The sequence below is a fragment of the Ruegeria sp. CG4 genome (assembly GCF_056537185.1).
The window spans coordinates 114,688-172,358 of the sequence record NZ_JBQFRB010000004.1 but is presented as its reverse complement, the minus strand read 5'-3'; the positions used below and the strand labels follow the sequence as shown (position 1 = coordinate 172,358).

The following is a 57,671-nucleotide window of genomic DNA, read 5'->3' as shown; positions in this document are numbered from 1 at the left end:
GCTGATCCACCCCTTCGGGCAGTGTCCGCATCTGGCTGACCCGCGGGCTGACCTTCATGCCAAGCAGCAGGCCGCCGGTTCCCGGCTTGGCCCCCTGCCCCACGACGATTTCCAGCGCATCCGCGCGGCGCAGGTGATCCAGATCCACACCATAGCGGGCGGGCGACATCTGGTAGAGAAGGCGTTGGGAGGCTTCGCGCTCCTCCTCCAGCATGCCGCCTTCGCCCGTGCAGGTCATGGTGCCCACTTTCGAGGCCCCATAGCCCAGCGATGCCTTGGCTGACGCCGACAACGCGCCGAACGACATGGATGCGATGTAGATGGGAATCTTGAGTTCCAGCGGGCGTTCGACAAGGCCGCGGCCACCACCCAGAACAGTCGTGGTGTCGCAGCTCTCACGATACCCTTCCAACGGCAGGCGCGTCATGGTCGCCGGAACAAATGTCAAATCGTCAAAGGTTGGCATCTGCTTGTTGAACGTGTTGTAGCCGCGAACCTGATAGCGGCCCAACTGCGCCAGCGCGTGCACCTCGGAAATCGCCTCGGGCGTCCATCGCGTCGATCCGCCTTCGTCATACGAGGACGGCACCCCAGCCGGGCGGCCTTCAATTGCGCCCGCATCGCGAAACCGGATTTCCTCTTCCGGGGCGACATCGAACGGATAGTCATAGGGTTTACTCAGATCATGAGCCATGCGCTTGCATCCCTGCTTTCAAAATACCAAAGACGTTGACCGGACACCATTTTTCTCCAGTTCCGTGAACTGTCGACAAGCCCGAGCGGGTCAAGAATGGCGTCGACCTCGGCGACTTCCTCGGCCGTTGGTTCAAGTACATCGACATCGACGCCAAGGCTGTCGACCTCGCCCGCCACCCAAACCTCTCCTTGCCACAGGGCATCGGCACAGGACTCGCCCGCTCCGCCCAAGGCAATGATCCGCCCGGAATGCGCCATGAAGCCGGATTGATACCCGATCTTGCCTTCGACCACGATGTTTCCGCCCTTCATGGCAACGCCGACGCGGGGCCCGGCGTCCCCTTTGACATGGATCGTGCCGCCAATCATTGCGGCCCCACAGGACATGCCCGCATAGCCGCCAACGGTTATGTGGCCCTTGGCCATTCCCTCGCCCACGGCCCAGCCGCAGTTGCGTTCGATCGTGATGTTTGCTCCGGTGTTCAACCCGCCGCAGTAGTAGCCAACGGACCCTTCGAACGTGATGTCCACATTGTCCGGCAACCCCACACCCAGATTATGCCGCGACAACGTATCGACCACCCGGATGGGACGCCCTGTGGCACACGCTGCCATGATGTCCTGATTCACTTCGCGAATATGCCGTTTCCCGACTTCGATGACGATCTCATCCATCTGCCTTGCTACCTCGCTCATGCCGCCAGGCTCCGGTTTCCCACACCCCAGATACCTGTCAGCGACGGTCCGTCGTAATTGATCACGTCGCATTCCTCGGTCATCACCCGACGCACGGCCTGCTCCTCGGTCGCGGCGGCAAGATCGCCGTTGCGGTTGACGACGACCAGCGGCTTCATGGCGAAGCGATCCTTGGCAAAGCCAATCCCGTTCGGCGTTGCGATCATGTATGTGAAAACCCCGTCGATCGAGGTGATCGACTTCTTCAGCGCCTGCTCCATCGTCAGGCCTGCCTTCATCTGGTCACTGACCCAGACCGCAATCAGTTCGCTGTCATTTTCGGTCAGAAAGCGATAGCCCATCCGGGTCAGTCTGTCGCGCCACGTGAAATAGTCCGTGATCTGCCCGTTGTGGACAATCGCCACATCCGAGAAAGGCCGTGCCCAGAACGGGTGCGAAGCGTTCGGCAGAACCGAGCTTTCGGTGGCCAGCCGCGCATGCCCCAGACCATGGGTCCCGACCATGTCGCGCACACCGTGTTTATCGGACACGGCCTCTGCTCCGCCGATATCCTTGATGATCTCGAGGCTGCGTCCGCAGGACTGAATTTCGATCCGGTCGGTCAATTCATCCGCATCACGGACCCAAGCCTGCAAATCCGCAGGGTCCGAGATTTCCATCCGAAAGCAATAGTGGTGATTTTCATCCGTCAGAATTTTTGGGTCGGATAGGAACTCTGAGCCGTGATCCTTCAACACTGCCTCAAAAGTATCCAGATCGGAACTTTGCCGGGATTTATTGAACCCCATGCCCCGCAGAACGTATCCTGCTTCCCGTGGCGGCCCATAGATTGCAAACCCGGTGCTGTCCGCGCCGCGATGTTCCTGCGCGTCCATCAGGTCTACCAGGTCCGCCCCGACCTTACCGGGCGCGGCCAGAATCCTTCCAGCGATTCCACACATGAAGAGCTCCCTGTTCATTCGCGTCTGTATACTGTATACAGTACACGAACAATAGCAAGCCCAATCGCCTTGGCACCGGTTGCTTTTTTGAATACAGAATTCACAAAATGCGGAAAGTGAGGCTCCGAGTGGCTCTGAAAGAAATTAAAACTCAACGCAGAAGACTGGCTGACGAGGTTTACGATCAGCTGGTCGAGGCCATCATGAGCCGCGAGATTTCAGCAGAAGACCGGCTTGTGCAGGAGAAGCTGGCGGCGGAACTGAATATCAGCCGCACACCGGTCCGAGAGGCATTGATGCGGCTGGAAACTGAAGGGGTATTGGAAGTTGCCGCCAGCGGCGGCTTCCGTCTGGCCCGCATGGATCAGGCCGAGGTCAGGCAGTTATATCAGGCCCGTGCAGCCATCGAAGGGCAAGCAGCGCGCATTCTGGCGGTTCACGCGGAACCCGAAGTACTGGACCGGCTACGAGAATTGATTCGCCGCGAAGAGGATTTGATCAACGGCTCGACCCGGGACTACTTCATTGCAAACCGGCGCATTCACCGTGCCTTCATGATTGAAGCGGGCAACAAATTCCTGCTGGATATGTTCGACATGATCTGGGGCAAGGCGATGGCCTTTCACCTGTTTTCCGCGATTGAAAACGTGGATATTTCAAAATCGCTGGGGGACCATCTGACGCTTGTCGATGCCATCGCAACGGGCGATGCAACCGAAGCGCTCGAGACATTCACAGCGCATATTCAGGCCGGCTTCGATCTGCAGATCGAGGGCCTGAAGGAAGCCAAATAGGGCTGCGTCACGGGCATAAGTTTAATCGGGAACGACAAGATCAATTTCGTTCAGCGCGAGCATTGAACGAATCTCCTGTGACGGCTGGGTGTCCGTGAAGAACAGATCGATTTTGCCCGATGCTTCCAAAGTAACCGGTGCGCGTTTACCCAGTTTCTCTCCATCTGCCACCACCACGCGAACTTGTGCCCGGTCGATCGCTATACGGGCCAGGTTGGCCTCTTGCAGATCGTGCAGCATGAAGCCCAGATCCGCGTTGACCGCGCCTGCCGACAGAACCGCAAACCTGACGTTCAGCCGCTTGATCAGGTCCTGAGCCTCCACACCAAACGCGCCGCCATCGTGGGGGCGCAACTCGCCACCGGCCATGAAAACCCTGTTGTTGTTTCTTGAGGCCAGTTCGTTTGCCACGAAAACAGAATTGGTGACGATAAACAGGCCCTTATGATCCCTAAGAGCCCTTGCGACATAGGCCGTGGTCGATCCGATATCAAGAAACACGGAATCCCCATCGCTGATGATCTTCGCAACGGCCTTGGCCAGTTTTTCCTTGGCGTCGACCTTTTTGTCCAGACGGCTTTCCAGCGTTGGTTCCAGGATGTCTTCGACCAGGTGAACACCGCCATGGACCTTTCGCACGATACTGCGCTCTTCCAGATTGCGAACATTGCGTCGGATGGTTTCCAACGTGACGCCCAGTTGATTGGCCAGAAAGCTTACCCGGCACGATCCGCCGGCTTGAAACAGCTCTCGCAGGATCTCTTCTTCACGTTGGTTGGTCGTCTTTAGATTCATCTTTTCGGGCATTAGATATCGATCTTGAAGTGGCATTCAGGCATATCACAACACCCACAGAAAGCAACGCCACACAAAAAATCAACGGTTTGAGCGGCGTGATTTGAGTATTTATGTGGCTTTACGTGGTTTTTATTGACACAAAACCCCACGATATGGTCGTCTAGAGAGAGTACCACCGATTCACCAGAAAAAACCACGACAGGGAGATGGTATGATGAAACGCAATCTGGGACTCTGTGCACTTGCCTTGACAGCTGCCGGCGTGACCTCGGCGGCATGGGCCGCAGAGTCGACCGACCCGATAAAATTGACACTGCACGACTGGTCCGGTCAGCTGATCAACACCAAGATCATGGGCTCGATCCTGCAAGAGGCGGGATACAACGTCGAATACGTTCAGGCGGACTACATCGCACAATTCGCAGGCCTGAAGACGGGCGACCTGCATCTGGCGATGGAAATCTGGGAAACCACCGGACGCGAGGCTCTGGACGAGGCGACCGCCACCGGCAATGTCGTCAATGTCGGCGAAACCGGCCTGATGGCGATCGAGGAATGGTGGTATCCGTCCTACATGAAAGACCGCTGCCCGGGTCTGCCCAACTGGGAAGCGCTGAAAGATTGTGCCGAAGAATTCGCAACGGCTGAGACTTCACCAAACGGGCGCTACGTTGGCGGCCCTGTAACCTGGGGCGGATTTGACGAAGAGCGTGTCGAGGCGCTGGAACTGGAGTTCGAAGTTGTCCACGCGGGAACCGATGCAGCCCTGTTTGCAGAATTGGAATCCGCCTATCAGCGGGAAGACCCGATCATGCTGTGGGTTTACGTACCCCATTGGGCGCCCGCGAAATACGACGGCGAGTTCGTTGAGTTCCCGCCTTTCTCGGCCGAATGCTACAGCGATCCGTCGGTCGGTGTGAACCCGAACCTGGCCTACGACTGCGGCAAGCCGCGTGGTCCGATCTGGAAAGCGGCCTGGTCCGGTTTGCAGGAAAAATGGCCTGGGGCTTATGACATCATCGAGGCCTACAACATCAACAACGATGAAATGAGCGCGATGGTCGGAAAGGCCGATCTGGAAGGCGTGGAAATCGATACGGTTGTTGCGGATTGGATGGACGCCAACAAGGACCGCTGGTCCGGCTGGATCTCCAAGTAATCCGCCTTTTGCCGGAACGGGCAAGCTCCCTCTCCCCACCCGTTCCGGCCTTTTCCATTCTCTGACTGGACACACCAGATGACCCCCAAGACAAAACTGTCCTGCCGTAATGTATGGAAACTGTACGGTCCAAATGCGGAATCGCTGCTGCGGCAACACCCGAACCCATCGGCGGATGAGATTCGCAACGCAGGCGTCATCGGGGCGGTGCGCAACGCCAATATCGAAATCACCGAGGGAGAGATTTTCGTCATCATGGGCCTGTCCGGATCGGGCAAGTCGACTTTGGTGCGTTGCCTGTCACGGCTGATCGAACCAACTGGCGGAGAAGTTCTGTTCGATGACACCGATCTGCTGCGCGCCAACGAGAAAGAGCTGATAGAAATCCGCCGCCACAAGATGGGCATGGTATTCCAGCACTTTGCCCTGTTGCCGCATCTGACCGTTCTGCAAAACGTCATGTTCCCATTGACCATTCAGGCTAAACCAAAAACCGAGGCAGAGACCAAGGCGCGCGACGTGGTGGAACTGGTGGGTCTGAAAGGACGCGAGGACTACTACCCGCGCGAACTTTCTGGCGGACAGCAACAGCGCGTCGGAATCGCCCGCTCGCTGGTGACGGAACCCGACCTGTGGTTTCTGGACGAGCCCTTCTCGGCCCTGGATCCGTTGATCCGGCGCGAGATGCAGGATGAATTCCTGCGTCTGCAGGAACGTCTGCACAAAACCATCGTCTTTATCACGCACGACTTCGAAGAAGCCGTCCGCCTGGCCGACCGCATCGCCATCATGAAAGATGGCCAAGTGATCCAGATCGCCACCCCGGAAGAGCTGGTGATGCATCCCGCCACCGACTACGTGGCCGAATTCACCCGCCATATTCCCCGCTCAAAAGTGCTGACCGTCGGCGGCGTCATGATCGCGGGGGCCAGTGGCGATGGCGATCCCATACCGCAATCAACCCGTGTGTCAGACGTGGCAGAACGGATCATTGCATCGGACACCCCAATCCCGATTTCGGATGAAAACGGCCAGATTGTTGGCGCGATAGATCGCAAGGCCGTGGCGCGTGTGCTGTTCGGCGGCGGAGATGCGGCATGATCCGCCTGAACCGCAGCCAGATTGTCATCCTGACGCTTGTTCTGGTAACGATCCTGCTGGGTTGGTTCGGACGCGATCTGGGCAAGGTGATGGATGCCCGCTGGTTGACGAAATTTCCGTCGGCATGGGTGATCCCGTTCAAAACCTACATTTCCTCTGCCATGACCTGGCTGATTGAGGACGCGGCCATCGGGCCGGTTTCGTTCACCGATATCACACGTGCCATCGCCTGGCTGATTGAACAGCCCTACAACTTTGTTCTGGCGCTGCTTGCCAATGGGTTCGTCAGCGGTTTGGGCAATGACGCTCAGGTCATTCTGCCCGCCATCAGCTGGATCGTGGTGATCACCGCAGTGATCGCGTTGGGCCAGTATTGCCGCGACTGGGCACTGGCCGCGTTGGTTGGTAGCTGTTTCATCTACCTTGCGGTCTTTGGCCAATGGGACAGCGCAATGGTCACATTGGCTTCGGTTCTGATTGCAGTTCCGATAGGCGCGGGCGGAGGGTTGCTGACCGGCATCTTCGCCTATCGCCACCCGACCTTTGAACGCATCATCTCGCCCATTCTGGATCTGATGCAGACGATCCCGATCTTCGCCTATCTGGTGCCGATCCTGTTCATGTTCGGCTTTGGCCCGATCTCGGCTCTGGTCGCGACGATCATCTACGCCACGCCTCCGATGGTTCGGATCACGACGCTGGCACTGAAAGCCGTTGACCCCGAGATTCAGGACTTTGGCCGCATGGCAGGCACGACACAGCGGCAACTGATGTGGCGCGTTCTGGTGCCCTCGGCCAGTCACAGCCTGATGGTGGGCGTCAATCAGGTGATCATGCTGACGCTGAACATGGTCATCATCGCCTCGATGATCGGGGCCGGAGGGCTGGGGTTCGACGTCCTCGCCGCGCTGCGCCGTCTGGACATAGGCGCAGGGTTCGAAGCTGGCATCGCCATCGTTGTTTTGGCCATCGCGGTGGACCGGCTGAGCCAGGCTTTTGCCGAACGGATGGGGCAGGTGCATCATGAGGCGCCGGGCTCGTGGGCCGCCCGCCATCGGCGGACAGTTCTCGTGCTGATCCTGCTGGTCGTTACATGGGTTCTGGGCCAGTTTTCACCCCTGCTACTGGAATATCCCGAAAGCCAGACGATCACCACGGGTGCCTTCTGGGACAACACTGTCGAATACCTGAACGTCAACTATTTCGACACGTTCGAGGCGATCAAGGTCTTTTTCCTGACCTGGTTCATGATCCCGATCAAGACGGTTCTGCTGGGCATCCCATGGCCCTGGGCCATTGCCATGCTGACGTTGCTGGGCTGGCACGCAGGCGGCTGGCGATTGGCGCTGCTGTGCGGCGGTATGGCCTCGCTGATCCTTGTCTCGGGCCTGTGGTCGAAGGCAATGGTGACGGTATACCTCTGCGGGGCATCGGTCATTCTGGCAACCCTGATCGGAGTGCCTCTGGGCGTGCTGGCGGCCCTGAACAAACGCGCCGGAACGGTGATCAATCTGCTGATCGACACGCTGCAAACTCTGCCCAGCTTTGTCTATCTGATCCCGGTGGTCATGCTGTTTCGGGTCGGCGACTTCACCGCACTGATCGCCATCGTGCTTTACGCATTGGCCCCAGCAGTGCGCTATGCCGCGCACGGTGTGCGTTCGGTCAGCGAAGACCTGATCGAGGCCGGGCTGGTTTCTGGCTGTACCCGCACGCAACTGCTGCGCCATATCCGCCTGCCGATGGCCCTGCCCGAAATTCTGCTGGGCATCAACCAGACGATCATGCTGGCCCTGTCGATGCTGGTCATCACCGCGCTCGTCGGTACCCGCGATCTGGGGCAAGAGGTCTATATCGCACTGACCAAGGCCGACACCGGTCGGGGTCTGGTGGCTGGTCTGTCGATTGCCTTCATCGCCATCATTGCGGACAGGCTGATCAATGCAGGTGCCCGGCAGGCCCGTATCCGCTTTGGACTGGAGAGCTAACATGAGCCATTCCGATCTGATGACCCGCATCCGCGATCTGCCGATCTGGCAAGGAAATATTGAGGCAACGCCTCTGACCGGCGGCATCACCAACATAAACTACAAGATCACCGACGACAGCGGTTCCTACGTGGTGCGTGTCGGAGACGATATCCCCCTGCATCAGGTGATGCGCTTCAATGAACTGGCGGCCAACAGGGCGGCCCATGCGGCTGGGCTTTCGCCTGCCGTGGTTCACGCCTCGGGCGATCTGACGGTATTGGAGTTCGTCGAAAGCCGCACCTTGTCCGAAGAGGACATTCGCCACCCCGACACGCTGCCGCGTGTTCTGGACCTGGTGAAAGCCTGCCATATCGAGGTTCCCAAGCATCTGCGCGGCCCGTCGCTGGTGTTCTGGGTCTTCCACGTCATCCGCGACTACGCCGCTACACTCAAGGAACGCGGAAGTAGCCATTCGGCTTTGCTCCCGGATCTGGTGAAAATCAGTGATGGCCTCGAAGCCGAGGCGGGACCATATGACATGGTTTTTGGCCACAACGATCTGCTCTGCGGCAACTTTCTGGACGACGGGACTCGCCTCTGGTTGATCGATTTCGACTATGCCGGGTTTAACTCGCCGCTCTTTGACTTGGGCGGGCTGGCTTCGAACAACGGCCTTTCGCCCGAACAGGAAGACTGGGTGCTGGAGACCTATTTTGAAACCCCAGTCACCGACGATCTGCACCATCGCTACACGGCCATGAAATGCGCCTCGCTGCTGCGCGAAACGATGTGGAGCATGGTGTCCGAAATCACCTCGGATATCGACTTCGACTACGCAGCCTACACAGCCGAAAACCTCGCGCGGTTCCGCGCGGCCCTGACAGACTTCAAAAACACCTGAGGACAGACATGACCGACCTTCCGAAAACAGCCAAAGCCGTCATCATCGGCGGCGGGATCATCGGCTGCTCGACCGCGTATCACCTGGCCAAGCTGGGCTGGACAGATACGGTACTGCTGGAGCGCAAGAAACTGACCTCGGGTACGACATTTCACGCGGCCGGTTTGGTGGGCCAGCTTCGATCGAACGCCAATATCACGCAGTTGCTGGGCTACTCGGTCGATCTGTACAACAAGATCGAAGAGGAAACCGGGCTCGGCACCGGTTGGAAGATGAACGGCGGCCTGCGGCTGGCCTGTAACGAAGAACGTTGGACCGAGGTAAAACGCCAGGCCACAACGGCGCATTCCTTCGGTCTGGACATGCAGCTTCTGACCCCTTCCGAAGCGCAGGACCTGTGGCCGCTTATGGACGTCTCTGATGTGATCGGCGCGGCGTATCTGCCGACGGATGGTCAGGCGAACCCCTCGGACATCACTCAGGCGCTGGCCAAGGGCGCACGCAGGGCCGGGGCGAAGATATTCGAGGACACCAAGGTCACCGATATCGAAATCGAAGATGGCAAGATCCGTGCGGTGATTACCGAACATGGCCGGATCGAATGCGAAAAGGTGATCTGCTGTGCCGGTCAGTGGACCCGCACATTTGCCGGACGTTTTGGCGTCAACGTGCCACTGGTGCCGATGGAGCATCAATATATGGTAACGGAACCCTTTGACGTGCCTTCCAACCTGCCGACCCTGCGCGACCCGGACCGGCTGACATACTACAAGGAAGAGGTCGGCGGGCTGGTCATGGGAGGGTACGAGCCAAACCCGATCCCCTGGGCAACCAAAGGCATCCCGCAGGGCTTCCACTACACGCTGCTCGACAGCAACTTCGATCATTTCGAACAACTGATGGAGCTGGCCCTTGGCCGTGTTCCCGCTTTGGAGAATGCGGGTGTCAAAACGCTGACCAACGGGCCGGAAAGCTTCACGCCCGACGGCAATTTCATCATCGGTGAAGCGCCAGAGTTGCGCAACTTCTTCGTCGGCGCGGGTTTCAACGCCTTCGGCATCGCCGCTGGCGGTGGAGCGGGCATGGCGCTGGCGGAATGGGTCCACAAGGGCGAGCCGCCTTTCGATTTGTGGTCCGCCGACATCCGCCGCTTTGGCCGCCCGCATTTCGACACCGACTGGGTGCGCACCCGCACGATCGAGGCATACGGCAAGCACTACACGATGGGCTGGCCGCATGAAGAACACGACTCGGGGCGGCCCTGCCGCAAATCTCCGCTCTATGAAACACTGAAAGATCAGGGCGCGTGCTTTGGTGAGAAACTGGGCTGGGAACGCCCGAACTGGTACGCCGATGCCTCGCTGGGTGAAACACCGAAGGATGAATACAGCTTCGGCCGTCAGAACTGGTTCAGTGCCGTGGGCCGCGAACACAAAGCCGCGCGCGAGGCGGCAGTGCTGTTCGACCAGACCTCTTTCGCCAAATTCGCCCTTAAGGGTCCGGATGCGCTGGCCGCTATGAACTGGATCTGCGCCAATGACGTGGACAAGCCCGTGGGCGCGCTGACCTATACGCAGATGTTGAACGACAAGGGCGGGATCGAGTGCGACCTGACCGTGGGCCGCGTCGCGCATGATGAGTTTTACATCGTCACCGGCACCGGCTTTGCCACCCATGATTTCGACTGGATCAGCCGCAATATCCCCGAAGGTCTCAACTGTCAGCTTTTTGATATCACCTCATCCAATGCCGTGCTGTCGCTGATGGGCCCGAAAGCGCGCGATATTCTGGCGAAGGTCACGCGCGATGACGTTTCGAACGACCGCTTCAAGTTCGGCACGATCCGCACAATCGGCATCGCCGGGTGCCCGGTTAAGGCACTGCGCGTGACCTATGTGGGAGAGCTTGGCTGGGAACTGCACCTGCCGGTGGAATATGCCCAGACGGTTTATTCCGCCCTGATGGCTGCGGGCCAGCCGAACGGTTTGGTGAACGCGGGCTATCGGGCGATAGAATCGCTGCGGCTCGAAAAAGGGTATCGCGCCTGGGGTGCGGAAATCGGCGCTGACCACACGCCATTCGAAAGCGGGCTGGGCTGGGCGGTGAAGCTGCGCAAGAACGTCGACTTCAAAGGCCGGTCTGCGTCGGAAAAACAAAGGGCCGAAGGCGTCAAAAAGATGCTGGCCTGTTTCACCGTCGACCCGGATGTTATTCTGCTGGGCCGCGAGACGATCTATCGCGACGGCAAGCGCGTCGGCTGGCTGACCTCGGGTGGCCATGGCTTCACCGTGGGCAAATCCATCGGTTACGGCTATGTCCGCAACCCCGAGGGGGTCGACCCGGGATTTGTAACATCCGGCAGGTACGAGCTGGAGGTCGCTACCCAACGCGTTCCCTGCGAAGTCACTTTGCAGCCGCTGTACGATCCGAAAATGGAACGTGTCAAAGCATAAAAGCGACGATACCGGAAGGTTAAGACCTTGTGGTACCGGTAACGTAACAACAGAAGGGAACGGCCAAGCGCCGATACTGGCTTCAGACGGCGGAGTAACTTCCGCCGCGACGCCGGAACTTCATACTGAACTTTCGAGGTTGCTGAGCGACCAAAACCGAAAAACCGATACCCGTCCGAACCGGAAAGACAGGCGACAAGTTTTGCATCAGAGTCGGTTCTCCTTCCTGGCGGACTGACCAATTGGAAGCGCTGGCAGCAAGCCGCCAATTGCGATCAGCCCTGCCCCGACCCATCCCCAGAAATCCGGCAGGTTGTTCCAGATCGCATAGCCAAAGATGATGGCCCAGATCATCCCGGAGTACTCTACCGGTGCCATCAAGCTGAGCGGCGAAACCGAGCACGCTTTCGTTCGACAATACACGCATAAGGCGCCGAACAGCCCGAGTAGAACAACAAGCCACAAATCCGGCGTCTCGGGCAGGTGGTCCCCAGCCGGAACCAGAAGGACAGCGACCAGAAAAATCGTCAGATATTCATAGCCCGTGATTGCTTCTGGCGTGTCGCGGCGGGACAGGGCGCGCGCCGCCGCAAGACCGAAAGCACTGCAAAAAGCCGCGGCCAGCGGCAGCAAAGCGGCCATGTTCATGCCGACGCCCGGCGGGCGAATAATGAGACATGCACCCAAAGCTCCGGCAACCACCGCTAAGACCTGCAGGACGCTCGCGTGTTCCCGAAAGAACAGGGAAGACAGACACATTGAAATGATCGGGGAAACCATGAAGATGATCGTCACCTCAGCCAGAGGCAGTACCTTCAGACCTGCGATGAAAAAATACATCGTTCCCAAGGTCAGCAAGCCTCGGCCAATCATCAGCGGCCACCGTGGCGACACCATCGAACGCCAGGTCGACGGGGCGATGATCCCGAAGAAAAACAGCAGCCCGAACACGCTTTCGAAGAATATGACCTGAAGCTCAGAATATGTCTGGGCCAGCATTTTTGCGACCGCATCCAGCGCGGACATGAAAAACACGCCCAGCGCAAACAAGATAACTCCGCGCGCGTTCCCTTGAAACTGACGAAGCATGGCGTTCATTGGCCGACCTGGTCGAAAACCGAAGTGCGTTCCAGATAGAACTGCGACGAAAACCTGCCCGGGTTCTGCTTCAGGAAGTCCTTCATGAAGATTAGCATTTCGACCGCATCAGATTTCTTTACATCGACTTTGCCATGGTCCAGCCAGTCTTCAAAACGGGCGAGTTCCTTTAGATCAAACCCTTTTTGACGACCGTATACGATCATGTTGCAATAGGAACGGTGTGAGAAATATGTCCGGCTCATATACGCTTCAAAAGCTACTGCGGTTTCTTGTGAAATGACCCCGTTTTCCAACGCAGCCGCCAGCGTGGCCTTGATGTTCACCAATGGTTCAGACAATGCGGGATAACCCAGTTCGGCGGGTCCGTGGTTCAGGGCGACTTCGTCGTCCCGTGTAATCCGGCCAGTGCGGTAATCCTCGAAAACGCGCCCGATCCCCTTCATGCCGAAATCGCAAAGCTCGGCGGCTCTTAGCGCTCCCATGCTGGCGCTGCCGAAAACGTGAACGCCTTGGTCAAGCGCCCAAAGTATTTCCTTGTGTAAGACCGAAGGTGTCAGCTGAAAGTACCCGTCAATGATACCGATGGCATGGGGGTTGCGCGCTATCACGGCCATCACATCCCCCTGTGCAGCAGGTGGCAGGTATTCAGCGTCAAGAATACTCAATGCTTCACTTTTCCGGATCGTGGGGCCGCAAAATACGAATATGGTCATTGGGCCGGTTCCAGCTGTCTTTGCGCCCGCACCCCCATTGCGTAGCGCGGGTCGTCGCTTGGACCTTCCAGTCCCGGAACAAGCACACGGACCACCGAAATATGTTTGGCCACATAGTCCGCGGTTATGTCGATGATGTATGCGTCGTGAAGTCCAGCATTCTGCAAGCCCGCTAATATCTGATCCAGATCATCATCCGGGGTTGCTGTGTCCTGCGATTTTCTTGACCCGAACTCAAGCTTTCCGGGCCTTGCGATTGTCTCGTGAAATTCCATTTCGCGATAGAACTCCCTGGACAAGTCATCGCGGGAACCGGTGATCAGCGTCAGCCGTTCCTGTGCGGCTTCTGTCAGCGCGCGGGACAATGCGATTTCGCGGCAAGGGTGACACCCCGCACCGACCGAGGGCCGCGGCAGCAAAACCGGCAGGTTTCCTTTCTCGCATGTCCAGACCAGATATGCAGGCACACCAATGTCCGAAGTGACGTCCCAGATCGCCACATCAATATCCGCGTCTTGGAATTTTTTCAGAATCGCAAGAAGTGAGCCGTCGCAAATCGTATCTTGGTCGATGCGCCGCGCGTCACGATCTGTCCAAGGCAATTGCGACCATAGCGCTATGGCGTCGCGTTCAATGACTTCGCACAAGGCGTGGCAGGCGGCTTCGGCAAAGGTGTTTCCTGACGCCAAGCCGTTGGAGCTTGAAAGGAAGAACCCACTGCCGGGCGGCAAAGGCCGTGTGTAATTTGTGTGTATCAGTTCATATGGCGCCCAGCCCCCGGAATTGCCCCCAAGCGCTTTCATCTCCAGCCACAATATCGGCTGAAAGGGATCGAACTGTCTTCCCCTGCATTGCGGCAGAAGATCCGGCTCAACGACATTGTGCGTATACCGAATGTCCTCATAACAGGCGTGAATTACCGGAAAGACGATACGCTCTGCATGAAATATCTCTATGGACTCCATCACCGCCGAGGCGACGGCGGCATCATAAGTGGCCCCTTTTCCCTGCGATACAGCCATCGAGCGGGAATTTGGCCGACACACGACGATTGTCGGCAACCCAACCCGGTCGAGCCCGGTGACATCCGCGATGCGCGTGATCCCGAAAACGGGGAACAGATCGCGCATCAGGTCAACGGTCTGGCCCGGCGGGCGGACCCTGTGTGTGCCTTCGAAATACTGCTTCAAAACCAATCTCTGCCGGAAAGGACAAGGCCCGGGATCTGATCCAGGTTTTTGTTCCCGGGCCCGTTACCAGAACGCCGGGGTTGGCGTTCTGATCCAGCTGTTAGCCCTAGGCTGCCGGATCAATCTTGGCGCCGTGTTGTGACGGGTCGATCTTGGCTCCGCACTGGGTCGGGTCGATTTTCGCACCATGCTGGGTTGGGTCGATTCTTGCACCAAATTGGGTGGGGTCAATCTTTGCGCCGTGCTGCGCCGGATCAATTCTCGCACCAAGTTGCATTGGATCGATCTTGGCGCCAACCTGAGCAGGACTGGAACGGGGCTTACTAGCGTTGATTTCCGGTGATCTTGAAATTCCGGTCGATGCCTTGACCGGTGTTTCCACTTTTACACCTGTCCGACCGATTGAGATCAGCCTGCCATCTGGCGCGCGAACAATAGTCTGATTATCCAACATGAAGTAGCTCCTTGGGTTAATTGGGTCTCCTGATCCTTTGAATGTCACCCGGAATTGGCGACGCGCCCTATTACCACAAAATACTGCTAAAATCACGAATGGATCAGCAGCCAAGATCGACCCGGATCCGGTCCGATTGACGGCTTGTATTCGTGCTGTCCACACCGAGTTGCCCCGCCTGCCCGCACTGGATGACCTGGCTGTTGGGATCAATCATCTCGGGCCTGTCGGTGTACGAAACAAGCCCGCTGCCGAGAACCGTGTAAAGACCACTTGGTTTCGGAACGGATAAATACCCCTGAACCTGCACAATCCCGACAGGACCATCAAACAAGCCAGTTTCGATCCTTTTGGCCTCGATCCCGTCCGACGTCGGCATACCGAAAACTCGGATCACATCGCCGGGTTCCAGGTGCATTGGTCTGATCCCGGTGATCTTGCTGCCTCCTATGACGATATCGCCATTTGGGTCCGGACCCAGATAGGTTCCGCTCAACCGGGCCTGATGATCCATGCCGTTTAACCGTTCGACCCGAGAGGCAAGCAGGCGCTCCCCTTGCCACAAACCGCTGATCGCGACCCAGTCTCCCACTTGCACGTCCGGTTTCTGATCTGGGACTTCAATCCGGGTGCCAAGCACGGTCAGGGTTCCGCCTTTGACATCCGACACTGGCCCGGCGACCGGCAGAACCTGCCGGATTTGCCTTGCGTTCCAACCATCGCCCCTACGCTCGGCTGTGATCGCGACCGTGTGCCCCGGTTGAAGTGACCCGGCGGCTATTGCCGGAACCGAACCTGCCACGGATGCCTGATCGTCAATCTGAATGCGTAACCCGTTCACATGGATACTGCCGAGATGCGTAATCGTTCCGGCGATACCGGTACCAATTATCCCGCCTTCCCGCTCTTCGCTACCCTCTGCGCCGGCGGGGGAGGCCAGTATCAGGATTGTCAGGATTGCGGACAAGGCACGGTGAAACAGGAACATGGTCACTCACTCTTATCCCTGCCTTTGTCCGGCAAGGGCATCACATAAGCGCCCGTCGCAAATCGGCCCGAGTGGCCCTTGCCCTGATCCTTGTCCTGCAGGGATCGGGCCAGCGCGTTAATTTCCTGCAACAACGCCTGTGCCTTTTCATCGGATACCTTGCGCAACTCTTCGATCGAGGCCTCTGAGAGATGTGAATACCGGACAGCGCGGTCGAAATTCCGCCGGGCGCCCGGCTCTGCCAGCAGGTTCTGCGTGGCGGCCAACAGATGTGCGGACAATGTTGCCTGGTACGCTGCGACCTGTTCCGCCCCGCCGCCCGATGGCAGAAAGGCGTGGGTCAAAAGACGCAAATCCCCATCCTGTCCTTGTTCGACGATATTCTGGTCAAGCAGGGTTTTCAGAACGGTACCCGGGGCCATGTCGATACGTGCAAGCCGAACCAGATCGTCAAATCCTGGCCCACCCTCGCTGCCCTTTCGCCGCAGTTTGCGCGGCTCACCGGAGTTGTCCTGAAACTCGGGCGATGTCGCCCAATGGCTGATCACCAACGCGGCCGCACTGCAACTGCGCTTTTCCGGCGCTTCATCATCAAGATTGCGCAGGCGTTTTACATCCTTGCGATGCAGCCCCGTCAAAAGGCTGGCGCGGCTGTCGCTCAGAGGTGTGTCTGAACTGTCTTCAACCGCTTTCAGCAACGCCTTTTTCAGCGCCTCGGTCGCGCTGCCAACAGTGACGCCATGTGCGACCATCGCCTGTGCCAAAGGCTCCAGCAAGGCTGGCAACGCGGATTCAAGAGGTGTCTTGGGGGTCGTCGACATTGCGCTACTCATTAAAGTCCTTTGGCGGATAACATCTGTCACGCATTAACACATTCAACGCTTTCGTGACTATTTCGTGATCAATCGTGAGTCATAATGGGAAATTTTCCCATTATCAATATTGCGTGACCCCTGAACCGATAGGAAATTGTCATGCAAGAAATCAACATCTCAGCTTCAAGCAATTTTACCCCTCTTAGCTCCTCAGAATTGCCCCTTCGACAACACCCAGATGTCCTCTGCCATCTCAGCCCTATGGATCAGGTCCGCTTCCGAAATTTCGGCTGGGGCCCCAAGGCGGAACCACGCCACGCCACAATTGCCGAAGCCTTGCAGCATCAAATGCAGCGGAACCCAAACGCGGTCGCCATCGACTGCGGTGGGCACGAGATAAACTACCGTACGTTGGACCAGGCATCCAACCGTCTGGCCGCCGTATTGCGCGCCCATGGTGTGAAACGCGGCGATGCAGTCTGCCTGTTTTTGCACCGCTCGATCGAAATGGTGGTTGGCATTGTGGCCGCCATCAAACTGGGTGCTGCGTATGTACCGCAGCATGTCGGCGTTGCGCCTCCCGAAACGCTCCGGCATGTGGCCGAAGTAACGCACGCGCGCGTTCTGCTCAGTCTCAGTGAACTGGCGGATCAGGTGCCCGTATCGGCAAACCAAACATTGATCACCATCGACACGGTCATGTTCGACCCGCTCCTGGATGCCCCAGCCCCGGATACCCGATACCGGGCGCGACCCAAAGATCTTGCGATGATCCTGTTTACATCAGGTACGACAGGTGTGCCCAATGGCGTTCAGGTCAGCCATGCCAATCTGGCGAATATCCTGCTGACCGCGCCCGGTGATCTGGGAATGCGCCCGGGCATGAAGGTTGGACAGGTTCTATCCATCGCTTTCGACATGGCCGCCTGGGAAACCCTGGGGGCGCTGTCAAACGGGGCAACGCTGGTTATTCGTGGCAAGTCCATTCAGGATACGGCGGAACAGGTGGACGTTCTGATCGCCACGCCGTCGATCCTGAACGCGCTGGATCATACACGATGCCAACAGGTCAAAGTCGCCGCCGTTGCCGGAGAACCCTGCCCACGCCCTCTTGCCGACAGGTGGTCGGCCTTTTGCACATTCTACAATTCCTGTGGTCCGACAGAGACGACAATCATCAACACGGCCGAGCCGCATCACCCCGGCAAACAGATCCTGTCCATAGGTCGTCCGACACCCAACAACACGGTCTACATTCTGGACGAAAACCTGCGCGCCCTGCCAATTGGCCAGAAGGGTGAGATGTGGGCCGGTGGGGATTGCGTGACAACCGGATACCTCGCCAACCCTGAGCTGACGGATGAGCGTTACCGCCCCGATCCGTTTCGCCCTGGCCATATGATGTTTCGCACCCGCGATCTGGGCCGCTGGACCGACGATGGAGAGCTTGAACATTTCGGCCGCGTTGATGATCTGGTCAAGATACGCGGCTTTCGGGTGGAACTGGACAGCGTCTCAGGCGCGCTCGAACAGTCGCCCTGCTGCCAACAGGCCGTGACGCTGCAATACGACAGCCGAAATCTGGTAAGTTTCATCTCGCCTGCTTCCGCTTGCCCCAAGCGTGCGGCGCGATCGGTTGCGGACCGTCTGCCCTATTATTGCTGTCCGGCTGTGGTGATGCCGATGGACGCCCTGCCACGGACAACACGCGGCAAACTGGACAAGCGCCTGCTGAAGCAACTCGCCCGTGACCACATCGCGCAAACCGGGACGGAGCTGAAGTGATGACAACTCAAACCACAAATCTGCAATCCCGGGGCCTGAACTGGCGGCGGGTCACACGGCACCCGGCGCTGATGGAATATCGGCGACTGGCGGCGCTGGTTGCCGTCGTCAATCTGGGTGTTTTCGTGATGGGGCTGCACCAGGGCAGGTGGTTTCATGATGGTGAGTACGCGCTGAACCTCATCGCGGACATGGCGTTGATCAACCTGAGCATCGGTATCCTGATCCGGCAGCAAAGGGCGGTCAACGCATTGTTCTGGCTGGCGACCCGGGTTCCGACATCCTGGCCTTTGTGGATTCGCTGGGGTGCCGGCAAGGTCTTTCATTTTGGCGGACTGCATTCAGGATGTACCGTTGCGGGCACGATCTGGTTCGGGTTCTTGCTGTTTGGAATGATCGCGAACAGGGGTGCAGGGGCGGATTCGCCCTCGGGCCTGACACTGACGCTAAGCGCCGCCATGGTCGTGTTGATGACCGTCATGGTGGTTTCAGCGTTGGGACCGATCCGAGCCCGATTCCATAATATGTTCGAGAAAATACATCGCTTCATCGGATGGACCGTCCTGGCGCTGTTCTGGGCACAGACGGTGTCAATAAGTTCTGACACGGGCGATGCATTGTTGCACAGCACAGCGTTCTGGATGCTTTGCCTGATCACACTGTCGATCCTGTCTCCGTGGCTGACGCTGAAACAGGTGAAGGTTGATATTGTCAAACCGTCAAACCATGCGGTGATTGCCCGGTTCGAATACGGCGACACGCCGTTCCCCGGCAGTTCCAACGCCATCAGTCACACACCGTTTGGAGAGTATCACTCATTCGCCAATATCCCGGCCCCGAACCAGAAAGGCTACCGGCTGGCAATCAGCCGGGCCGGAGACTGGACAGGACGATTCATCGACAACCCGCCTGACAGGGTCTGGGTCAAAGGCATCACGACATCTGGCGTGGCCCGCATTGAGGTTTTGTTCAAAAAGGTCGTTTATGTCGGCACCGGGTCCGGAATTGGTCCGATCCTGCCTCATCTTCTGGCCGGTGATGTGCCGAACAGGCTGATTTGGTCTACCCGAAGCCCCCGAAAGACCTATGGGAACGCGTTGGTTGACGAGATCGAAGCGCATACTGACACCCCTCTGATCTGGGACACAGATGAAAGGGGCAAACCGAACCTTTCCGCATTGGCTTTGCAGGCGGTGCGTGACAGCGACGCCGAGGCTGTCATCGTGATTTCGAACCAGAAGCTTACGCGCAAAGTCGTGCACGACATGGAAAGCCTGGGCATCCCCGCCTATGGCGCAATCTGGGACAGTTGATCATGTATGGGACAATTCAGACGGAAACTCACGGGCGTGTCGCCACAATCCGCTTCAACCGGCCGGATCGGCTGAACGCCCTGAATTCGCAGGTCATGCATGAGGTGCTGGACGCGGCAACCAACTTTGAGGCCGATCCGGCAATCGGCTGCCTGATCCTGACCGGAAACGAGCGCGCCTTTGCGGCCGGGGCTGACATCAGCGAGTTGGCGGTTCAGACCTATGCCAGTATGCGGGCCAGTGACTTCTTTGGCGGCTGGGACCGGTTCGCCGCACTGAAACTGCCAAAGATTGCAGCTGTTGGCGGCTACGCGTTGGGCGGCGGGTGCGAGATTGCCCTGATGTGCGACGTCATCCTGGCGTCGGACACCGCAAAGTTTGGCCAGCCTGAAATCAAGATCGGCTGTATTCCCGGTATCGGCGGCACGCAGCGCCTTACCCGGCTGGTTGGACGTGCCCGGGCGATGGACATGATCCTGACCGGTCGCCTGGTGGATGCGCAGGAGGCGCTTCAGATGGGTCTGATCAGCCGCGTAGTACCGTCCGAAGAACTTGAACAAACCGCACAGGATGTAGGACGAACCATTTCGGGCTATGCACCTGACATCGCAGAAATGGCTCGTGCCTGTGTAAACATGGCTGAACATAGCACGCTGGACTCCGGTCTTCGCTATGAGCGGCAGATGTACCACGCCCTTTATGGATTGCCGGCGCAACAGGAAGGCATGAATGCGTTTCTGGAAAAGAGAGAACCCCGGTTCCATTCCGCCTGAATTCCATCGAACGGGAAAGATCGGGATTGACTTTCCCAAAATTGTATACAGCTATGCGTACAATTGCATCCAGTGGGGCCACGCCATGCAGACCTGTTACGGTGGAAAAACGGTATACGGAGCCAACCTTGGCATTCTTATGCTTGAAACGCAGTTTCCGCGCATTCCCGGCGACATCGGAAATGCGCTGACCTGGCCTTTCCCGGTACAGTACCGCGTCGTGCGCAGCGCCACGCCCGAGTTGGTGGTGCGCAATGATGCACGGGAACTGGTTGACCTTTTCATCGAAGCCGCAAAAGACCTGGTTGCCTCAGGATGCGACGGTATCACGACAAATTGCGGTTTTCTGTCGATTGTTCAGGACAAGCTGGCCGAGGCGGTACGGGTTCCTGTTGCCACATCCTCTCTGATGCAGGCCCCCATGATTCAGGCTATGCTTCCCCCCGAAAAAAGCGTGGGCATTCTGACGATCTCGAGAGAAACGCTGACGCCGGCCCATCTGGCTGCCGCGAATGTGCCGGCTGATACTCCGGTCGTGGGCACCGAGGGTGGTCGGGCGTTTACCCGTGATATCCTGGGAGATGCCCCCAAAATCGATTTTGCGGCCTGCCGACTGGATATGCTTGATGCGGCGCGGCAATTGGTGACAGAACATCCGGATGTCGGTGCAATCTTGCTGGAATGCACCAATATGACGCCTTACGCGGCGGATGTTCGCAAACTGACCGGGCTGCCAGTGTTCTCGATCTACACCTTCCTGAAATGGTTTCATGAATCGCTTGTACCGGATCGGTTTTCCCAGGAACTGGATGATCCACTGCTGGGGTTGGCGAGGTAGACATCGCACATCCTGACCCAGCTGCGTGACACAGTTGGGCAGGACTGTGGGTCTACAAGTTCCCCGGAACGTAGAGTTGGGAAAACGCCACGCGCACCAATTCGACCGTCTGTTCACTGCGGCGTTCAATGTGACGCCGTAAAGCTGCGATCGCGGCGTCTTTGTCCCGTGCCTTCACCGCATTCAGGATGATACGATGCTGTGACAAGGAAGAGTGATCGTAGTCAGGCGTATCCCGGCGATCACGCAGCAGCCGCAAGTTTATCATCCTTACATACCGGATGCGTTCGTTCACGTTGCACAGCAGCCGGACCAGTTCACTATTGCCCGACAGTGTCGCGAGCTTGACATGAAACTCTTCGTCCATGCGCAAAAGAACATTCAGATCGCTGCAAACAGAATAGGATTTCTCGGCCTCGTCCAGATAGGCGACAACCTCGGCTATTGCGTTGTCATCCGCTCCTTCAATGGTACGGATCAGCGCCTCGGTCTCAAGCGCGCATCGTAGCTGGTAAAGTTCCAGAATCTTGTCGGGGCTGAGTGGGCGGCAAAAAAACCCTTTGCCAAGCTCGAAAGTCAGGAACCCTTCGGCGGCAAGCCGGTTCAATGCCTCGCGCAGCGGGGTGCGGCTGACATCAAGAGTTTTTGTCAACGCGGTCTCGTTCAGGCGCTCACCGGGCATGAACTCGAAACTGATCGCCTTCTTGCGTAACGCCTCGTAGGCGCGTTCTACGCTTCCTTCGGATTTGGACATCTCATACCCAACAGTTCGGATTTTGCCCGTTCTATCAAAGCGCACGGGAAAAGAAACATTTGTCTTCACAGATTGCGACAGTACTGTATACAGGCTGGAATACGATGCAAGGGGCGATGATTCTCGCCACAATGGGATGATATGACGTCTGAGGCTCAACAAGTCGTCGTAATTGGCGCCGGAATCGTCGGTGTCTCGACCGCTATCTGGTTGCGTCGCAAGGGCGTCGACGTCACCATTGTGGACCGCAACGCGCCAGGGGATGACAGGGCGACGTCATATGGCAATGCCGGGGTGCTGGCGGCATGCTCAGTCGCCCCTGTCACGGCGCCGGGACTGGTTCTCAAAGGTCCCCGAATGGCCTTGGACCCGAACTTCCCGCTGTTTCTGCGCTGGTCCTATTTGCCACGGCTTGTGCCATGGCTGACAAAATACCTGTCACATGCCAACGACAAGGACACCCGGAGAATTGCTGCCGGGTTGGCTCCGCTGACCTCGGACTCGGTCGAGCAGCACTTTGCCCTGACTAAGGGAACAGATGCCGCGCAATGGGTCCAAACCTCGGACTACAGTTTCGCCTATCCCGACCGCTCCGCCTTCGAAGCGGACAGCTATACGTGGATGTTGCGTCAAACCGCAGGCTTTGGACCCGAGGTTTTGGAAGGGGACGCCGTTCGAGAGTTCGAACCGAACCTGACGGAAAATCTGAAACTTCTGGCCGTGATGCACGATCACGGATTTACATGCAGTCCCGGATCATACGTGGCCGCGCTGGCAACCGAAGCCGAAAAACTGGGGGCTTCGATCCGTCGGGCCGAGGTAACAGATTTCGAGTTCACTGACGGTAAGGCAACGGCCGTTATCACCGACAGCGGCACACTGCCCTGCTCCAATATTGTTCTGGCGACAGGTGTCTGGTCCGGACCGTTGGCGAAAAAGCTTGGACTGTCCGTGCCACTCGAAACCGAGCGTGGTTACCACATTGAATTCGCGGGGGCGGAAAACGGGCCATCAACCCCGTTGATGATCACCACCGGCAAATTTGTCGCCACCCCGATGGCAAATGGGCTACGCTGTGCCGGTGTCGTCGAATTTGGCGGGCTGAAAGCCGGGCCTTCAAAGGCGCCGCTTGATTTGCTCAGGCGCAAGGTCGAGGAAAGCTTTCCGCACCTCAGGTTCGAAAATATGAACAGCTGGCTGGGCCATCGCCCTGCCCCGACCGACAGCCTGCCGTTGATCGGAGAGATTGGCCATAGCGGCGTACTGGCCGGGTTCGGGCATCATCATGTTGGCCTGACCGCCGGGCCCAAAACCGGACGCATTCTGGCGGGGCTGTTGACCGGAGAGCGCAGCAATATTGATCTGACCGTCTACGATCCGCAGCGGTTCTGAAGAAACGACCATAAACGCCCCGGAAAATCAGGGGCCGAAAATAGGCAACAAGGGAGTTTGAAATGCCAAATACAATCACCAAAATTGCCGCTGGTGTCGCGGTAGCCACCGTATCAGCGGTATCGGCCAATGCTGAAACCTGGGATATGCCGATGGCCTATTCGGCCACCAACTTCCACTCGGCCACCGGCGCAATGTTTGCTGAATGCGTGACCACGGGAACGGCGGGTGAATTGACCATTCAAACCCACCCGGGCGGCTCGCTCTATGCGGGCGCGGAAATAAAACGCGCAATCCAGACAGGGCAGGTCAACATCGGTGAGCGTCTGTTGTCCGGTCACCAGAACGAAAACGCGCTGTTCGGCTTTGACTCTGTTCCATTCCTTGCGACCTCGTTCGAGGATTCCGAAAAGCTGTGGGATGTGGCCAAGGGCCCGCTGTCCGAACTGCTGGCGGAACAGAACCTTCATCTGCTCTATTCGGTACCGTGGCCGGGTCAGGGTCTGTATTTCGACCGCGAGGTCAACAAACTGGCCGATGCCGAAGGTCTGAAGTTCCGCGCCTATAACTCTGCCTCGGCCCGCATGGCCGAGCTTGCCGGGATGCTGCCGGTGCAGATCGAAGCCGCAGAAATCAGCCAGGCATTTGCGACGGGTGTGGCACAGGGCATGGTCTCGTCCGGGTCCACCGGTTACGACCGCAAAGTCTGGGAAAGCCTGTCGCATTACTACGGCGTGGATGCCTGGATGCCGCGCAACTATGTTCTGGTGAACATGGATGCCTGGAACGGCCTGGATGACGCGACCAAGAACGTTGTGAACGGCTGCGCCCTTGCCGCGGAATATGCAGGCGACTGGCGTTCGATCCAGTACACCGAGTTCACCGTGAACGAGCTGGGCAAGAACGGCATGACCACCGGCCCCGCAAGCGATGAACTGGCCGCTGAACTGCGCGCGATCGGCGAGACCATGACCGCCGAATGGCTGGAAGCTGCCGGCGAACAAGGTCAGCAAATCGTCGATGCCTTCAAGGCTGCCCAATAATCCTTGACTGAAACAAGCCCCGATGCCGGTCCGGCGTCGGGGCGCAGAAGAGGAGAATTGCCGTGGCGCTGTTCAATCTGTTGCGCGTTGTTCTGGATGCTCTGTACCGCTGGGCCGGATATATCGCCGCTGTCTTTCTGATCCTGATCCTGTGTTTCGTCTCGATGCAGATGATCTCTCGATGGGTCGGCGAGGTTGTCGTGGGCGGACCAGATTTCACCGGCTATTGCATGGCCGCCGCGTCGTTTCTGGCGCTGCCTTATGCGCTGAACAGCGGCAGCCATATTCGGGTAAACCTGCTTTTGAACGCGCTTGGACGGTTCCGGCGATTTGGGGAAATCTGGTGCTGGGCGATTGCCAGTTACCTGACATATCTGTTCGCGCGCTACGCCATCAAACTGACCTATGAAAGCTATCGCTTCAACGACATCAGCCAGGGGCAGGACGCGTGGCCCATCTGGATCCCGCAGATGTCCATGGTCATCGGCACGGTCCTGCTGGCGATCTGCGCCTTCGACAACCTGATCAGTACCCTGTTCACGGGTAAGGACAACATTCGATCCGCCGGGGTCGATGTGCACGCGGAGTAAGCCCAGTGGAACAATTCTACCTCGTCTCCATCTTTCTGTTCGCACTGTTTGTGCTTTTGGGCACAGGCGTCTGGGTCGCCCTCGCGCTGTTTGGCGTGGCTTACCTTGGACTTGAGATGTTCACATCGCGCCCGGCTGGCGACGCGATGCTGACCCGTATCTGGACCGGATCCTCAAGCTGGACACTGACGGCGCTGCCGCTGTTCATCTGGATGGGGGAAATCCTGTTCCGAAGTCGATTATCGCAGGACATGTTTCGGGGTCTGAGCCCGTGGATGCAGCGTTTGCCCGGTGGCCTGGTTCACGTGAATATCGTCGGCTGCACCATATTTGCTGCCGTGTCCGGTTCTTCAGCGGCCACGCTCACCACCGTCGGCAAAATGTCGATCCCGGAACTGCGCAAACGGGAATACCCTGAATATATGATCATCGGGACCCTGACCGGCGCGGCGACGCTGGGCCTGATGATTCCGCCATCTCTGACCCTGATTGTGTACGGGGTCGCTGTCGAGCAATCGATTTCGAAACTGTTCATGGCAGGCATCCTGCCCGGTATCGTGCTGGCCAGCATGTTCATGGCCTATGTCGCTGGCTGGTCCTTTCTGCGCCGTGATGAAGTACCGGAAATCTCCGACCGTATGACCTTTGGGCAGAAACTGAACGAAAGCCGGTTTCTCATCCCGATCATCCTGTTGATCCTGGTTGTCATCGGCTCGATGTATGGCGGCTTTGCCACGGCAACCGAGGCTGCCGCCATTGGGGTTATCGGATCGTTCATTCTGGCGGCCATGCAGGGATCGCTGACCAAGGAGGCCTTCATAGAAAGCCTATTGGGTGCCACCCGAACCTCGGCCATGATCGCCTTTATCCTCATGGGTGCCATTGCCCTGACACTGGCGATGGGCTTTACCGGACTGCCGCGCGCTTTGGCGGAATATATCGAAGGGTTGCAACTGTCGCGCTTCTCTCTGCTGCTGGCGCTGATGCTGTTCTATATCATTCTCGGCATGTTTCTTGACGGCATCTCGTCGGTCGTTCTGACCATGGCGATTGTGCAGCCGATGGTCGAGGGCGCGGGCATCGATCTGATCTGGTTCGGAATCTTCATCGTGGTGGTTGTGGAAATGGCGCAGATTACACCCCCGATCGGTTTCAACCTGTTTGTCATGCAGGGGATCACCCGGCACGAGATGGGATATATCGCCAAGACCGCCCTGCCGCTGTTCCTGATCATGGTGGTGATGGTCTTCGTGATGATCGCTTTCCCGGAACTGGCCACCTGGCTGCCTGACAATATGCGGAACTCGGCAGGCCGGTAATCGGCCAGCCCCTTCCACACTTTATATTCGCCTGTCACAGCAGGGGGGGACCCACGTCATGACCCGATCCAAAATACTCGCAGCCGTTGACCTTGTGCACAAAGACAGCGACGCCCATGTCGTTCACGAAGCAATTTCGCTGGCCCGATCCCATGACAGCACGGTCGAGGTGATCTTTGTCATACCGGATCAGGAGCTCAGCTATGTTCAGGGTTACATCCCGGCAGAAATGCACCAGCAGGTACTGATCGAGGCAGAGAATGATCTGGCCGCGTATTGTGCCGACTTCAATTGGCACGGCGTCGCACACAAAACCAGGGTGCTGCGCGGTGTCGTTTACGAGCAATTGATCAACCACGCCGACGATCAGTCTGCAAGTTTCGTCGTGATCGGTGCCAGCAAACCATCGGTCCGGGATTTTCTGATCGGACCAAACGCTGCCCGGGTGTCGCGATACGCCCGTTGCAGCGTGCTGGTCGTGCGGCCGAACTGACCACCATCAACTCTCACTTTCGGAGACATACGTGAGCGACCATAAAATCGAAACTCTGCGCGTTCATCGCATTTCGATCCCCGCCAAAGCTGTCCATTCGCATGGCAGCGGCGACGTTGCAGATATTAACGTTGCGATATTGGAGTTGGTAACGGATACCGGCCTTACAGGCTGGGGCGAAGCTTCACCCTGGCCTGTCTTTACCGGAACCGCCGAGGCGAACGCCGCCGCCCTGCACGTGCACCTGCGCCCGCATCTGATCGATCAGGACCCGGTCCAGGTCGAAAAGCACATGAACATGGCGGAGAAGGTGCTGATCGGCCACCCCGAGGCCAAGGCCGCGCTGGAAATGGCGCTGCTGGACATCACCGGCCAGATCACCGGCCTTTCGGTCTGCGAACTGGTCGGCGGTAAAATGCGTGACAGCATGGGGATGAGCTTTTCGGTCGCTAACCCAGATTTCGACGCGGACCTCGATGACATCGCCGCGATGTGGGAAGACGGCGTGCGCATCTTCAAGTTCAAGACCGGTTTTGCCGGCCATCGGTTCGACCTTATGCGCTGTGAAAAACTGCGCGAAATCTATGGCGACGAGGCGGACATCCGCATTGACTACAATCAGGGTCTTCCGGCCTATGACGCCGTGCGCTGCATCCGGGATCTCGAGGCGTTTCGCCCGACATTTGTCGAACAGCCCGTCAAGATGCACGAACGTGAAGCCCTGGCCCACATTGCGCATGTAATCGATACCCCGATCATGGCGGACGAAAGCGTGTTTGACCCCAAAGGCGCGCTTTACGGGGCGCAGATCCGGATCGCGGACATTTTCTCGCTCAAGATCATGAAATCCGGTGGTATTCGGCGGGCGCTGGAGGTGGCCGCAATCGCCCGTGCTGCCGGAATCGAGATCTATGGCGGCTGCATGTTCGAAACGGGACTGGCCCATGCCGCCGGTGCCCATCTGATGGCCGCCGTACCGGACCTGATCCTGCAATGCGAATTCTACATGGCGACCTACTACGCCGCCGAAGACATTCTGACCGAACCCTTCCCCGTCAAAAACGGGCGAGTGCACGTTCCGACCGGGCCGGGCCTGGGCGTTCAGGTCAACCCTGACATGCTGACAAAATACGCAGTCGCAGAACCTTTGACGTAATCTCAAAAACTTCAGGTCAGCTGCATACAGCACTGTGTGCGGTAGTTGATCGGGAAAGGGAACCTACCCATGGAACACCAAGACACAAAGCGCATGAACGGCGCGCAGATCATCCTGAAAATGCTTGAATTGCACGGCGTCCGCCATGTGTTCGGCCTGCCGGGGGAAACCACCATCGGCTGGTACAAGGAATGGCGTGAACACAGCAATATCGAGTTCGTGCTGACCCGCGATGAACGCACCGCATCCTACGCCGCCGAGGCCTATGCGAAGATCACCGGGCGCCCATGCGTTCTCGAAGCTCCCAGCCCCGGCGTCACTCATTGTTCGCCCGGCATCACCGAAGCATTCCTCAGCTCGGTTCCGGTGATCTTTTTCAGTTCGGACATTCCGATCAATCAGGACAAAAAACACGGTCTGACCGGGGTCGATCAGACCAAACTCTACGACAGTATCTGCAAGGAAAGCTTTGTGCTGACGAACGCGAGGGAAATCCCGTTCCTGCTGCGCCGGGCCTTTCGTGTCGCAACCTCCGGTCGCCCTGCACCGGTGCATATCCGAGTGCCGATCAACATCTTCGGAGAAGAGGCGGAGGTTGACGATCTCTATGCCGAGGCGGAATACAGCCAATACCCGGCGCACCGCCCAGTTGCCGACCACAGCAAAATCCGCGCTGCAATCGAGATTCTTCTGGCTGCCAAAAAACCGGCCATTGTCTGCGGTCAGGGCGGGCTGATCTCAAAGGCCTCCGACGCAATCTTGGAACTGGCGGAACTTCTGCAAATTCCCGTCGGCACAACAACGCCCGGCAAAGGCACTATCCCAGAGGATCACCCACTGGCACTGCGCGTCATCGGGGGGCGCGGCGGAATGGAGTATTCCAACCAGTACGTGTTTGAAGCTGACACGATCTTCTTTGTCGGATCAAACACCGACAGCGCTGCGACCGACCACTGGAAGCTGTACGGGGACCCAAAATCCAAGACCTTTCTGCATCTGGATATTGCCGAGGCGCATGTCGGCAACAACTTTCCCGTCAAAGTGGGCATGGTCGGCGACGCACGGGCCAGCATTGAATACATGGTCGAGATCATCAGGGCCGAGCATCCGAACCTGAAGCGCGACAGGATCGATCTGAACCCGATGAAGAAAACCGCGCTCGACAATGTCTTCAACTCGAACATCCCGATGCCCGAAGGGACGATCTCGCCGGTCAAGCTCAGCCAAGCGCTGGACACAATAATGCCGGACGACGCCGTGATCACGTCGGAGCCGGGCGTCAGCGCGATCTACCCGTCTGCCCTTCTGACGTTCAAAAAGCCGGGCCGGCATTACATCACAAATTACTCCATGGGGGCGCTGGGATATTCGGTGCCTGCCTGTCTGGGAGCGTCCTATGCCAATGACGGCCCGGTGATTTCCTTTACCGGTGACGGGTCGTTCGGATTTGTCATTGGCGACATGGAGTCGATCAAGCGTTCCGGCAAAAACGTTACGATCATCCTGACCCGCAACGACACATTCGGCTGGATCCGGGGCGAAGCTATCCTACTGGACGAAATAGATGAACCGTGGTCCACCGACTTCGGCCGTGTGGACTACTGCAAGGTTGCCGAGGGGTTTGGTTTCCGCACTGCGAAAATCACAAGTGAGTCAGAAATAGAGGCTGTTCTGTCTGAGGCGATCGCCAACCCCGGAGCGAACTTCATCGAAATTATGGTTCCGTCGCAGGACAAGATCGTCCCGTTTGTACCGAACTGGGTGCGCGCCGCGCGGGCCAAAAACCTGCCGCACTTCTACTGACTGAAGCTGCGGCCCCATTGGCCGGGGGCCGCGCTAAAACCTGTCTTATTTCACCAAGGACACTAAGAAAGGTATTAGGTTGGCGCGTGCTGACATGCGCCAACACGGACAACGAAATCGCCTCAGCCCCGGCACACGGCCTCAGCTATTTCAGTAATGGCATGGTGAAGTGACTTGGCCGAGGACCGAGGGCCAAGGGCGGAGAAGGACGTTCCGGTCTCGTGGCACCACAGGTAGCACCCGATGTGGTGGATCGAGCATCGGGTTGCGGCACCGGATTGCATGGTTCGGGTGTCAACATTGCAAAGCCGTTCGAACAGATCGCAGGCGGCCGGGCCAGTAATGTCAAACCGGCACCAGCCGTCGGTTTGTTCGGCAACGGAAGCAGTGTTTCCGACAGCGGCCTTGACCTCAACTGCCAGCATCTCGTGGCTTGCGTGATCGGCATCGATCATCCAACTGTCCGGACCAATCCAGAATGCCGAAAAGGCCGATGTCGAAACCGATTGGCCCGGCGCAGGCAGAGCCGCACCGATCAACTCATTTGCCTTGGTGACACACGCTGCCTCATGCCCTTGACTTGCGGTTAGTGACGCCAGCGCCCGCGAGGTGTTTTCCGTGATCGTCAAGCCGGGAAAGCCGTCTGATCGGGGCTCGGCGCCTCCAAGCGGTGTGAGCGGTTTCAGTTTATGCACGCTGACGTCCTCCATCGGGATCGACAAAATGGGCGCTGACCACCTCGACCTTCACTTCGCTGCCCTCCAGCGGGTTGACCAGACGCAGAACCTCGCCCATCCGATCTGCACCGTTTTTCAGGAATCCGATGCCGATCGAACTGTGCAGGACCGGTGAATAGGCGGCCGAAGTGACATAGCCCTGGTCGTGGGCCGCATCGACCGGACCATCACTGGTCATCAAATGGCCCCCTGCGACCACGGGGTCGCCGGCATCCACCGGTTTGAAGCCCACCAGACGCAGAGCGTCTTCCTCGTTCAGCCCAGCGCGCTCGCTCAGGGTGTTGCCGATGCAGTCCTTCTTTTTACTGACCATCCGGCCCATGCCAAGGTTCAGCGCCGTGGTGGTGCCGTTCAGCTCATTGCCGGTGGAATGCCCCTTTTCGATCCGCATGACGCCCAAGGCTTCTGTGCCATAGGGAACCACACCGAATTCCTCTCCGGCCTCCATCAGCGCGCGGATCATCGCATCGCCATAGCGTGTGGGCACGGCGATTTCATAGGCCAGCTCGCCGCTGAAAGAGATACGGAACAAACGCGCCCGGCAACCGCCGCAAACGGTGATCACGGCACAGGCCATGAACGGGAACGCTTCGTTCGACAGATCGAACCCTGGATCGACAATCTTTTCCAGCAACTTGCGGGAATTCGGCCCTGCCACGGCATACTGGGCCCAGGCCTCGGTGGTCGAGATCAGCTGCACGTCCAGATCGGGCCACAGACATTGCCGCGCAAACTCCATCTGGCGGTAAACCAGAACGGCGTTGGCGGTGGTTGTCGTGACCACAAAGTGGTCGTCGGCCAGTCGCGCAGCGGTGCCGTCGTCATAGGCGATGCCGTCTTCACGCAGCATCAGGCCATAGCGCACCTTGCCAACCGGCAGTTTCGCGAACCCGTTGGCATAGATCCTGTTCAGGAACTCCGCCGCGTCCGTTCCCTGCACGTCGATCTTGCCCAGCGTGGTAACATCGCAGACACCAACCGATTTGCGGGTCTGCAGAACCTCACGGTCCACCGATTGCCGCCAGTGCGTCTCACCCTTTTGCGGGAACCATTGTGCCCGCAGCCAATCGCCGACTTCGGTGAACACCGCGCCCTGTTCCGTTGCCCATTTGTGGCTGGGCGTCTCTCGGGTCGGATGGAAATGCTTGCCGACCGACCGGCCAGCCAGAGCACCCATCGCAACCGGCGTATAGGGCGGGCGGAAAATGGTGGTGCCGGTCTCCGGGATCGACTTGCCCGTCATCTCGGCCATTACCGCCAGGCCACCCATATTCGACGTCTTGCCCTGATCGGTGGCCATACCCAACGTGGTATAGCGTTTCAGATGTTCGACCGAGACATAGTTCTCCTGATGCGCCAGTTTGACGTCCTTGACGGTCACATCGTTCTGCTGGTCGATCCAGGCGCGGCCCTTGCCCTCTTTCACATACCAGAAGGGTTGCAGGTTCACCGGTGCGTCCTCGGCCCGCGGTATTTCCCCGACCTGCGCCGCAATCCCGAGGCCCGACAGTGCTGCCGCCGCCCCTTCTGCGCCGGATTTCAGCGCGCCGTGGGTCGACATCAAGCCAGCCGCGGCCCCGGCAACCGTCATTCCGACCGGCAACACGTCACCCGGAACAAACGCTGCAAGACCCTCGTTCCATTGCGGACGCCCGCGCTGATGGCAGGTCAGATGCACATTGGGGTTCCAACCGCCTGAGACAGCCAGACCGCCGCATATGATATCGCGGGTGAACCCCTTCGCCGTACGGACCGTCACCGACCCCAGGCCCAGTCTGCCCTTGCTGTTGATCACCTGCGCACCGGCGAACAGTTCCGTCCCTTCGATGGCGGGTGCGTCGGCCCGCGTGTCGATCACGGCGGTGACATGTACACCTTTGGATATCAGGTCGGCAGCCGTGCGATGACCGTCATCGTTGTTGGTAAACACCGCCATGTGTTCGTGCGGTGTCACTGCCCAGCGATTGGCATAGGCCCGGGTTGCCCCGGCCAGCATCACGCCGGGGCGATCATTGTTGGCAAATGCGATGGGCCGCTCGGTTGCGCCGGCACATAGAAGCGCCCGTTTCGAATAAATCCGCCACATGATCTGCCGGGGCTGCCCGGTACCGGGCCTCAGTACGTGATCGGCCACCCTTTCGACAGCACCATAGGTGCCATGATCGAAAGCCCCGATCACGGTGGTGCGCGACAGCAGGCGTACATTGTCCATCGCCGACAGCTCTGCCACGGCCTGCGCTGCCCAGTCCGATCCGGCCATTCCGCCGACCTCGTAACTTTCGGCGTTAAGGCGCCCGCCCAGAACAAAATCCTCGTCCGCCAGAATGACCCGAGCACCTGCTCGGCCAGCTGTCAGCGCGGCCATCAGGCCCGCCGGACCGGCCCCGATCACCAGCAGATCGCAATGCAGAAAGCCTTTGTCATATACATCAGGGTCGTCCTGTCCGGACACGCTGCCCAAACCGGCCGCGCGCCGGATCGCCGGTTCATAGAGCTTTTCCCAGAACGCCTTCGGCCACATGAATGTCTTGTAATAAAAGCCTGCGGTCAGGAAGTTGCTGAACATGTCATTGACCGACAACACATCCCGCTTCAGCGACGGCCAGCGGTTTTGCGATTTTGCCTCGAGCCCGTCAAAAAGCTCGGCCACGGTGGCGCGGGTGTTGGGCTCCTGCCGCGCGCCCGAGCGGAGTTCGACCAGCGCGTTGGGCTCTTCGGATCCGGACGTCAGCGGCCCGCGTGGACGGTGATACTTGAACGACCGACCCATCAGCCGCACGCCATTGGCCAGCAGGGCCGAGGCCAGTGTGTCGCCAGGGTGACCCTGATATCTTTTACCGTCAAAGCTGAAGCTCAGGGGTTGGGTCTGATCGACAAGCCCACCATTCAACCGGTTGGTCTGTACACTCATTTGCTGCGCCCCCTTGCCCGGGCCACATCACGGGCCAGTTCGACGGATGTGATCTCATGCGTCAAGGTGTTGCGCGTCACCACTAACCAGGACCGGTCGCCTTGCTCGTGATACCACAACTCAAGATGCTCTCCGGCCGGGTTGTCGCGCAGATAGAGATAGTCGTGAAAGGCGTCGGCAGCATTTTCGGCCTGCCAGTCGGGGCGGTCGATCAGGGCAGCGTCGCCGAGATAGACAAACTCCTGCGCATCGCGGGGCCCAAGAAGCGGATGGTTGATAATCAAGGCATTGGCTCCTGTCGCATTTTCGAACCGCGGAACCGGTTACCGGTTTTGCAGAAAATGCTCATGTCTTCTTCAGTGCAGGTTGGGCTGCGCGCCCACCCCCTTCTCATCGATCATGTGGCCGGTGCGGAACCGGTCCAGGCGATAGGCGGTCGCGACATCATGCGGCCGGTCTGTGGACAGCAGATGCGCAAAGCACCAGCCCGAGGCCGGGGTCGCCTTGAACCCGCCGTAACACCAGCCGCCGTTGAAATAGAGCCCATCAATATGTGTCCGGTCGATGAACGGAGACCCATCCATCGACATGTCCATAACGCCGCCCCAGGCGCGCAGCAGACGCACCCGGCCTAGCGCCGGTATCAGCGCCACGCCGCTTTCCACAACATCCTCGATCACCGGCAGGTTCCCCCGCTGGGCATAAGTGTTGTACATGTCGATGTCGCCACCAAAGACCAGTCCACCTTTGTCGGACTGGCTGCAATAGAAGTGGCCCGCGCCAAAGGTGATCACACCGTCAATCACCGGCTTCAGCCCTTCGGACACAAACGCCTGCAACACATGGCTTTCGATTGGCAGGCGCATCCCCGCCTTTTCCATCACGCGGCCTGAAGACCCGGCCACAGCCACGCCAACTTTCTTGGCCCCGATGAACCCACGCGAGGTCTCGACCCCCAGAACCTTGCCGTTCTCGATGCGAAAGCCAGTGACCTCGCAGTTCTGGATGATGTCCACGCCACGCTGATCCGCGCCACGCGCATAGCCCCAGGCCACCGCGTCGTGGCGCACCGTGCCGCCGCGCCGGTGCAGAAGGCCGCCCTTGATCGGAAAGCGGCCGTTGTCGAAGTTCAGAAATGGATACATCGCCCTGACACCCGCTGTATCCAGCAGTTCAGCGTCCGAGCCGTTCAGGATCATCGCATTGCCCCGGCGCCGTGCCGCATCGCGCTGCGCATCCGTATGCACAAGATTAAGAATGCCGCGCTGGCTGACCATGGCGTTGAAATTGAAATCCTGCTCCAGCCCTTCCCAAAGCTTCAGGGAAAACTCGTAGAACGGCTCGTTCCCGTCCAGCAGGTAGTTCGAACGAATGATCGTCGTGTTCCGCCCGACATTTCCACCGCCGATCCAGCCCTTTTCCAGAACCGCAATCCGCGCCTCGCCGAACTCTTTAGCCAGATAGTATGCTGTGGCCAGACCGTGGCCGCCGCCGCCTACGACAACAATATCGTATTGGCCCTGAGGTTCAGGGTCGCGCCACGCCGGTTCCCAGCCCTTGTGCCCGGTCAGAGCCTCTTTGATGACCCGAAAGCCGGAATATCGCATGCTTTGCCTCGTTCTCGTTTGGAACGCCGTCTGGCGTTCCGCTTGGCCATACTCATCGAATCTAAGACCAACACATGTCATTCCGCGACATTGTTTTTCGTTTTCGGGTCAAAATTCAGAGAAGTCGGTTAGGAGACTTGACCTCCCGAGTATTCTAAATCGAGTGCTCGAACACAAGAAGCGGGCAATCGCACATGCGTCGTCAAGATGCTTGGTTCCATTCCGATCTGCAGATCTTAGCGCCAGAAACTGCGTTCGCTGATGTTCGACCTGTGTTTCGGCGCGGTTCGCAGCAGCCGGGGAACATGAGCGTTTTTGAGAAGGGCGGGAGCTGTGGTATGATTTCACAATAAGACAAAGGATTTAGACATGTTTGAAGGTTTAAACCCCATAATTGCCTTCCGAATGTCCGAACGATTGCTGCTGACCGCAATAGTCATTGTCGTCGCTCTGGTTGTTCTTGTCGGATTCTGGAAAACCGTTCAAAAAATTACGGTGACTGACAGTGGCCCGCTGGGTGTTGCCGGGTCAATGGCCCTGTCCACACCGGTTTTCGCGCTGTTGGCGGTGATACTGTACGCGTGGGTCAGTCTTTCGCATCCCATTTCCTATTCCGACGCGGCACCGCAGAGCGCTGCGGAAGAACAAGTTGCCGAAGCATCAGGCAGCGCCCCCAGCAGTTTCACAGGATCTCTGAGCGAGCAGTCCCATCAAGTTGCGGCGTCCGAGATCAACGCCTATGCGCGCCAGCAGGCTCGCCATCAGATCTGGACCCTGAACTGCCTTGCGGATTCGACAACCGTTCGCCCTTCGGCACAGAGCGACCTGACCGGCATCAAGCTGGCGTTGATGAAACAGGTCTGGCAGGACGATTGGGGCAATCCGGTGCAATTCGAACGCTGGGCGCAAAATCCATCAGAAGGCGTTCGCCCTTCCGATGCGGCGCTTGAGGTATTTGAAGGCAGGCACACGGGATGTTGAGGCTGGTTATTCTCATCTACGTCCTTATGACCGGCAGTCTTGCGGCCGAAGTCGTCTACAGTCCTGCCGATCTTCAGCGCGTTCGCGACCGCGCAATTCCCACGATTCAATCCGTCATGTGGCAGGACATCGTGCCACGCCTGCCTGATCAGTTTCGAGACCGCGCCAGTGACGTGCAGCTGTTTTTCCCGGAACGCGGACCGGGGCCCATGTCATTCTATGCGTCACCCGCAAATGGCGAAATCTACATTCCATTGACCTCGTTACGGTTTTTCGATGATATCGCGACGCTTCACGCCTGGTTTGAATCCCAGGACTGCCCGACGGAATACATTCAGACCTACCTCGCAGGACTTCTACGGGCGGGCGAGGTTCTGCCGGCCCCGCTTGTCGCTTTTGGTCTGGATCGTGACCGGCTCTTTGCCGACAACTACACCTATGACCTGAGCGGCAAAATTTATTCTTCGGCAATTCAGTTCATTCTGGTTCATGAACTGGGGCATGTTCTGCTGGATCATCAGGCCGGTGTTGAAGGCGCAGAAAGCCGTCAACAGGAAGCCGAAGCCGACAGTTTCGCACTGGATCATTTCGCACGGTTGGGTGGAAACCCCATGGGAATATTCTGGTACTATCAGGCCGCATGGTGGCACGACCCGGCCAGTGACCGTGGAAGGCGCGAAAACACCCATCCGGTTTCAGCGGAACGCATCCGGTCGATGGCGAACCGGTTGATCGAGAACCCGGGCGATTTCGCCCATGGCGAGGCCAACCCCGATCGTGAAGCGGGCTTTGTCCGGCAGCTTGGCGTCATGACGTCCGCATTTGCCGATCTGATTGACGATGACACTTTTCTGACCTGGATGGCTCCGGCGATGTTCAACGACTATCCGCTGTCCAATCTGCGTCAGGCCTGCCCCCACCAATAGGTTCGGATCAAAACCTTGCCAGACCGCACAAATCCCGTTTGCGTTACTCGTGTTTCGCGGGCGATGTTCGATCCCGGAACCTGCATCATCGCCACGTCGATATTATCGTTTTGAATATCCTTGCGAAAACAGATCTGATGGTGGCACACGTAGGATATGAAAATAACGTTCAAACAAATCGATGCGTTCCGGACAGTGATTTCAACCGGAACTGTGACCGAAGCCGCCGAGGTGTTGGGGATTTCGCAGCCTGCGGTCAGCCGGCTTGTCTCGGATCTGGAATCCGAAGTTGGATTTAGCCTTTTTCAGCGCTCTGGCAGGGCGCTTGTTCCGACGGAAGAGGCGCGGCTACTGGTAAACGAAGTCCGCCAGGCCGTCAGCGGCATGGAACATATCAAGCAATCTGCGACGGCGATCCGTCATTTCGGCCACGCACGCCTCAGCCTGGTTACCACCCCGTCATTTGCGTCACAATTGGCACCGGATCTTATCAAGGAATTTTCGGAAACCTGCCCCGAAGCGATGGCGCGCATGGAATTCGAAGCCAATGACGACACTGTCGAGTGGCTGGTGTCGCAGAACTATGATTTCGGCATCAAGACAAGCCCGCCGTCAAACCCGTCCTTTGAAAGCCTGAAGCTGTATGACGACGATGTTTATTGCGTGCTGCCCAAAGGTCATCCGCTTGCGGCCAAGGAAGCCATCAAAGTCCGCGATCTGCAGGACGAAAGCTTTATCTCATACATGGGCCTGTCCCGCTTTCGCTTTGAAGTGGATCGGTTTTTTGAGGCCAATTCTGTTACGCGACGAATGAAATACGAAGCCCGGACAACGGACGGAATCTGCCGTCTGGTCGCGCGCGGCCTGGGCGTATCCATTGTCGGATCGTCCAGAGATTACCTGAAATCGATGCCCGGGTGCATTGCCCTGCCCTTTGCGGCGCCGCTTAGCTTTCAGGCCATCCTGTTCTGGTCCAAAAACGAGCCTTTGTCGGCGGTTGCAAAGATCTTCCTGGACCTCGCCCGTCAGAAGGCAAACTCAGCCTAGATCATGCTGCAATTGGCGGCGACATGGTCAGGTTGCGGAAATGATGACCTTTCGGAAGGTGGTCACTGCTCGGACCGCCTGAGTAAGGAAAGCAAAGAACGTATTCCTCGTCCGACATCAGGGTTCCAACCAACCTGGTCTCCAAGGCAAACTCCCGGTCAAAGCTTGTTCGATAAGGCGCTCATCGACAGTGCCGCTAACAGACGACCTTCATTCAAACGTCTCCGATCCGTCCGGTTCGATGTGGGCGGCCTTGTTCATTTGCTGACGAAAGACTGCCAGTTCCTGATACATTCGCCGCCGCGCCCGGCTTTGGTTGCCTAGCGGGCGGTGGTCGGCCAGCGAATGCCAGGGATTGATCCGCAAGTTCCGCGCAAAAGACATCTGGGCCGGAGTATCAAACTCCTGCTGCGGGATATGAATACGCGCGACGGGTATCCAGGGCGATTTGTCCTCGGGCCACAGCACCGAGGCATCCTCGACCGGCATCAGGTGCGGGTCGGTCTGGATCTGCACCAGCATCTCAAATTCGGCTGGACCTGCGCGCAGGGCGCGGGACATGTTGTCCCGTAAGTAGTTCGGCGGCACGCGCCCGAACGGAACGCCGGGGATGGTCATCGGCACATCGGTCAATGGTTTGTAAGAGTACAGCATTGCCTGCCCTTCGCCCAAAAGGTACGGCACGCAACTGAAGTAGCGCTGGCCCAGCGGATTGTACTGGGTCTCGTTCCACAGACCCTGCATCAGGAAGTCGATCAGGTGTGAATCCTTAGGGTTCAGGAAATACCAGATCGGCTCGTCAATAGTGCTCCAATATTGCAGTTTGGCATTCTCGCGCACGTCCGGCGTCACGAATGTCGGCGTGACGACTGCGGGCCAGTCCTGAGTGAATTTCTCCTCCTCCATCAGCTTCGGCCCCGGCACGTCCATCAGCTTGACTGACATTGACCCGAACCCGACATCCCGAATGTCTTCAGGCACATCCGGGCCGGGCCCGGCAAAGCGAATATAGGCCGGATAGTTTCGTTCGGTTGCAAATACGCCTTTACGCAGGTTTTCGGGCAAATCGGGATTCACCGTAAAGGTCGCGCGTACCAGCCCGTGTGTTTTGGTATTGCCACCGCGTTCGTAGGCACCGGGTTGAAAATGCAGGTTCATCTGCTCGCGCATCTCGTCGATGATTGTCTGCAGCGCCTCCTCTTCCCAGTCGAATATCTTCTCCTCGGCCAGGCCAAGCCCAAGGTTCGGACGCTTGCGGTTCTTGAGACGCTGAAGAAAGCGCGCCGCAGGTGCGCGCACCAGGCGGTTTAGCTGCGGGCGGAAAAATGGCTCTAGCCTGCGTTCGAAGTGCAACCCGACCTGAAGCAGTGAATGCAGAAAACGGCGGATGAAAAGAAGGATAGCGCGCATGAGGATCTCCTATTCCTTCTGTTCTGCGAGCAAGCGTAACGCGCGCAAGCCGGGCAGGAAGAAATAGCCGCCGCCCCTGACGGTTACGAATTGCGGCAGGTGGTCCAACCGCTCGGCGATACCGGTTGCACGCTGGATACTGAAACTGTCTGATGCCACGCCGCCGACGGGCTCGCGGCTTCCGACAATCGGGTCCGCCTCACCGTGCAAGCCATCGAAGGAAGGTGAAGACATCCAGGCGTTCTGCACAAACTCGAACTGGCGCGTGATATCGGCGCAAAGGCAGACAAAATGCAGCCCCCTTGCCTCTTGATCGGCCCCTTCGTCTGACAGCGCCTGTTCAGGCGACAGTGGCGGCCCGTAGGCGCGCCCGCGACGGACAAGCCGGTGAAAGCGGGTCGACGCAACCAGATCATGCCGTCCCGGCAGCTTGTCCCGCCTGCGGCGGAACCCAAGCGTGCTGGTGATCCAGGCCCATCGGCTGGTGACACCGGGTGGCTGATCACCGGTTCTCGGATTGGCCCGCCTGATATGGGCACCGACCGGGCAGACCACGCCATCGATGTCATCCTCGTAGGTGAAATTGTTTCCCTGACGCCCGCCCTCAATCTCGCGCCTGCCCTTTATCAGGGGTGTGCCGTCCCGCGCGCGACCCACCATCGCCGTTGCCAGCGCTTCGCGGTGCGCGGCGTCACCATGCGCCACCGAGTCGAGATGTCGCCAGAACCCCGGCACGTCCTGTTCAAGCTGGCGCATGACCAGATAGCTGCCATTGTGTCCAAAGCTGTTGTCCCCCGAGGCCGCGCCGGCATGCGCCGTTGATCCATCTTCGGCGGTGATCAGCGGACCGGAGGAGACTTCCTTGTATTCATTGACATGGCCCAGAACGACCTCGCCGGGTGCGATAAGATTGGAATACGTCTCTCGACCATGCTTGGGTGGGGGGCTTTTCCAGTCCCAATCCACTTTCGGCTCGCTGATGCCATCGGCAAAACCGAAAGGCTCGATGCCGTCATTCAGGCGCGTCGGCAGTTCTTGGATGATGTCGAATGCATCGTGAAATGCGTGTTCAAGAATTGTCGACTTGAAAGGGCCGAGCCCGCCCTCGCGCGCATAGAGCATCAGCAGCACATGGACTTTGCCACCCTCCCAGATCCAGTTTTCCGGCGCGTTTCCACCGGAATCACCAAGCCTTCGGATGCGGCTGGCTTCACCTGCCATCCCGGCCAGAAATGGCTGCGAAAACTGCGCCAGAATCTCATCCGGCAAACCGAGTGCGCGCAATCCGCCAGCCGTGAACGCGACCTGAAGCGCGACCTCGGGCGGGGTATCCAACCACTCGGCCGACGTTATGGGTGCGGTTGCCAGCCAATCCCGGGCGGTCCGAGCATCCGAAACGGTCAGCAGCAGAAACTCGGCCTCGGGCAGCTTGCCATGACCAAACCGGATCAAGCCCTGCATGTCCGCGAAATCGACCGGTGTGGTCTGGATATCCCTGTTTTTGCTCATATCTTGGCCAGCCATTTGCGCAGCGCGCGAAGCCCGGACGGCCGCCGTTCCAGTCCGGCGCGTATTTGCGAGTGCCTGTCGAGATCGACGGCAGTAAGACCGGGATAGGCCTTGTACCAGACCAGTGTGGCTTGCTGGCGGTTCCGCAGGAAGCGTTTGAACTTGTGCTCCTGCTCGGCCCCATCCTTGATCAGAAACCGCGTACTGGGATAACCCACGCCGTTCGAAAACACGAGGTTGAGCCCCCAGGCAACTTTGTTGACGAAATCGTCCATGTAGCTTTCCAATGCGCCATCGTAATTGCTGCAGAACATCACACGGCGCTTGTCATCGAAATAAACCCAACGCGCGAAATGGATTGTTTGAACGCGGGTGAGGTAACCACGCGAGAAGATGTGCCTTGCTGCGTAATTCAACAGATACAGCGCAACCGTTGTCACTGCGCGCCGGAATCCACCGGGCTTGAGATCGCCAACCGCCGAAAAGGGGTTGGTGACGTCATGGTCTTCATAAGTGCCCATCGCGGCGATATGCGTGTCGTCCGGGCGCGGCAGGATTTCAGGATCCGAACGCTCCAGTCGTCGTAGGCGCCAGATCAGTAGCGGCGAGGCCAGCAGAACGAGCGGCGATATCGCCAAGAGCACCAACGGCACACCGAATTTTTCGGTCCAGTCGATGAAAACCCGCCGTAACGAAGGTGACCGCCTCGGCGTCAGGCGCAGGCGTCCTTCGCGCCGTTCGGCCGAGACAAATTCCTGCAACCGCTCGTGCAGCAGGATGGCATCTTTTGCCCCGTGGGCCTCAATAAGCGCGTGCAATTCCAATTTCAGAGCGTGCGCAAGCGCGGCTTCCTCGTGAATCTGCTGCACCGTGCGACCGCGCCTGTTTACGTAATTGGCGGCCTCGACCACATTGTGCCGGGCCATCCAATCACGCAGGTCCGTACCTTCACGGAAGTCCTCGCAATGCGAAAAGATGCGACTCAACCCTTCGCCCGCGTGATTTGCCATCTCAACCAGAAAGCTGTCCCGGTCTCCGTCCATATCGCCCAGAAACGCCAGATGCGGCGGGAAGGCGCGCGCTTCGACGCCATAAGCTTCAATGTCCCGCCATGTGTCGACTTGCGGAAGAAAGAACCGCGCGACGTGCAAACGATCGAAATCAGCGAAGGGCACGATCGGGTTCTTGGGATCCGCAAGCCCCGGTTTAAGCACCATCTCGGACAGCAGCGCGCGCAAATCCTCGATGCGTCCCTCCGCAATGGGGGCCAAAATCAGAAAGGTGCTCTGCTGTGTCATGGCGGGGCCAGTTTACCAGATTTAGGACGATATCGCGTCAGCATTGAAATCCAGCGCGAAGTCGATCAGGCGATTGTCGTCCCAATAGACCTTACCCAGATAGAGGCCAGGACCGATGGCCCGGATTTCGTCGCGGATCCATTGTGCGAGAAGCGAAGTGTCGGAATAGTCCAGCACGATGCATTCCTTTCCATCGAGCCAGCTCTTGTCCTTGTAAACCTTGGCCAGTATGGCGTTAAGCCCAAACGGCAGGATCCGATTTCGCAGCACCCCTTTCGACTGGTCGAAAACTTTGCCTTGCCAGGCAAAACTGTTGATAAAGCGCGAGATCAGCGGTGTGAATTTCGTGCCCGGGGCGACAATGGCGGTTCCTTCGGCTTCGCCGTCGGGAATGTCCCCGGCCGGTACGCTGGAAAACAGTTCGTCCAGTTCTTCCTGACTCATATCCATGAGCGACTCGATGCTATGTGCCATAGTGGCCCCCTTTCTAGACAGTGACGTGTTTTGCATCCTCCAGAATGTCCTGGGCGGCTTTTTCGCCGACCATGTAAACAGAGGATGCGATGAAAAATCCCGGAATGCGCGGAAAGACCGAGGCGTCAGCTACCCGTAGCCCCTTTGTACCATGTACGCGCAGGCGGCTGTCCAACACGCCGCTGTCGGGCGGCCCGATGGCGCAACTGCACGACGCGTGATGCCCCCAACACTCGTCACGTACAAACTGGGCGATTTCCGTATCCGTTTTGACATCCGGGCCGGGAATTTCCTCGGCCTCGATCTGGCCGTCGCGGCGCAGCGGCTCGGTCAGGTTGCGAACAAATTTCACCCCTTCGACAACCGCTTGCAGGTCGTCGTCGCCGCCTTGCTTAAAGTAGTTGAACTCGATGAGGGGCCGGTCGCGCGGATCGGCCGAGGCCAGCCGCACGCGCCCCGTCGCATTTGCTGTATGGGCCTTCAGGACGGCCCAGCTCAGATGGTTGCGGCTGCGCGCCAGATCAGCAGCATAGCCGGGGTAGTAGCCAGCGAACCGCCCTAACAATGCCATGCAGAACAAATCAGGCAGCTTCTTGTCCGGGCTCGAACGCCGAATAACGCCCAGCGCCGCTCCGTTGGTTGAATACAGACCCTTACCGGTGTCCTGCCATTCCCGCCATAGCGGATCACCGGATTCATAACGGCAGTCGGTCAAGCTTTCCCAGCAATCCACCGCCATGCGGTTTACGACGGCAACTTCGTAGCGATCCTGCAGGTTGCGACCAACGCCGTCCAGCGCTACGCGTTGCGGAATACCCGCCCGCGCCAGTTCGTCGGCCGGACCAATTCCCGACAGCATCAGCAATTGCGGAGTGTTGAAGGCGCCACCCGCAAGAATAACTTCGTGTTTAGCCTGCACGCGCCGTCGAATTCCCTGACTGTCGCTTGGGGTTGCATGCGCACGATAAAGCCGCTCTCCCTTGAGGTATTCGATCCCGGTCGCGCGATTCTGATCATCAAACAGAACCCGGGTCGCAAGTGCGTCAAGCTCGACCGTCAGACAATCCGGATAACGCCGTGCGGTTTCGAGCACCCGCTCTCGTGTGCCAATACGCCGTCCGTTTTGCGTGGTAAGCGGCGTGTAAACCAGGCCCTCGGCATTGTCGTCGATCCGGTCAAGGTCATTTGGATCTGCCGCACTCTTGAGCTGCCAGCGCAGGTGCCGCCATACCTTGTCTCCATCACCCAGCATTTCGCGAACGGATGCACGCAGCATGTCCATGATGTCGTCATCGCGCAGGGCCGCACGCGGGATCGCCTTTTCCGTCGAAAGCCAACCGCGATAGCCGTGGCCGGTCCGGTCGATGCCAATTGCATTCAACGCCTTTTGCATCGGGCGATGGCGGCAGTTTTCGATCCGGCGGAAAATCTGATGCATCGCTTTCGGCGACCAACCGGCGTCGCCGGTAAGCTTCTCGATGTGGCGCCAGTCATCGTGGTGCGGGTAAACGAATATCATTGCGTTATGTGCCGTGCAGCCACCCAGCGTACCCGCCCGTGGGTACAGTACGCCATCCGGCCCCGCCTTTGGATCGCGCGCCTGGAGGGCCGGGTCGGCATAGTGGCTGACATGAAAGTCCCAGCGCAGTGCTTCATTCTCGGTGGCGAAGGGATGAAATGCCGGCACGTCATAGTCATCGGGCAACCGGTTTTCCGCGCCCAATCCCCGCACTCCGCCTTGTGCGGAACGGGGATCGCCACCTGCCTCCAGAAGAAGCACGCGCATTCCCGCTTCGGCCAGTCGGGCCGCAACCGTGCCGCCGCCCGCGCCCGAGCCGACGACGACATAGTCATAAATGGGCGCGTCCACGCTCATACCTCAGAAACGTTTGAGGTAGGCGATCAGATCCTCCTTCTGCGGATCCGTCAGCCGGGTTCCGAAATAATGACCACGATTGACGACGAAGTCGGGGCATTTGCTGAGTTCGAGAAGCGGTTCGACCAGATCAGCGAACATGGCCCGCACCTGAGTATTGCTGGCATTGTCGGGCAAATCCTTCAGGTTCCGCTTGATCATGATGACAAGCCGGGCGAGCCTGAAATCATGCTCGATCCGTTCCAACAAGTCGGCGTTGTCCAGCCGTATGTTGAGATTGGCAAGCAGGTTGATCGGTGTCCCCGCGGGGATCGGGCCCAGTTCGATGTCGCCGTTTTCGCTGAAAAGCCAGGGCAGTTCGTCCCGGAAGGGTTCGAACAGGCGCACCAGGAAGTCGGGCTGGAAACCACGCGGGATCATCAGGTAGCTTTGCTCGGTCGTGCGATCGATTAGCCCGGGCACCTTGTCGCCCAGTTCACTGTCACGCAGCCGGCGTTCCGGCCACAGCATCTTGCGAATACCATCGTCGAAGGTGCGCATCCTGGCTGCGACCGACGGGTCGGGTTCATAATAGCCCACCGTGTTGTTCAACAGATACGGCGCCGTCGACCAGAGACTGATCAGCGAAGGTACACGCGTGTAACCACGGCCGCCTGCAGGCATTTCGTACATGTAGGGTTCGCCGGTCACCGGATGGTGCACCTCGATCTCGCCGACCGACGGCAGCGCCTTGTAGGTCGAAGACGAAAAATTGTCCCAGATGTTACCCTCGATGGCGTTTGTCGCCAGCGGGCTGCAGGCGTTTGTCTCAAGTAGCGTGACCGGAATCCGCATCTCATTAGACAGATAGTTATTTTCCAGAAAATCGTCGGCATTGACGATTTCGGTCATCTCTGCCTTGAATTGATCCGTCTTGGTTAGCTCCCAGTAGTTCGACCAGCACTGCAGGTATCCCGGCCCCGAACATCCGCCTGGCATGGCCGCAAAGGCCGTTTCGGGCAACTTGGAGGAATGGCAGCGGGCGCAGTTTTCGGCAAACAGCGTCTTGCCCCGGTTCACCGTCTCGTCATCTTCGGTCAGGTGCTCTGCCCCGCCCGGCGCGTCAGCCAGGTAGTCCGGACGTCCGGCCTTGAGGAAATAGAGCGCAGTCAGCGGAGACTGCAGTTCCGTCGCGCGCCAATAGGCCGAATTCTTCTGCGCGGTTTCAATCTCGATGGGCGTGATCGTGCGGCCTCCGACAATCGGGTTGAAGTGCCGCGTCCATTCTTCACTGAAAAGACCTATATTGAGATAAACCCGGTTTAGCGCCCCAAGCGCGCCAACCGAATCCGCGCCGTCCTTCAGGACGCGCGGGCTGAAGCTGATATCGGGCGGCTCAAAAAGCTGTGTCAGCGGGCCCTGATCCACGAAATCCTGAAACTGCATGTTGTCGCGCTCGCCCCCGGTCAAGCGTTCCTCGCCCAGACTTTCCGCTACACGCAGACGTTCCTCCAGCAGATAGATCGCGTTCATTGTGCGCGGGTTGTTGATGTAGTCAGGCGACACCAGCGACGTATCAAGCGATCCGGGCCGCGCTGTGTGAATCAACTGGACCATGTACTGCCGGTCGTCCGGCTTCCACGCGAACACCCTGTCGAACCAGAAATACTGGGCGCCCACCGTCGCGTTGAGATTTCGCATCTCGGGGTTTTCGGGGTCCTCTGGCGGGTCGATCGGGCTTGGACCGACATGGCAGAAAGCGCAAGACATGCCAACGCGATAAGGCCGGACCAGATCCTTGTCGAAATAGTAATCGGGGTCGTTGTAGAAACGCTCGGGATCCCAACGCCGCTCAGCGCGTTCGTCGAAATCCGGGTTGGGGAATAACCGAAGACCCAGAACGCCTGTTGGTTCACCGTAATATGAGCCGACAGGCATGTTGCGGCCCCGCGCACCGATTTCAACGCCCGGATATTTTTCGGCGTTGTCAAAGGGGTCGGCGGCACAATTGTCACGCCGTTTGTCCAGCCAGAGCCCATAGCGTTCGGGATCCGGGCCAGTCGCCTGATCGAAACACGGTTCGTTTATCAGACCCAGATATTCGAACCGATTGGCGCGTTGCGCTGGCAGATCAGGATGCGAAGACAGGGTCTTGAGAAGATCAAATTGACCGAACGTGTCGCGCGTCAGGCGATCCCAAAGCAAATCGTTGCCGCCGGTCCAGACCATCCACATGTTGCGACCCTTGATTTCATCCGGGCCAAGCGGAATGCCGTTGTCAATCTCGGCGAAATAGTCCTCATCCGCAGGCGGAAAAGACGTCTCGTCTCGCCCGACCAGCATTGCCTCGTCAAGCGGGCCTGAAAAAAGCTGCGCCAGGGCGGCAACGGGCAGAAATGCGACCGGAAAAGTCAGCGAAATAATGCGACAAAACATCAGGCAAACTCCAATCTTCAGCTAGAAATTGGCATCAACCTCTCAGTTGGTACTGTCATATCAGTGTTGGTCCGAATCGAATTTATTGCAACCATGAAGGGAAAGCCGGGTATTTGCGCCTGGATCGAAGGGCTGGTTTTTGCGGCTGACGCGTTTTGGTGACCAGTTTGTGGGACCGTATGACAGTGTGTTCCGGTCGTCTGACCAGCAAACCGGACGAGGCTTTTAATGTTTTATTTCAAAGTCTTAATGACATGAAAATTTTTCACCGATGAGCCTACTGCCTCCTTCTGGCCACCGGTGCGCGAGGGAATTGATTAGTCCGAAGGTGCGTTATGGATGACCATAAAGACACAAAGACGGCGGCGGGCCTTCCTGAAGGGCGCAAACCGCGCACACGACCGAACAAGCGGCTCATTGTGTTCGCTGACGGTACAGGCAACGCATTCGGTGGTCAGGCATCGAACATCTGGCGGCTTTATGAGGCCATCGACAAACGCGGGCTTAGTCCCCTGAAGTCCAGCCCGCAACTGGCGCGCTATATCCCGGGTGTCGGAACGTCATCGATTGGACTGGTGCGCTTGTTTGACGGTGCCACGGGGCTGGGCGTGCCGGGCAACGTGCAAAAGCTGTATCGATTCCTGTGCTGGAACTGGGAACCCGGTGACGAAATCTGGATGTTCGGCTTCAGCCGCGGCGCTTTTACCGTGCGTACGCTGGCTGGACTTATCAGTTCCCAAGGGTTGATGCCCCGGGAAGTCGACGGGACCACCGTGTCCGTCGCGGAAATGCATCGCAACTCGAAAGGCGCGTGGCGTGCCTACAGACGGCAGACCGCACCATTTCGCGATCCTCGCACAGGCAAAGTTCGCATGAGCCCGACCGTCTCGATCGGGCGCTTCATCCGGGATGCTTGCGTATGGGCAAAACGGACCATCAGCAGACAGAAGAAACATGTCCAGGTGACTGAGATTCTGCAAACCGAGCAACCAGAACGTTGCGCCGGTCAGATCAAAATCAGGTTCCTGGGCCTGTTTGATACGGTCGAAGCTTATGGAGTGCCGCTGGAAGAGCTGCGCGCGGTGTTCGATTTCTGGATTTGGCCCATCAGTTTTCGCAACCGTGTGTGCAGCCCGGTCGTAGAACATGTCTGCCACGCCCTGTCCCTTGATGATGAGAGACGCACCTATCACCCGCTGCGATTTGATCAGACTCCACAGCTCGATCTCAAGGGCTCAGGCAATCAGAAGGACGGGCCAAGGATCAAGGAGGTTTGGTTTGCCGGTGTCCACGCCGACATTGGTGGCGGGTATCCCGACGATGAAGCTTCGCTTGAGCCGCTGATCTGGATGATTGAGGAAGCCAGAAAGGATGGCCTGATCTTCATTGACGAAAAGGTCCACGAACTTGACAGCCGGCGCTCGAAAAACGCGTTGATTCACGATTCACGCAGCGGATTGAAATCGGCCTACCGCTACACGCCCCGACCCGTTGAAAGTGGTGAGGCATTTGGTGGCAAGCCTGTTGTGCACAGCTCGGTCGTCCAAAAGATCCTGACTGGCCGGGATGGCTATGCGCCAGTGATGATGAACGACGATTTCCAGCCGCACGATCAACCACAACAGGTTTCACTGCACCACAGCGCGGAAGTTGCCGAGCAGGTCAAGGCACTGGTCTTGTGGCGCAGGATCGCAAATATCTCGTTCATCAGCCTGCTTTTGTTCGCATTGGTCCTGCCATGGGCGGGCGAGCCCGTCCGGGCCATGTTGCAGCCCGGCCGACCGCCGGTCGGGTCAGATGGCGTCGTGCTGCCCGACGCTATATCGTCCGTCGCACCCGGCATCGTTCAGCCCTGGATACAGTCTCTGTGGAAGCATCCAGTGCTTTCGATACCGCTCATCGTGGCAATTGTGGCGCTGTTTCTGTCAGGCGCGGCGCTTCGGGACCGGATAAAGGATACCGCCCGTCAGGCCTGGACCTCGGATCGCAAAACCAATCTGCAAAAACCGACAGACCGGTTTCTGGTTCGAACGGGCAATTTGCTGCAGTCCAGCCGAACACTGAATGCGGCTTATGCATTTCTGGGCCCCAAGCTGGTGCAGGTCGTCTTGGCTGTGTTGATCTTGCTCGGCGTGTTCAAGCTTGTGCATGTTTTTAGCCTAATGTTCACCACCGTCAGCGGCAGTCTGTGCCCAGACACTGGCCCCGGACACGTGATCGAACCGGGAAGCACTTTTGTTCTGCAAGATGAATTCTCGCCCCAATCTGTCTGCTGGCCGACTGGTGTCGATCTTGTCAAAGGGCAAACATACTGGATCAGGCTCGAGGAAACAGAGCCATTCACCGACAGAAGCGCACGCGTTCCGATGTCCGGGTTCCAGACCAACAAACGGGTGTATGTACTGGGCAGCCTGATAAGACGTTCGAGCGCGAACTGGTTTCAACCGATCGCGCAAATCGGGGCGAAGGGTCAATCGATTTTACCGCTTTTTGACTACACAGACAAAACCACGGCGTTCATTTCGTGCTTTGATGACATGGCCGCCGAAGACGGCCACAAATGCGATCCGATTGATGCACCCAAGGCGATGACGACGCGTGTCCGGGCAGAGAGAAGCGGACCGCTGTTTCTGTACGTGAACGACGCGATCATCTGGCCCTTTGACGGTTTCTATGCAAACAACGGTGGCTCCGCCCGTGTCAGCATCCTTGCAGAGAAACCGCCGCTATAACTCGTGATGCAGCGGAACTGTTTCAAAGCTCTGACCGTCAACATGCGCTCCCTCCGCTTTTGCAGAAGTGCAGCAATCAAGACTGTCGCTAGTGCCTGGGTGCAGTGCAATCAGCCGCGAAAGGCAAAGTCCCAACTGAGTTACCCAGAACCCGTTGCCTTTACAAACTGGTTCTGGCACCAGCCCGACAACTATGACGGAAACGGGCATTTCGGAAGATTTCGCCAGTTTTCAGACCAGCCCGGGATCAAATGGGATGATGCCCGGCATGTCTCGACCGCGCGAGGGTATCTGGTCGAATTCGAAGGTTCCTCGATCCAGAAGTGAAGAGTTGGAGTTTTTTCAGCAGAAACCGGTTTTCTGTCTCAGGGAACATTGACGGTATGGACTAAATTCCGAGATCGTCATAGCGCACAGAAATTCGCTCCAGAAGCCCAACCATTGGGGCGACTTCAGTTCTGCTACCGCGCCCGTCTTTGAAACCTCAGGCGCGATTTCGCTCGGGAAACGGACGGATGGTTCTCACGGCTGACTTGCCAGTTCTCCCTCTCAACGAAAATCAACAGGCAACACGTCGCATTGTGCGTTCGCATCGGAGTTTCTGGATCCAGGGCAGATTGCCGAAGAGAAAAAGTTGAGCACGGATCGGTGGCAGTCGATTCTACATCCCACAAACGTAATTTTATGCATTAAGCTGTCTGGAGGTTTCCAGCCTTTAGCTCTGACAATTTCCAACTGACCCTGGCTGCTGTCACATGACTGTCGCCAATACCTTGCAGAAGACCTTCGAAACACGAACCCAACAGGTGTCCCATGACTATGAAAAACGCAACGGCCCTTTCTCGCCGTCAGTTTCTTGCCACGACCACGGCTGGCGCAGCGCTTGTCGTGCTGCATCCCTACTCGGCAGCGGCAAGTGGAAATCAGGCGCACCTGCGGATTATGGAAACCACGGATATTCACGTCCACGTGTTCCCATATGATTACTATGCCGATAAGCCCCGCGACACGGTGGGTCTGTCGCGCACCGCTTCGATCATCAATCAGATTCGGTCAGAAGCCACGAACTCCCTCCTGGTCGACAATGGCGATTTTCTCCAAGGTAACCCCATGGGCGACTACATCGCTTATGAGCGTGGAATGAACGAGGGCGACAGCCATCCGATCATAACGGCGTTCAACACCGTCGGCTATGACGCGGCCACCTTAGGCAACCACGAATTCAACTACGGCCTGAGCTTTTTGGAGAAAGCACTTGCAGGCGCGGAATTCCCGGTTGTTCTGGCCAACGTGGCCAAGGAAAAGGGTGCCGGCCCGCTCGGGGACAAGACGTTGGTTCAGCCGTACACCATCCTCGACCGCGAGATTGAGATGGGCGACGGCACCAAACACCCGATCAAGATCGGCGTCATCGGCTTTACCCCGCCGCAGATCATGAACTGGGACCGCAAGCATCTGGATGGCAATGTCGAGACGCGCGACATCGTCGAAACCGCCAAAGCCTATGTCCCTGAAATGCAGGAACAGGGCTGCGATCTGATTATCGCCCTATCGCATTCGGGGATTGGCGAAGCCGACCATACTGACGGTATGGAAAACGCCTCGGTCGCACTGGCGGGGGTTGACGGGATCGACGCACTTGTGACCGGGCACAATCACCTGGTCTTCCCGTCACCGACCTTTGCGGATCGCCCCGGTATCGATGTCGAGAAAGGCACGCTGATGGGAAAACCAGCCGTCATGGGCGGATTTTGGGGCTCGCATCTGGGCATTTTGGACCTGCTGCTGGAACGCGACGGATCCGAATGGCGTGTCGTCACCACCACCTCCGAAGCGCGCCCGATCTCGAAGCGGAACGAAGACCGCTCGATCACGGCTCTTGTCGGTGACGATCAGAAAGTGCTGGATTCGGTTGCCGTAGAACATGAAGAGACGCTGGCCTATGTCCGCCGCGCGGTGGGCAAAACCTCAGCACCGCTGCACAGTTATTTTGCACTTGTGGCGGATGACCCTTCGGTCCAGATCGTCTCGATCGCGCAGAAATGGTATATTGATCAGATGTTGAAAGGGACCGAGCACGAAGGGCTGCCGATCCTGTCGGCAGCGGCACCCTTCAAGGCCGGGGGTCGGGGTGGACCAGATTACTACACCGATGTCCCGGTTGGTGATGTCGCAATCAAGAACGTGGCAGACCTGTATCTGTACCCCAACACCGTGCGGGCCGTGCGGGTCAACGGGGCGCAGGTGCGCGGTTGGCTGGAACGGTCGGCAGGCATGTTCAATCAGATCGAGCCCGGTTCCAAGGACGCGATCCTGCTGGACCCAAGCTTCCCGTCCTACAACTTCGACGTCATGGACGGCGTGACCTATCAGATCGACCTGTCTCAACCCTCACGCTTTGGTCCCAAGGGGGAAGAGGTCAATCCCGACGCTGCTCGGATTGTGAACCTTCAGTTCAACGGCGAGCCCGTGACAGACGACATGGAGTTCATCATCGCCACCAACAACTACCGCGCCTCGGGCGGTGGATCCTTCCCGGGCGCCTTGGGGGACACGGTTGTTTTCGAGGCCCCTGATACAAACCGTGATGTGATCGTTCGCTATATCGTCGAGCAGGGAACAATCGACCCCAAGGCAGACGCCAACTGGTCGTTTGCCCCGCTGGAGGGGACCACCGTCCTGTTCGAAACCGGGCCCAAGGCTCGTGATTATATGAACGATGTCAAAGGTGTAAGCATTGAAGACGCCGGCGACGGCGCCGACGGCTTCGCGGCGTTCCGTATCAAGCTTTGATGCGCAACAGTTCAATCTCAAGGGCGGCCGATGGGTCGCCCTTTGTTTAATCTCGAAGCCCGCTCTGTCTCTTCGGTAACAGCTGCCTGTGTGAGGGCGTGCCTTGACTTTTCTCTACCTACTGATAGGTAGTTATTTGTTGATTGATCCACCCAAAGGGACATGCCGCATGAAATTCTATGACGTTGAAGGTTTCCCAAATCCTGCCTGTGCCTGTATCGCGCTTGCTGATAAACGGGCCAAGGACAAGGTTGAATTCGTCCCCGTGGATATGATGGGCGGCGAGCATTGCACGAAGGCGTTCAAGGCCAGGAACCCCGAGGCCGTGGTACCCTGCCCGGAACTGGCGGGTGGCACATACATCTCGCAATGCCATGCGATCACCGAATTTATCGGCGCGGCCTTGGCCGATTTTGCAAAGGTAGACATTTCCGAAAGATTGAAAACCTGCAGTCTTGGCGCGCCAAACATTCGAACCGCCCGCCTGTAGCGGGTTGATCTCCGTGTCGTCGGCATCACAAATCGCAGAGGGAATTGGACCAATGGAAATAAACTCGGACTTCTCAGATCGCGTTGTAGTTCACTCCGACCAGCTTGCGTGGCAAGCCTCGCCCATGAAGGGTGTAGAGCGCCGGATGCTGGACCGGATCGGAGACGAGGTGGCACGCGCGACCACAATCGTGCGCTACGCGCCGGGCAGTCATTTTTCCGCCCACACTCATACCGGGGGCGAGGAGTTCATCGTTCTTGATGGCGTGTTTCAGGACGAACACGGCGACTTTCCCGAAGGCACCTACGTTCGCAACCCCCCGACCACGCAACATACGCCAGGGTCGGAGCCCGGGTGCACCATCTTTGTCAAACTCTGGCAATTCGACATGGAGGACCGCAACCAGTTCCGCAAGACAATGGCGGATGAGCTGGCCGCGCCGGAAAACGGCGTCGCCACGGCGGTCCTGCACAAAGACAAGCGCGAGGTTGTCACCTATAGCCATATTGATGCGGGCGCGACGCTGACGTCGGATGCCACAGGAGGCATCGAGGTTCTGATCATCGACGGCTCGGTCACAGAAAGCGGGGATGAACTGGTCAGGAACGACTGGCTGCGCCTGCCCGAAGGTCAAAGCCTGTCAGCCGTTGCAGGGCCTAGTGGCGCCAAAATCTGGATGAAGACCGGTCATTTGCCGTTTGCCCGGCCACCAGCGGTGTAACCGATGACCCAGCAAAAACCCTTGGCGCTTGTCGCCGGAGCGGGAGCTGGCCTTGGCCAATCCCTGGTGTCGCGTTTTCAGGCCGAAGGCATAGAGGCGGTTGGTCTTGGCCGTAGCCGTCCGGAAAACCCCGTCGGCGCGTTTCACAAGGTCGATCTGTCCAACCCGGACTTGACCGCACCAATCATTGCAGACCTGATCGCGGAACACGGGCCGCCAAAGATTGTCGTGCACAACACCGCAGAGCTTGTAGTCGCGCCTTTCGCAGAAACGTCGCTGGATGACTTTCAGCGCACATGGACCTCGATGGTACAAACCCTGGTCGTGCTGGCGCAATCGGTGATGCAGCCGATGGTCCGTGGTGGCGGCGGTGCCCTGATCGTATCGGGGGCAACCGCCTCGCGGCGCGGCGGGGCCCGTTTTTCGGCTTTTGCCTCGGCCAAGTTTGCCCTGCGCGGACTGACACAATCGCTGGCGCGCGAATACCAGCCGGCGGGTATTCACGTCGCGCATGTCCTTCTGGACGGCATCATTGATACAGCCCGGTCGCGCGATCGCCACAGTCTGGATCCTACCAAGATGATGAAGCCTGAAGACATCGCGCAGGCCTATTGGCAACTGGCGCAGCAGCCGCGTTCGACCTGGACCCATGAGCTGGACCTGCGCCCCTTGAGTGAGGCGTTCTGAGGCATGCGCACGGATACGCTTATCATTGGTGCAGGGCTTTCGGGTCTCAGCCTGGCGACACAACTGATGGATCAGGGGCAGGACGTTCTGGTGGCCGAGGCACGCGCCCGTCTGGGCGGGCGCATCCTGACCGAAGCGCAGGGCGACGGCTATTTCGACCTGGGCCCGTCTTGGTTCTGGCCCGGTCAGCCCCGGATTGCAGCGCTGATCGGCCAGCTTGGATTGGACCGGTTCGAACAATTCAGCACCGGCGCGCTGAGTTTCGAGGATGAGCATGGCCGTGTCGAGCGCGGCCGGGGATTTTCATCGATGGAAGGGTCATTTCGCCTGAAAGGCGGCCTTGCCGCCTTGATCGATGCACTGGCAGCCCGAGTGCCTGCCGGAATGATCCACCTGTCCACCCGGATCACCGCGCTGACGCAATCCGAAAACGGAGTGCTGGCCACCACGCAATCGGGTCAGCAGATCAGCGCACAGCGTGCGGTTCTTGCGTTGCCCCCGCGCGTCGCGGCTGAGCTGACCTATAATCCACCTTTACCCGAGCAAACTCGCTCCTCCATGCGCGAGGTCGCGACCTGGATGGCTGGACAGGCAAAGGCGATTGCCGTGTACGACACGCCCTTTTGGCGCGAGGCGGGACTATCAGGCGACGCCATGAGCAGGCGCGGGCCGTTGGTGGAAATACACGACGCTTCGCCCGCCGAAGGCCGTACTTATGCGCTGTTTGGCTTTATTGGCGTTCCACCACACATGCGCGCGGATGAACAGACGTTGCGCCAGCAGGTTCTTGCACAACTGGTGCGCCTGTTTGGCTCAACGGCGGCAAATCCAAATGCGCTTTACATCAAAGATTGGGCATTCGACCCCTTCACCTCTACCGACCTGGACTTGCAACCTCTGTACACGCATCCGCGATTCGGATTGCCGCAAGCCATGCGGGGCGTCTGGAGGGATCGGATCATTTTCAGCGGCACGGAAACAGCCGCGCAATTCGGGGGATATCTTGAAGGCGCGCTGGAAGCGGCAGAAACCGCAGCGGCTTTGGTGCGTAGGGAAAGGGTTTAGACGCCATGGAAACAGATACAAAGACGGCTCTGCTGAATTCTGCCGAGCGTGCCGCCCGCAGCAAAGGGTTTGACGGGTTCAGCTACGCTGACCTTGCCAAAGAGGTGGGCATCCGCAAAGCCTCGATCCATTACCATTTCCCTACCAAAGACGCGCTGACGATTTCGTTGATGGTCCGCTACCACAGCGACCTGTCCGGCCGCTGTGCCGAGATTGAGCGGCTGTATGACGCGGCGGGCGAGCGGATAAGCGCGTTGATCGCGCTCTATCGCACAGCATTGAATGGCGGAAAAACCCTGTGCCTGTGTGTCTCGTTGATCAGCAGCCGGGAAAGCCTTTCACATGAAGTCACTGATAAAATTCGCGAATTCCGCAGCATGATGGTTTTGTGGATCGAAGGGGTCTTTACTTTGGGCAAGGCAGATGGGTCGATCTCGGGCGTTGGTGAACCAGGGGCGGAAGCGCGTGCCGCATTGGCCTTGCTGGAAGGCGCCCACCTGGCCGCGCGGGCCGAGGAAAGCCTGCAAACCTTTGATGACGCAGTGGCAATACTACAGTCCAGATGCTGACACGGGCCTGATCCTGATCACGTGGGCGCGGCAACGCTTCAATCAAACCACCCAGATGCGGTCGTCCACTGCCGGTGATCCAAACTAGCAACGACGTATTGTTTGGCCCGCAGGCCAAACAAACGCTTGAAACTCAGTCACCATCCGCGACCCCTTCGGCCCGCGCGCGCGCGCGCCGGCGGCGGAAGCTAGGCAGCAACACCAGAAGCACGGCGAGAACCAGAAGACCCAAAGTCATCGGCCGCTGCCAGATAAAACTCATGCCATCATAAAGCTGCATCGCGCGCGAGAAGTTGTTCTCAAGCAAGGGTCCAAGAATGAACCCGATCAACAGAGGTGCCAGAGGATAATCGGCAAAGCGCAGGATCGTCGCGCAAACACCAAAGCCGACCAGGATCAGCAATTCGGTCGCATTGTTCTGCCCGATATACGCCCCCATGAGCGTGAAGAACAAAATGAACGGGATCAGGAAGTTGCGCGGAACGGCCAGTACCTTGGCGATATAAGGGATCAGCGGCAGGTTCAGGATCAGCAGCACCAGATTTCCAAGATACATCGAAATGATGACTGCCCAGAAAATCTGCGGCTCGTCGATCATCAGGCGCGGTCCGGGGCTGACATTCAGCGCAATCAATGCCCCAAGAAGGATCGCTGTGGTACCCGACCCGGGAATGCCCAGCGTCAGAAGCGGCACAAACGACCCGGTACAGGCGGCGTTGTTTGCGCTTTCCGGCGCGGCGATACCCTTGATCTCGCCCTTGCCAAAGCGCTCCTGTTCTTCCTTCGGCGCGATGTTGCGTTCCACCGCATAGCCAAGGAAAGAGGCAATCGTCGCCCCGGCCCCCGGCAAAACGCCGATGAAGAACCCTTGAATGGACTGGCGTCCGATGACCGGGGCTATCTTTCTCGCCTCGCTGCGGTCAATTCTCAGGTTCGTGATTTCACCACTATCGCCATCCCCGGTTTTCGACCGGTTGGGATCCAGAACAAGGTAGATTGCTTCCGGCAGGGCAAACATTGCCATGGCCAGCGTAATGAAACCAAATCCGGACTGCAGGTCCATGATGCCCATGGTGAAGCGCGGCGCGTTGAACAGCACACCTTCGCCCACCGTCGCCATAATCAGACCCAGGAAGGTCATCAACAGCGCTTTGCTGACCTGCCCCGTTCCGGCAAAGGCGGCAATGGCCGAAAGACCGACGACCATCAGCGCGAAATATTCCGAGGAATGAAACAGCAGTGCCACCGATGCCAGAGCCGGCGCAAAGACCATCAGCAGCACCGCCCCGATCGTGCCCCCGGCAAAGGACGAGATTGCGGCCACGGTCAGCGCCTTGCCAGCCTGCCCTGAACGGGCCAGCGGGTAGCCGTCGAAACTGGTTGCAACTGTCGAG

The 57,671-nt window shown here is 58.3% G+C and carries 50 protein-coding genes (2 of these 50 only partly in view); 28 read left to right on the top strand and 22 right to left on the bottom strand.

Going from position 1 to position 57,671, the window contains the following annotated elements; all coding sequences use genetic code 11:
* The 3 genes in view from ACR0J2_RS13080 to ACR0J2_RS13070 are tightly spaced (each overlapping or abutting the next) and all read right to left on the bottom strand, a layout consistent with a single transcriptional unit that may run on beyond the window.
* Positions 1-694, bottom strand: partial view of an FMN-binding glutamate synthase family protein gene (locus tag ACR0J2_RS13080; protein ID WP_170679065.1) — the 5' end (the start) only. Its footprint begins 731 nt before the window's first position; 694 of the gene's 1,425 nt are visible here — the first part of the coding sequence; it begins with the start codon at positions 692-694; its stop codon lies beyond the left edge, outside the window.
* A complete protein-coding gene (locus ACR0J2_RS13075; RefSeq protein WP_170611714.1) occupies positions 679-1,392 on the bottom strand; it encodes a GltB/FmdC/FwdC-like GXGXG domain-containing protein in 714 nt (237 codons plus the stop codon). The genes ACR0J2_RS13080 and ACR0J2_RS13075 overlap by 16 nt, the downstream gene beginning before the upstream one ends.
* Positions 1,389-2,333, bottom strand: a complete 945-nt coding sequence (locus ACR0J2_RS13070) for a class II glutamine amidotransferase domain-containing protein (RefSeq protein ID WP_480812836.1) — start codon at positions 2,331-2,333, stop codon at positions 1,389-1,391. The genes ACR0J2_RS13075 and ACR0J2_RS13070 overlap by 4 nt, the downstream gene beginning before the upstream one ends.
* A gap of 128 nt (positions 2,334-2,461) precedes the next feature.
* Here ACR0J2_RS13070 and ACR0J2_RS13065 point away from each other — a divergent pair, with 128 nt between their 5' ends.
* Positions 2,462-3,127 carry a GntR family transcriptional regulator gene (locus ACR0J2_RS13065; protein WP_480812835.1) on the top strand — a complete coding sequence of 222 codons (666 nt, stop codon included), beginning with the start codon at positions 2,462-2,464 and terminating at the stop codon, positions 3,125-3,127.
* Positions 3,128-3,148: 21 nt separating this feature from the next.
* Here ACR0J2_RS13065 and ACR0J2_RS13060 read toward each other — a convergent pair whose 3' ends face one another.
* A complete protein-coding gene (locus ACR0J2_RS13060) occupies positions 3,149-3,922 on the bottom strand; it encodes a DeoR/GlpR family DNA-binding transcription regulator (RefSeq protein ID WP_170611853.1) in 774 nt (257 codons plus the stop codon).
* Positions 3,923-4,139: 217 nt separating this feature from the next.
* On the opposite strand from ACR0J2_RS13060, the gene ACR0J2_RS13055 reads away from it, so the two are divergent.
* The 5 genes from ACR0J2_RS13055 to ACR0J2_RS13035 all read left to right on the top strand — a co-directional run bounded on the left by ACR0J2_RS13055 (position 4,140) and on the right by ACR0J2_RS13035 (position 11,509).
* Positions 4,140-5,084 carry an ABC transporter substrate-binding protein gene (locus ACR0J2_RS13055; RefSeq protein WP_480812834.1) on the top strand — a complete coding sequence of 315 codons (945 nt, stop codon included), beginning with the start codon at positions 4,140-4,142 and terminating at the stop codon, positions 5,082-5,084.
* A 78-nt stretch (positions 5,085-5,162) separates the two neighbouring features.
* Entirely contained in the window at positions 5,163-6,185 is a 1,023-nt protein-coding gene (locus tag ACR0J2_RS13050) for a quaternary amine ABC transporter ATP-binding protein (protein ID WP_480812833.1), read from the top strand.
* Positions 6,182-8,173: an ABC transporter permease gene (locus ACR0J2_RS13045; protein ID WP_480812832.1), complete on the top strand. Its 1,992-nt coding sequence runs from the start codon at positions 6,182-6,184 to the stop codon at positions 8,171-8,173. The genes ACR0J2_RS13050 and ACR0J2_RS13045 overlap by 4 nt, the downstream gene beginning before the upstream one ends.
* A 1-nt stretch (position 8,174) precedes the next feature.
* On the top strand, positions 8,175-9,056 hold the full coding sequence (locus ACR0J2_RS13040; protein WP_480812831.1) for a phosphotransferase: 882 nt from the start codon (positions 8,175-8,177) through the stop codon (positions 9,054-9,056).
* A gap of 8 nt (positions 9,057-9,064) precedes the next feature.
* Positions 9,065-11,509 (top strand): GcvT family protein, encoded by a 2,445-nt coding sequence (locus ACR0J2_RS13035; protein WP_480812830.1) that lies wholly within the window; start codon positions 9,065-9,067, stop codon positions 11,507-11,509.
* Between the two features lie 207 nt (positions 11,510-11,716).
* On the opposite strand, the gene ACR0J2_RS13030 is transcribed toward ACR0J2_RS13035, so the two are convergent.
* The 6 genes from ACR0J2_RS13030 to ACR0J2_RS13005 form a co-directional block, all read right to left on the bottom strand.
* Positions 11,717-12,607 carry a DMT family transporter gene (locus tag ACR0J2_RS13030; protein WP_480812829.1) on the bottom strand — a complete coding sequence of 297 codons (891 nt, stop codon included), beginning with the start codon at positions 12,605-12,607 and terminating at the stop codon, positions 11,717-11,719.
* Positions 12,604-13,323, bottom strand: a complete 720-nt coding sequence (locus tag ACR0J2_RS13025; RefSeq protein WP_480812828.1) for a TfuA-like protein — start codon at positions 13,321-13,323, stop codon at positions 12,604-12,606. Before ACR0J2_RS13025 ends, ACR0J2_RS13030 begins: the two co-directional genes overlap by 4 nt.
* On the bottom strand, positions 13,320-14,513 hold the full coding sequence (locus tag ACR0J2_RS13020; protein WP_480812827.1) for a YcaO-like family protein: 1,194 nt from the start codon (positions 14,511-14,513) through the stop codon (positions 13,320-13,322). The genes ACR0J2_RS13025 and ACR0J2_RS13020 overlap by 4 nt, the downstream gene beginning before the upstream one ends.
* Positions 14,514-14,619: 106 nt before the next feature.
* Positions 14,620-15,081: a hypothetical protein gene (locus ACR0J2_RS13015; RefSeq protein ID WP_480812826.1), complete on the bottom strand. Its 462-nt coding sequence runs from the start codon at positions 15,079-15,081 to the stop codon at positions 14,620-14,622.
* Positions 15,071-15,955 carry a DUF5666 domain-containing protein gene (locus ACR0J2_RS13010; RefSeq protein WP_480812825.1) on the bottom strand — a complete coding sequence of 295 codons (885 nt, stop codon included), beginning with the start codon at positions 15,953-15,955 and terminating at the stop codon, positions 15,071-15,073. The genes ACR0J2_RS13015 and ACR0J2_RS13010 overlap by 11 nt, the downstream gene beginning before the upstream one ends.
* Positions 15,956-15,957: 2 nt before the next feature.
* A complete protein-coding gene (locus ACR0J2_RS13005) occupies positions 15,958-16,776 on the bottom strand; it encodes a DUF6502 family protein (protein WP_480812824.1) in 819 nt (272 codons plus the stop codon).
* Between the two features lie 342 nt (positions 16,777-17,118).
* Between ACR0J2_RS13005 and ACR0J2_RS13000 the strand changes: the two genes are divergently transcribed.
* From ACR0J2_RS13000 to ACR0J2_RS12985, 4 genes are all read left to right on the top strand, one after another.
* Positions 17,119-18,555, top strand: a complete 1,437-nt coding sequence (locus ACR0J2_RS13000) for an amino acid adenylation domain-containing protein (protein ID WP_480812823.1) — start codon at positions 17,119-17,121, stop codon at positions 18,553-18,555.
* Positions 18,555-19,868 (top strand): hypothetical protein, encoded by a 1,314-nt coding sequence (locus ACR0J2_RS12995; RefSeq protein WP_170611688.1) that lies wholly within the window; start codon positions 18,555-18,557, stop codon positions 19,866-19,868. Before ACR0J2_RS13000 ends, ACR0J2_RS12995 begins: the two co-directional genes overlap by 1 nt.
* A gap of 2 nt (positions 19,869-19,870) precedes the next feature.
* Entirely contained in the window at positions 19,871-20,641 is a 771-nt protein-coding gene (locus ACR0J2_RS12990; protein WP_170611686.1) for an enoyl-CoA hydratase-related protein, read from the top strand.
* A gap of 85 nt (positions 20,642-20,726) precedes the next feature.
* On the top strand, positions 20,727-21,479 hold the full coding sequence (locus ACR0J2_RS12985) for an aspartate/glutamate racemase family protein (protein WP_480812922.1): 753 nt from the start codon (positions 20,727-20,729) through the stop codon (positions 21,477-21,479).
* Between the two features lie 52 nt (positions 21,480-21,531).
* Here ACR0J2_RS12985 and ACR0J2_RS12980 read toward each other — a convergent pair whose 3' ends face one another.
* Positions 21,532-22,233: a GntR family transcriptional regulator gene (locus ACR0J2_RS12980; protein WP_170611684.1), complete on the bottom strand. Its 702-nt coding sequence runs from the start codon at positions 22,231-22,233 to the stop codon at positions 21,532-21,534.
* A 141-nt stretch (positions 22,234-22,374) separates the two neighbouring features.
* Here ACR0J2_RS12980 and ACR0J2_RS12975 point away from each other — a divergent pair, with 141 nt between their 5' ends.
* From ACR0J2_RS12975 to ACR0J2_RS12945, 7 genes are all read left to right on the top strand, one after another.
* Positions 22,375-23,625, top strand: a complete 1,251-nt coding sequence (locus tag ACR0J2_RS12975) for an NAD(P)/FAD-dependent oxidoreductase (RefSeq protein WP_480812822.1) — start codon at positions 22,375-22,377, stop codon at positions 23,623-23,625.
* A gap of 62 nt (positions 23,626-23,687) precedes the next feature.
* Positions 23,688-24,668 carry a TRAP transporter substrate-binding protein gene (locus tag ACR0J2_RS12970; protein ID WP_170611680.1) on the top strand — a complete coding sequence of 327 codons (981 nt, stop codon included), beginning with the start codon at positions 23,688-23,690 and terminating at the stop codon, positions 24,666-24,668.
* 62 nt (positions 24,669-24,730) lie between these two features.
* Positions 24,731-25,258: a TRAP transporter small permease gene (locus ACR0J2_RS12965; protein ID WP_480812821.1), complete on the top strand. Its 528-nt coding sequence runs from the start codon at positions 24,731-24,733 to the stop codon at positions 25,256-25,258.
* A 5-nt stretch (positions 25,259-25,263) separates the two neighbouring features.
* Complete coding sequence (locus ACR0J2_RS12960; RefSeq protein ID WP_170611677.1) at positions 25,264-26,577, top strand: TRAP transporter large permease subunit; 1,314 nt, start codon at positions 25,264-25,266, stop codon at positions 26,575-26,577.
* Between the two features lie 58 nt (positions 26,578-26,635).
* Entirely contained in the window at positions 26,636-27,070 is a 435-nt protein-coding gene (locus tag ACR0J2_RS12955; RefSeq protein ID WP_170679100.1) for a universal stress protein, read from the top strand.
* A 31-nt stretch (positions 27,071-27,101) separates the two neighbouring features.
* A complete protein-coding gene (locus ACR0J2_RS12950; protein WP_480812820.1) occupies positions 27,102-28,226 on the top strand; it encodes an enolase C-terminal domain-like protein in 1,125 nt (374 codons plus the stop codon).
* Between the two features lie 69 nt (positions 28,227-28,295).
* On the top strand, positions 28,296-30,029 hold the full coding sequence (locus ACR0J2_RS12945) for a thiamine pyrophosphate-binding protein (RefSeq protein WP_480812819.1): 1,734 nt from the start codon (positions 28,296-28,298) through the stop codon (positions 30,027-30,029).
* A 122-nt stretch (positions 30,030-30,151) separates the two neighbouring features.
* Here ACR0J2_RS12945 and ACR0J2_RS12940 read toward each other — a convergent pair whose 3' ends face one another.
* From ACR0J2_RS12940 to ACR0J2_RS12925, 4 genes are all read right to left on the bottom strand, one after another.
* Positions 30,152-30,724 carry a sarcosine oxidase subunit gamma gene (locus ACR0J2_RS12940; RefSeq protein ID WP_480812818.1) on the bottom strand — a complete coding sequence of 191 codons (573 nt, stop codon included), beginning with the start codon at positions 30,722-30,724 and terminating at the stop codon, positions 30,152-30,154.
* Positions 30,717-33,677 carry a sarcosine oxidase subunit alpha family protein gene (locus ACR0J2_RS12935; protein WP_480812817.1) on the bottom strand — a complete coding sequence of 987 codons (2,961 nt, stop codon included), beginning with the start codon at positions 33,675-33,677 and terminating at the stop codon, positions 30,717-30,719. The genes ACR0J2_RS12940 and ACR0J2_RS12935 overlap by 8 nt, the downstream gene beginning before the upstream one ends.
* A complete protein-coding gene (locus tag ACR0J2_RS12930) occupies positions 33,674-33,961 on the bottom strand; it encodes a sarcosine oxidase subunit delta (RefSeq protein WP_480812816.1) in 288 nt (95 codons plus the stop codon). The genes ACR0J2_RS12935 and ACR0J2_RS12930 overlap by 4 nt, the downstream gene beginning before the upstream one ends.
* A 72-nt stretch (positions 33,962-34,033) precedes the next feature.
* Entirely contained in the window at positions 34,034-35,284 is a 1,251-nt protein-coding gene (locus tag ACR0J2_RS12925; RefSeq protein ID WP_170611663.1) for a sarcosine oxidase subunit beta family protein, read from the bottom strand.
* 405 nt (positions 35,285-35,689) lie between these two features.
* Here ACR0J2_RS12925 and ACR0J2_RS12920 point away from each other — a divergent pair, with 405 nt between their 5' ends.
* The 3 genes from ACR0J2_RS12920 (at position 35,690) to ACR0J2_RS12910 (ending at position 38,238) form a co-directional block, all read left to right on the top strand.
* A complete protein-coding gene (locus ACR0J2_RS12920; RefSeq protein ID WP_480812815.1) occupies positions 35,690-36,265 on the top strand; it encodes a hypothetical protein in 576 nt (191 codons plus the stop codon).
* The gene (locus ACR0J2_RS12915; RefSeq protein ID WP_480812814.1) at positions 36,259-37,191 is read left to right on the top strand and encodes a M48 family metalloprotease; all 933 of its coding nucleotides are present in this window, start codon (positions 36,259-36,261) and stop codon (positions 37,189-37,191) included. The genes ACR0J2_RS12920 and ACR0J2_RS12915 overlap by 7 nt, the downstream gene beginning before the upstream one ends.
* A gap of 156 nt (positions 37,192-37,347) precedes the next feature.
* Entirely contained in the window at positions 37,348-38,238 is an 891-nt protein-coding gene (locus ACR0J2_RS12910) for a LysR substrate-binding domain-containing protein (protein WP_480812813.1), read from the top strand.
* 210 nt (positions 38,239-38,448) lie between these two features.
* Here ACR0J2_RS12910 and ACR0J2_RS12905 read toward each other — a convergent pair whose 3' ends face one another.
* The 6 genes from ACR0J2_RS12905 to ACR0J2_RS12880 are packed head-to-tail and all read right to left on the bottom strand — an operon-like array spanning position 38,449 to position 47,220.
* Positions 38,449-39,648: a catalase family protein gene (locus ACR0J2_RS12905; RefSeq protein ID WP_480812812.1), complete on the bottom strand. Its 1,200-nt coding sequence runs from the start codon at positions 39,646-39,648 to the stop codon at positions 38,449-38,451.
* Between the two features lie 9 nt (positions 39,649-39,657).
* Positions 39,658-41,157, bottom strand: a complete 1,500-nt coding sequence (locus tag ACR0J2_RS12900; protein WP_480812811.1) for a Dyp-type peroxidase — start codon at positions 41,155-41,157, stop codon at positions 39,658-39,660.
* Positions 41,154-42,455, bottom strand: a complete 1,302-nt coding sequence (locus ACR0J2_RS12895) for a hypothetical protein (RefSeq protein ID WP_480812810.1) — start codon at positions 42,453-42,455, stop codon at positions 41,154-41,156. The genes ACR0J2_RS12900 and ACR0J2_RS12895 overlap by 4 nt, the downstream gene beginning before the upstream one ends.
* Before the next feature lie 21 nt (positions 42,456-42,476).
* Positions 42,477-42,929 carry a hypothetical protein gene (locus ACR0J2_RS12890; protein WP_170611651.1) on the bottom strand — a complete coding sequence of 151 codons (453 nt, stop codon included), beginning with the start codon at positions 42,927-42,929 and terminating at the stop codon, positions 42,477-42,479.
* A 13-nt stretch (positions 42,930-42,942) separates the two neighbouring features.
* Positions 42,943-44,799 carry a GMC family oxidoreductase gene (locus tag ACR0J2_RS12885; protein WP_480812809.1) on the bottom strand — a complete coding sequence of 619 codons (1,857 nt, stop codon included), beginning with the start codon at positions 44,797-44,799 and terminating at the stop codon, positions 42,943-42,945.
* A gap of 9 nt (positions 44,800-44,808) precedes the next feature.
* Positions 44,809-47,220, bottom strand: coding sequence for a c-type cytochrome (locus ACR0J2_RS12880; protein ID WP_480812808.1), 2,412 nt, complete (start codon positions 47,218-47,220; stop codon positions 44,809-44,811).
* Between the two features lie 335 nt (positions 47,221-47,555).
* Here ACR0J2_RS12880 and ACR0J2_RS12875 point away from each other — a divergent pair, with 335 nt between their 5' ends.
* The 8 genes from ACR0J2_RS12875 (at position 47,556) to ACR0J2_RS12840 (ending at position 56,277) form a co-directional block, all read left to right on the top strand.
* Positions 47,556-49,952, top strand: coding sequence for a DUF2235 domain-containing protein (locus tag ACR0J2_RS12875; protein ID WP_480812807.1), 2,397 nt, complete (start codon positions 47,556-47,558; stop codon positions 49,950-49,952).
* Between the two features lie 6 nt (positions 49,953-49,958).
* A complete protein-coding gene (locus tag ACR0J2_RS12870) occupies positions 49,959-50,279 on the top strand; it encodes a C-type lectin-like domain-containing protein (protein ID WP_480812806.1) in 321 nt (106 codons plus the stop codon).
* A gap of 486 nt (positions 50,280-50,765) precedes the next feature.
* Positions 50,766-52,745 carry a bifunctional 2',3'-cyclic-nucleotide 2'-phosphodiesterase/3'-nucleotidase gene (locus ACR0J2_RS12865; RefSeq protein WP_480812805.1) on the top strand — a complete coding sequence of 660 codons (1,980 nt, stop codon included), beginning with the start codon at positions 50,766-50,768 and terminating at the stop codon, positions 52,743-52,745.
* A 169-nt stretch (positions 52,746-52,914) separates the two neighbouring features.
* Positions 52,915-53,235, top strand: a complete 321-nt coding sequence (locus ACR0J2_RS12860; RefSeq protein WP_480812804.1) for a thioredoxin domain-containing protein — start codon at positions 52,915-52,917, stop codon at positions 53,233-53,235.
* A gap of 52 nt (positions 53,236-53,287) precedes the next feature.
* Positions 53,288-53,956, top strand: a complete 669-nt coding sequence (locus ACR0J2_RS12855; protein WP_480812803.1) for a cupin domain-containing protein — start codon at positions 53,288-53,290, stop codon at positions 53,954-53,956.
* A 3-nt stretch (positions 53,957-53,959) separates the two neighbouring features.
* Positions 53,960-54,643 (top strand): SDR family NAD(P)-dependent oxidoreductase, encoded by a 684-nt coding sequence (locus ACR0J2_RS12850; RefSeq protein ID WP_480812802.1) that lies wholly within the window; start codon positions 53,960-53,962, stop codon positions 54,641-54,643.
* Between the two features lie 3 nt (positions 54,644-54,646).
* The gene (locus tag ACR0J2_RS12845) at positions 54,647-55,708 is read left to right on the top strand and encodes a flavin monoamine oxidase family protein (RefSeq protein WP_480812801.1); all 1,062 of its coding nucleotides are present in this window, start codon (positions 54,647-54,649) and stop codon (positions 55,706-55,708) included.
* 5 nt (positions 55,709-55,713) lie between these two features.
* Positions 55,714-56,277, top strand: coding sequence for a TetR/AcrR family transcriptional regulator (locus tag ACR0J2_RS12840; RefSeq protein ID WP_480812800.1), 564 nt, complete (start codon positions 55,714-55,716; stop codon positions 56,275-56,277).
* A gap of 133 nt (positions 56,278-56,410) precedes the next feature.
* Here the strand turns inward: ACR0J2_RS12840 and ACR0J2_RS12835 are convergent, their stop codons facing one another.
* Positions 56,411-57,671 carry the 3' portion of a tripartite tricarboxylate transporter permease gene (locus ACR0J2_RS12835; protein WP_170679147.1) on the bottom strand. 260 nt of this gene lie beyond the right edge of the window, so 1,261 of the gene's 1,521 nt are visible here — the last part of the coding sequence; its start codon lies beyond the right edge, outside the window — the gene reads right to left on this strand; the stop codon is at positions 56,411-56,413.

Coding starts and splice junctions, on each gene's coding strand:
- ACR0J2_RS12935 (WP_480812817.1), bottom strand. CDS start 33,677: ATGAGTGTACAGACCAACCGGTTGAATGGTGGGCTTGTCGATCAGACC.
- ACR0J2_RS13070 (WP_480812836.1), bottom strand. CDS start 2,333: ATGTGTGGAATCGCTGGAAGGATTCTGGCCGCGCCCGGTAAGGTCGGG.
- ACR0J2_RS12955 (WP_170679100.1), top strand. CDS start 26,636: ATGACCCGATCCAAAATACTCGCAGCCGTTGACCTTGTGCACAAAGAC.
- ACR0J2_RS13055 (WP_480812834.1), top strand. CDS start 4,140: ATGAAACGCAATCTGGGACTCTGTGCACTTGCCTTGACAGCTGCCGGC.
- ACR0J2_RS12900 (WP_480812811.1), bottom strand. CDS start 41,157: ATGAGCAAAAACAGGGATATCCAGACCACACCGGTCGATTTCGCGGAC.
- ACR0J2_RS13010 (WP_480812825.1), bottom strand. CDS start 15,955: ATGTTCCTGTTTCACCGTGCCTTGTCCGCAATCCTGACAATCCTGATA.
- ACR0J2_RS12915 (WP_480812814.1), top strand. CDS start 36,259: ATGTTGAGGCTGGTTATTCTCATCTACGTCCTTATGACCGGCAGTCTT.
- ACR0J2_RS12870 (WP_480812806.1), top strand. CDS start 49,959: ATGCAGCGGAACTGTTTCAAAGCTCTGACCGTCAACATGCGCTCCCTC.
- ACR0J2_RS12875 (WP_480812807.1), top strand. CDS start 47,556: ATGGATGACCATAAAGACACAAAGACGGCGGCGGGCCTTCCTGAAGGG.
- ACR0J2_RS12860 (WP_480812804.1), top strand. CDS start 52,915: ATGAAATTCTATGACGTTGAAGGTTTCCCAAATCCTGCCTGTGCCTGT.
- ACR0J2_RS13030 (WP_480812829.1), bottom strand. CDS start 12,607: ATGAACGCCATGCTTCGTCAGTTTCAAGGGAACGCGCGCGGAGTTATC.
- ACR0J2_RS13060 (WP_170611853.1), bottom strand. CDS start 3,922: ATGAATCTAAAGACGACCAACCAACGTGAAGAAGAGATCCTGCGAGAG.
- ACR0J2_RS13045 (WP_480812832.1), top strand. CDS start 6,182: ATGATCCGCCTGAACCGCAGCCAGATTGTCATCCTGACGCTTGTTCTG.
- ACR0J2_RS12980 (WP_170611684.1), bottom strand. CDS start 22,233: ATGTCCAAATCCGAAGGAAGCGTAGAACGCGCCTACGAGGCGTTACGC.
- ACR0J2_RS12945 (WP_480812819.1), top strand. CDS start 28,296: ATGGAACACCAAGACACAAAGCGCATGAACGGCGCGCAGATCATCCTG.
- ACR0J2_RS12975 (WP_480812822.1), top strand. CDS start 22,375: ATGACGTCTGAGGCTCAACAAGTCGTCGTAATTGGCGCCGGAATCGTC.
- ACR0J2_RS13075 (WP_170611714.1), bottom strand. CDS start 1,392: ATGAGCGAGGTAGCAAGGCAGATGGATGAGATCGTCATCGAAGTCGGG.
- ACR0J2_RS12845 (WP_480812801.1), top strand. CDS start 54,647: ATGCGCACGGATACGCTTATCATTGGTGCAGGGCTTTCGGGTCTCAGC.
- ACR0J2_RS12880 (WP_480812808.1), bottom strand. CDS start 47,220: ATGTTTTGTCGCATTATTTCGCTGACTTTTCCGGTCGCATTTCTGCCC.
- ACR0J2_RS12985 (WP_480812922.1), top strand. CDS start 20,727: ATGCAGACCTGTTACGGTGGAAAAACGGTATACGGAGCCAACCTTGGC.
- ACR0J2_RS13025 (WP_480812828.1), bottom strand. CDS start 13,323: ATGACCATATTCGTATTTTGCGGCCCCACGATCCGGAAAAGTGAAGCA.
- ACR0J2_RS12895 (WP_480812810.1), bottom strand. CDS start 42,455: ATGACACAGCAGAGCACCTTTCTGATTTTGGCCCCCATTGCGGAGGGA.
- ACR0J2_RS12910 (WP_480812813.1), top strand. CDS start 37,348: ATGAAAATAACGTTCAAACAAATCGATGCGTTCCGGACAGTGATTTCA.
- ACR0J2_RS12905 (WP_480812812.1), bottom strand. CDS start 39,648: ATGCGCGCTATCCTTCTTTTCATCCGCCGTTTTCTGCATTCACTGCTT.
- ACR0J2_RS13040 (WP_480812831.1), top strand. CDS start 8,175: ATGAGCCATTCCGATCTGATGACCCGCATCCGCGATCTGCCGATCTGG.
- ACR0J2_RS12855 (WP_480812803.1), top strand. CDS start 53,288: ATGGAAATAAACTCGGACTTCTCAGATCGCGTTGTAGTTCACTCCGAC.
- ACR0J2_RS13000 (WP_480812823.1), top strand. CDS start 17,119: ATGCAGCGGAACCCAAACGCGGTCGCCATCGACTGCGGTGGGCACGAG.
- ACR0J2_RS12850 (WP_480812802.1), top strand. CDS start 53,960: ATGACCCAGCAAAAACCCTTGGCGCTTGTCGCCGGAGCGGGAGCTGGC.
- ACR0J2_RS13005 (WP_480812824.1), bottom strand. CDS start 16,776: ATGTCGACGACCCCCAAGACACCTCTTGAATCCGCGTTGCCAGCCTTG.
- ACR0J2_RS12920 (WP_480812815.1), top strand. CDS start 35,690: ATGTCCGAACGATTGCTGCTGACCGCAATAGTCATTGTCGTCGCTCTG.
- ACR0J2_RS13050 (WP_480812833.1), top strand. CDS start 5,163: ATGACCCCCAAGACAAAACTGTCCTGCCGTAATGTATGGAAACTGTAC.
- ACR0J2_RS12890 (WP_170611651.1), bottom strand. CDS start 42,929: ATGGCACATAGCATCGAGTCGCTCATGGATATGAGTCAGGAAGAACTG.
- ACR0J2_RS12970 (WP_170611680.1), top strand. CDS start 23,688: ATGCCAAATACAATCACCAAAATTGCCGCTGGTGTCGCGGTAGCCACC.
- ACR0J2_RS12865 (WP_480812805.1), top strand. CDS start 50,766: ATGACTATGAAAAACGCAACGGCCCTTTCTCGCCGTCAGTTTCTTGCC.
- ACR0J2_RS12995 (WP_170611688.1), top strand. CDS start 18,555: ATGACAACTCAAACCACAAATCTGCAATCCCGGGGCCTGAACTGGCGG.
- ACR0J2_RS12840 (WP_480812800.1), top strand. CDS start 55,714: ATGGAAACAGATACAAAGACGGCTCTGCTGAATTCTGCCGAGCGTGCC.
- ACR0J2_RS12990 (WP_170611686.1), top strand. CDS start 19,871: ATGTATGGGACAATTCAGACGGAAACTCACGGGCGTGTCGCCACAATC.
- ACR0J2_RS12925 (WP_170611663.1), bottom strand. CDS start 35,284: ATGCGATATTCCGGCTTTCGGGTCATCAAAGAGGCTCTGACCGGGCAC.
- ACR0J2_RS13035 (WP_480812830.1), top strand. CDS start 9,065: ATGACCGACCTTCCGAAAACAGCCAAAGCCGTCATCATCGGCGGCGGG.